The organism is Devosia naphthalenivorans, from assembly GCF_003056355.1.
GTDB lineage: Bacteria > Pseudomonadota > Alphaproteobacteria > Rhizobiales > Devosiaceae > Devosia > Devosia naphthalenivorans.
The window spans coordinates 112249-168491 of the sequence record NZ_PYVW01000002.1; the positions used below are offsets into that span (position 1 = coordinate 112249).

Genomic DNA, 56243 nt, shown 5'->3' on the forward strand with positions numbered 1-56243 from the left:
TGGTGAGCTTCCAAGGCTACGAGAATCCCTTGGTTCACGTCGGCGATTGACGCTTGAATTTGCTTCCGACCCCGGCGCGGTGGCCCTGAGCACGGCCCGGCTGGTTCACGATGAAGGTGCGCTCAAGCACTTCCTGCTCGATCGGGAGGATACCTCCATTCTGGACGTTCTGACCGAACTTGGTTCAGGCTATGACCTCAAGGATGTCGCGCTGCACGAGCCGGCCATCGAAGAAGTCATTCGCACCTTCTACCAACAAAAGCCGGTGCTGGTGTGAGAGCGCTGGCCTACACAGCCTTTGCAGCCAACGCGTTTCAGGCGCGCCTTGCGTATCGCAATCAGGTTTGGGCCGGTGCGTTCGGTGACCTCGTCTTCATGTTCGCCCGGATCGCAATCTGGATTTCGGTGTATACCGGGGCGAGCAGTCATGGCGGCGTCACGCTGCCGGAGATGATCACCTACGCGCTACTCGCCGGGCCGGTGCTCTACTGGGATTATTCCAGGCTTCTGAACGATGTGGATACCGTCGTGCGCACCGGCGACATCGCCGTGTACCTGCTCAAGCCCCTGCATTTTCCAGTTTACCTGCTGGCTAATCATTTCGGTAATTTCGCGTTTGAATTTCTCGCCATGACCGTTCCGGTGGCTTTGGTCGTCGGGCTCACGTTCGGCCTTTTGCCGCCGGCCGATCTATTTTATGCCTTGGCCTTTGTTGCGTATTGGGGCCTGTCTTTCATGATGCTTTTTGTGTTGGCGACCCTGCTCGGACTTGCCGCTTTTTGGCTCATGACGGCGCAGTCGCTGGACTGGTTCTTTAACAGCATCATGACGCTGCTCTCAGGCGGCCTGTTGCCGCTATGGTTCTTTCCAGATTGGCTGGCAGCGATTGCCGGCCATCTGCCTTTTGCCTGGGTGTCCTATTATCCTGCGGCCGTGTATTTGGGGAAACTGGATGTCATCCAGACGCTGATCTACTTTGGGATAGGATTGGCCTGGCTCTCAGTGCTCCTCGGTGCTCTCGTTTGGCTGTGGTCTGCAGCACGCCACCGCCTCGTCGTTCAGGGCGGGTGACCAATGACCCGAGAACTCACCATCATTCCCGAACTGGTCCGTATGTTCGTGAAGACCAAAGCCGAGTACCCCGGCGCCATGATCCTGGGCTGGGTGTCGCAGTTTGCCTCCTACGGGGCCATGTACACTGCCATTGCTCTGATCATCGCCCGCTTTGGAACGCTGGGTGGCTGGACCTGGTCGGAGATGGCGCTCCTCCTGAGCTTTCACCTGCTCAGCTATTCGCTCGGCGCCGCCTTCAGCTTCACGCAATTCCGCGACCTCGAAGAGCTCGTTCGGATGGGCCGTATGGATGCGATCCTGGTGAAACCCATCGGTCCCTGGGTCTACATGGTCTTCTCGGGCCTCAATATCGGTTATGCCGGACATGTTGTTTTGGCGGTAGGCCTGATGGCATGGGCACTCACGCAGGTGCAAATCGACTGGACGCCGTGGATGGTGCTTTATCTGTTGGCGACGCTTATCGGTGCAGCGATGATTGTCTGTGCCATCATGACTATGATCGGTGCCACCGCACTGGTATGGGTTCGCTCACGTCACCTCTATTCGATTTTCTTTGGCTTCTGGGAACTCGCCCGTTACCCCCTCAACATCTTCCCTGGCGTGCTGCAGATCCTGCTGCTCACCTTGGCCCCGTTGGGCTTCATGAGCTATGTCCCGGTCGCCGTGGCATTGAACAAGGAAGTGGTGCTGCTGGGTGGTTGGGCAGCTTCTGCCTCACTCATAGCCGGCCCCGTCGCCGTTCTTCTGGCGATGATGCACTGGCGGTTCTGCCTACGGAACTATCAGGGAGCCGGTGGCTAGGCACCCACAACGCTATCCGCGCGGCGGAGACATGATCAGGTTCATACCCCGCCAGTGGCACGGCCCCGACGCCAACGGGTCACATAAGGAAGACCGAACAGATATAGCCCGGTGACTGCCAGCAGGGCGAGCGGAAGCAATGGCAGATAGGACACCCAGACAATGGGAGTCGGCTGCGCCAGTGCGATGAACGTGGCGATCACTGTGAGGGTGAAGACGATAGACATCCAACGATGGAACAGGCGGATAAATGCATTCAGGTTCAACTGACCCTCCTATGATGTTGCCAATGAGAGCTCAGTCGAGCTTTGCCACAACGGCTTCCAATTTGGAGAAGAAGGCTTTCCAGCCCACTTGAGCGCCGCGATAGGCCTGTTCCTGATCGGGACGGAAACCCACCTGTTCCATACGCAGATTTGTGCCTGAATTGGTCGGTGTGAGCGTCCAGGTCACCGTGCTTTCCAGGCCCAAAGCGTTCCAAGTATAGGAGAGTTGCCGATGGGGCTCGACTTCGACGACCATGCAATCGACGGCGCCCCAATCTGCCGTCAACTGGAACTCATGGCCCGCAACTGGCTTGAAATCGCTCTTCATCAGCCATTCTTCAATAAGCTGCGGTTGGGTCAACGCGCGCCAGAGTTTTTCCGGCGGGAAGGCGATTTCGCGTTCGATGATGACCGAGCGTAGCTGCGTCGCGCTATTGGTAGTCATTGGTCCATCCTTTTGAGCAGACTTTCGAGATCGTCGAACCGGCTTTCCCAGAAGCCAGTCATTTGGCGGGTCCAGTCCATGAGCGGGGTCAGGGCAACGAGTTTGGCACTGTAGTGGGTTTGGCGGCCCTCGCGGCGGTCCTGCACCAGACCAGACTGTTTGAGAATGCCGAGATGTTTGGACACGACAGGCTGCGAGACACCGGCCTTTGCAGTCAAGTCGCCCACAGTCTTCTCGCCCTCCCGGCAAAGCCGTTCGAAGAGAGCGCGCCGGGTGGGATCGGCAAGCGAGCGAAAAAGCGCGTCCTGTGCAGTCGACATGGTAAATCCATAGCTGGTTGGCTATAGAACAACCCATAGCTATATAGCTATGGGTTCGTCAAGGGCGTCCTTACTCTGGCAGAGCGCGTTGCCGATAATACCGGTCGGCAACGCCGTTCGTCAGATCTACGGTTGCCCAAGCACTTCGCTCACGGCAGCAGTAAATGCGGCGATGATGATGTCTGCCTCTGACTGGCTGAGACACAAGGGCGGGGCGAAGCCGATGATGTCGCCCTGCGGCATGGCGCGGGCGATGACGCCACGGGCCAATAGGGCCGCGGCCAGCCTCGGACCGACCTTTTCGGAGGGATCGAAGAAGGTGCGGCTGTCCTTATCCTTGACGAATTCGACGGCGCAGAGCAGGCCCTCGCCGCGCACGTCGCCGACATTGGGATGGGCCGAGAGGGCGTCAAGCATGGCGGCGTTGAAATAGCCGCCGACAGTGCCGGCGTTCTCGACCAGGCCCAGGGAATCCACCAGCAACAGATTGGCGACCCCGGCCGCGGCACTGATCGGATGCGACGAATAGGTCCAGCCGTGCCCGATCGAGCCATTCTCGTCGGTGCCGCGGACCAGCACGTCCCACATGCGCTTGGAGAAGATCGAGCCCGAAAGCGGTGCATAGGCCGATGTCAGCCCCTTGGCGATGGTGATGATATCGGCTTCGAGGCCGTACTTGTCCGAGCCGAACATGACCCCAAGACGCCCGAATGCGGTGACCACCTCATCGACGATGAGCAGGATATCGTGCTTTTTGAGGACGGCCTGGATGGCAGGCCAGTAGCCCTGCGGCGGCGGCACCAGGCCCCCGGTGCCCAGCACCGGCTCGCCGATGAAGGCCGCAATGGTATCGGCGCCCTCGCGCTCGATCATGGCTTCGAGTTCGGCCACGCAATGGGCCACGAAATCGGCTTCGCTCATGTCCAGCCGGGGGCGGCGGAAGTAATAGGGCGCCTCGGTGTGCAGGATTGGCGAGAGCGGCAGGTCGAATTTCTTGTGGAAGGCCTCGAGGCCGGTCAGTGAACCCGTCATCAGGCCGGAGCCGTGATAGCCGCGCCAGCGCGAGATGATCTTCTTCTTTTCGGGCCGCCCCAGGATGTTGTTGTAGTACCAGACCATCTTGATGTTGGTCTCGTTGGCGTCCGAACCGCCCAGGCCGAAATAGACCTTGGACATGTTCTTGGGCGCCCGCTCCAGGATCATCTGGGCGAGTGTGATCGAGGCCTCGGTACCGTGGCCGACATAGGCGTGATAATACGCCAGTTGGCGGGCCTGTTCGGCAATGGCGTCGGCGATTTCGGTGCGGCCATAGCCGACATTGACGCAGTAAAGGCCCGCAAAGGCGTCGAGCAGGCGATTGCCGTCGCGATCCTCGATATAGACGCCCGAGCCGCCGGTGATGATACGGCTGGGACTTTCGCCCCGCGCATGCTGGCCCAGATGGGTCGAGGGATGAAAGAAGTTGTCGCGGTCCCAGCGGTCGAGTTGGTCGTTGGTCAGCATTTTCTTGTGTTCCTTCCGTGAGATACGCGAGCGATCAACGCCAGTCGCGGCAGACATATTTGACCTCGGTGAAGGCCTCCATCCCCAGTCGCGCGCCTTCGCGGCCGAGGCCGGACTGCTTCATGCCGCCGAAGGGGATAGGCGCGCCGGTCACCTTGGTGCGGTTGACGGCGACCATGCCGAATTGCAGCGCGCGGCTGGCGCGGTAGATGCGGCGTGGATCGTTGGTGTGGAGATAGGCGATGAGGCCGTATTCGGTGTCGTTGGCGCGGGCGATGACCGTGGCTTCGTCGTCGAACGGCGCAATGGCCGCCACGGGCCCGAATGTTTCCTCATGCATGACGAGGGCATCGGCGGGGACGTCGACGAGAACCGTGGGTGCAAAGAACAGCGGGCCGGCCGGATGCGCCTTGCCGCCAACGAGGCAGCGGGCGCCTTTGGCAAGCGCATCCTCGACATGCTGGCGCTGCTTGTCGACGGCGCGCTGGTTCATCAGCGGCCCGATATCGGGATCGTCGATGCCGGGGCCGACGGTGAGTGCGGCGGTTGCCCCGGCGAAGCGCCGGCAGAATTCGTCGTAGAGCGGGCGTTCGATGAAGAAGCGGTTGGCGCCCAGGCAATCCTGGCCGGAGGTGGCGAATTTGGCCTTGATAGCTTCTTCGACGGCCTGGTCGAGATCGGCATCGGCGAAGACGATGAATGGCGCGAGGCCGCCCAGTTCCATCACCAGACGTTTCATCGTGCCGGCCGACTGGCGGTAGAGCAGACGCCCGATTTCGGTCGAGCCGGTGAAGGAGAGGACGCGCACGCGCGGGTCGTTGGTCCAGGGCTCGACTACCTCGGCGGCACGGCCGGTGACGACGTTGAATACGCCGGGCGGCATTCCGGCACGATCGGCGAGGACGGCCAGCGCAGTGGCGGAAAACGGCGTTTCGCTCGAGGGATGGGCCACGCAGGTGCAGCCGGCCGCCAGGGCCGCAGCCGCCTTGCGGGTCAGCATGGCGGCGGGAAAATTCCATGGGGTGATGAGGGCGGCCACCCCGGCCGGCTCGCGCCAGACTTCGACTTCGGCATCGGCCAGATGGGAGGTGACGCTCTCTATATTGGGGCGCTTGGCCTCCTCGGCGTAGAACTCGACGAACGAGGCGGCATAGTCGATTTCGCCCCGGGATTCGAACAGCGGCTTGCCCTGTTCCCGCGTCATGATCAGCGCCAGGTCGTCGCGGGCGTTGCGAATGGCCTCGTACCAGCGGCGAAGGATCGCCGCGCGTTCCTGGGGCAAGAGCCCCGACCAGTCGGGAAACGCCCTAGCGGCCGCGTCGACCGCCGTCGTGGACGCAGCGCCGTCCAGTGCTGGAACCGCGCCGATGACCTGCCCGGTGGCGGGATCGGTCACGTCGATGGTGTCGGCACTATCGTTGCTGCGCTGTCCGTCTATGAAGGCGGAAGCGCAGAACAGGTCGGGGTCGGCCAGGCCCGCGATCGGGTCGGCGCGCCGGTGGGTTTTCGATGCTGACGCTGACATTGCCGCCTCCACATTGGCTGCGACAATATCGGGCTAGCGGGAGAGGCGTTCGCCAAACTCGGTCGCAAATTCGGAGGGAAGCCCTGTTTGCCAGCGGGCAAGTGGGCAAATCATCTGGCGCCGGTTGGGCGGACCTATTCCTGGCTGGCGGCGAGCCGGGCGACGGGCAATGGCTCGTCCTTGATCGGGAGGGTGACGACGTAGGAATAGTAGCGCTTGATGCCGATTTCCCGGGCCAGCAGATCGTTGATCAGCCGTTGGTAATCGTCCAGGTGCCGGACGATGAGCTTGCAAATGTAGTCCATGCCGCCGCCTACGGCCCAGCATTCGACGACTTCGGGGATGGCGGCGATGGCCTTTTCGAAGCGGGCGAAATCGTCGCTGCGGTGGTTTTCGATCTCGATCGGCACGAAGACGATGGTCACCGGCCCGAAGGCCTTGAGCGAGATCTGTGCCTGGTAACTCTCTATAATACCTGCATCTTCCAGGCGCCGCAGCCGCTCCCAGCAGGGCGTGGCGGAAAGGTTGACGCGCTCGGCCAAAGCCGCCTTGGGGATGCGGCCCTCGCGTTGCAGGATGCTCAGGATCTTGATGTCCCGGTCATCCAGCCTCAGTCGTTCGGTGTTTGATACGCTCACGCCAGATCGAGGCCCCAGTTAAATCTGGGACCACACTAGAGGCGTAACGGCACAATCGTCCAGCAGCATGCTTGCACATTGCTGCGGGCGTGCCTGCATAGTGCTTGCAGTTTGCCAGCAAGAACGTCGGGTCAGGCGTCGAGAACAGCTTTGAGGAAATCGCGCGTGCGTTGCTCCTTGGGGTCGGTGAAGAGTTCTTCAGGCGTGCCCTGTTCCTTGATCCGGCCCTTGTCGAAGAAACAGACCCGGTCGGACACTTCGCGGGCAAAGCGCATTTCGTGGGTGACCAGCAGCATGGTCAGGTCATGTTCGGAGGCGAGGCGGGCGATGACGTTGAGGACTTCGCCGACCAGTTCGGGGTCGAGCGCCGAGGTCGGTTCGTCGAACAGCATCACCTTGGGGCGCATGGCGAGCGCGCGGGCGATGCCGACACGCTGCTGCTGGCCGCCGGATAATTGGTGGGGATATTTATCGGCCTGGTCGGCGAGGCCCACCATTTCGAGCAGTTCCTCGGCGCGCAGATTGGCATCCTGGCGGCTGAGGCCGAGCACCTTGACCGGCGCCTCGGCGATATTGCGGCGCACCGTCATATGCGGAAAGAGGTTGAACTGCTGGAACACCATGCCCAGCTGCTGGCGCATCTTGCGCAGGTGCCCCTCGCCGGCGGGAACCAACGCGCCGTTGCACTGCTCGTGCCATAGCGGCTCGTTGCCGACATAAACCACGCCGGCATTGATGGTTTCGAGCGTCATCAGCACCCGTAGCACCGTCGACTTGCCCGATCCCGAAGGCCCGATGATGGTGACCTTCTCGCCGCGCTTGACCTCGAAATCGAGGCCGTCGAGCACCTTGAGCGACCCATAGCTCTTTCCGACCTTGTCGAACTTGATGATGTGATCGCTCATTTGAGGGGCAGTCCTTGCTTGGGAAGGCGCATGTCGAGCAAGCGCACGCCGGCCGAGGCGACCAGGGTCATGATGAGGTAGAGCCCGCCGACCATGGAGAGCGGCACCATGTAATCGAAGGTTCGGTCGCCGATGATCTTGGCGACGTTGAGCATTTCGAGCACCGTCACCACTGACAGCACCGGCACGTCCTTCATGATCGAGACCAGGTAATTGCCCATGGCCGGGATGATGCGCGGAATGGCCTGTGGCAGCAGGACGTGGGTGAAGGTGTGGGCGGCGGGGAAATTGAGGGCCCGCGCCGCCTCGCGCTGGTCACGGCCGATGGCTTCGAGCCCGGCGCGATACACCTCAGACGTATAGGCGCTGTATTGCAGTCCCAGCGCCAGCGCGCCGGTGAGGAAGGCCGGCAGCACGATGCCGTATTCGGGCAGTACGTAGTAGAGAAAGAACAGCTGGATCAGCAGCGGCGTATCGCGGATGAATTCGGTCAGGGCCCTGGCCGGCCAGGAGATGAAGCGCGAGGGCGCGGCCTTGAGAACCGCCAGGATCAGGCCCAGCACCAGCGCGACGAAGAAGCCCAGCACGGTTGCCTGCACGGTGACCCACAGACCGATCAGCAGGATCGGCAGGATGGACCAGGCAAAGGCCAGTTCGCTCGATGTGTCCCATTCGATACCGAACAGCATGGCTAGTTACTCGCGTAGCGCCAGCGGCCGACCAGCCGCTCGAGCGTCTTCATGAGGGCGGTCACGACCAGCGCCATGCCGAAATACATGAACAGGACCACGGTATAGATGGTGGTGCTGTCCTGGGTGAAGTTGCGCAATTGCTCGGCGCGGAAGGCCAGGTCGCCAAGGCTGATCAGGGAGACGAGCGCGGTATCCTTGAGGTTCTGCACCGCCAGATTGCCGAATGGCGGCATCATCTCGGGGATGGCCTGGGGCAGGGCGACGCCGAACAGGGCCTGGCGCGGCGTGAAATTGAGCGCCCGCGCCGCTTCGTACTGGCTTTTCTGCACCGACTGGATAGCGCCGCGCACGACTTCGGCCCCATAGGCGCCAATATTGAGCCCCAGTGCCAACACCCCCGCGACCACCGGCGGCAGGCGCAGATCGAGCCCGATGACCTGCCCGGCAATGGGCAGGGCAAAATACAGCCAGAACAATTGCACCAACAGCGAGGTGCCGCGGAAAATTTCGATATAGGCGACGGAAACCGCCTTGATCAGCCCGTTTGGCGACAGCTTGCCAATGCCGAAGGCAAAGGCCAGGATGGCGCCCAGAATGGTCGAGTAAACGGTCAGCTGGACCGTTACCCAGGCTCCCGCCAGCAATGGCGTCAGGTACTCAGTCCAAGCCATCCAGCCTCCCTCTTTCCGTGGCCATGATGCCGAAAAGGCCGGCGCGGGGAAAGACCAGCGATGTTACGCCGGCCTCCCCGCGTCCCCTTCGCTTATTCGGCGGCGCAGAGTTCTGCGGTCGTGTGCTTGGTCGAGCCATCGACGTCGGCCTGGCTGAAGCCATAGCCCATGACGGTGGAGGCCCATTCGTCGGTCTGCTTGAACTCGGCCAAGGCTTCGTTGACGGCATCGCGCAAAGCGGTGTTGTCCTGGGCGAAGGTGAAGCCACCCCAGCTGCGGACTTCCTCACCATCGATCACCGGATCGACGAACTCGGCGGCAACTTCCACATCGTCGCTCTGGCCATCCAGCTCGGAGGCAGTGAGGCTGGTCGCCGCATAGGCATCCGCGCGGCCGGTCGAGACCGTGGAGATGGCGTCGGCATTGCTGGCGATGGTCACCAGATTGCCTTCGCTGACACCCAGCGCCTGCATCATTTCGAGCTGGTCGGCGCCCGCCATGATGGCGACCTTGAGATCGGGATTCTCGGCGAAGTCGGTATAGGCGTGGATATCCTTGGGGTTGCCGGCCGCGACCAGCAGGCCTTCACCATAGGAGGTGTTGGGCTCCGAATAGATCACCTGCTCGCAGCGGTCGGGCAGGATCGCCATTTCGGCCGCCACCATGTCGAAGCGGTCGGCTTGCAAGCCGGGAATGAGCGAGGAGAAATTGGTGGTCACCCACTCGATATTTTCGATGCCGAGCTGCTCGACGATGTGCTTGGCCACGTCGGGACCGGCGCCGAGATATTCCCCATTGGGATCGACATAGCCATAGGGGATCTCGTTGGCGACCGCGATGCGGATCGTGCCGGACGCCTGAATTTCCTCAAGCGTCGCTGCGCTGACCGCAGTCGTCGCCATCGCCGCCGCGGTCAAGGCAACGAGGGCGATCGAGGCATTTTTGGTAAAGGTCGTGATCATGTTTCTGTCTCCCGGTTCCTGCTGTTGGCGGTTCGCGCCATATTCTGTTTTGGCCGGTCGCCTTGCCGATGCGACCGGATAGCCTTGGTCCGACCGGAAATCCCGGTCGGGGAGTGGGTGGCCTTTTGCCGGCCAGTGAGCTGAATAGTCAGCGCTTTTGATCTGTCGTCACGGTGAACTGAGCCGGCTCCAGCGTTGCGGAGCGGAGCGTTCGAGTCGAGGGATGATACGTCTATTTTGCTGGCCGGCAGGTAGCAGGATCGGCTGCGGGGCGGCGGCAGATTGGAAGGATCGACTATCTGGAGCGCAGGCATAGTGCGGCACGAAACATGGGCCTTGCCGGCGTGGTCTTGCCACATTCGCGAACGTGCCTATGACTACATCTGCGACGGTAGCGGGAGGAGCCCGGCATGACCATCGATTTTGCCGAGATCCTGCTGGCGCGCCAGCGGATTGCCGGGCGGGTGCTGCGGACGCCGCAACGCAACGCTGTGGCGCTGAGCGCCCGGCTCGGCGTGCCCGTGCAGATCAAGTGCGAACATCACCAGACCACGGGCAGCTTCAAGCTGCGCGGCGCGACCAATGCCGTATTGGCGCTCGATCCTGCCCAGCGCGATGCCGGCGTCGTCGCCGCGTCCACCGGCAATCACGGGCGAGCCCTTGCCAGCGCGGCGCGGTCCGCGGGCACCAGGGCAGTTATCTGCATGTCGCGCCTCGTACCCGCCAACAAGGTGCGGGCCATCGAGGCACTTGGGGCCGAAATCCATATCGTCGGCAACAGCCAGGACGATGCCCAGCTGGAGGTGGACCGGCTGGTGTCGGAGGCGGGCCTGACGCAGGTGCCGCCGTTCGATCATGCCGAGGTGATTGCGGGGCAGGGCACGCTCGGGCTGGAAATGCTGGAAGATGCGCCGCGCACGACCACGGTGCTGGTGCCGCTGTCGGGCGGCGGCCTGCTGGCCGGGGTGGCGCTGGCGCTCAGGACTCTCAACCCGGCAATCCGGATCATCGGGGTCACCATGGAGCGCGGTGCCGCGATGCGGGCCAGCCTTGATGCCGGCAGACCGGTGGCGGTCGAGGAGTTGCCGACGCTGGCGGATTCGCTGGGGGGCGGGATCGGGCTGGAGAACCGGCACACATTCGGCATGGTCCGCGATCTGGTCGACGAGGTGGTGCTGGTGAGCGAGGCCGATATCGCTGCCGCCATTCGCTCGGCCTATTTCGAGGAAGGCGAAGTGCTCGAAGGCGCGGCGGCCGTGGGCATTGCGGCGCTCCATACCGGCAAGGTGACGCTCACCGGCCCGGCCGTGGTGCTGCTCAGCGGCAAGAATATCGACATGGACCTGCACCGGCGTATCGTCTCCGGCGAAACCCCGGACCTCGCGGCGGAGCGAGATCATGGCTGATATCACCATCCTGACCGAAGCGGTGCTCCGGCAATTGGTGCCGCTCGATCTTGAGGCAATCGCCTGCGTCGAGGACGCTTTTCGCGCGCTGGCCACCAAGGCGGTGGTGATGCCGCCAATCCTGCGGCTCGACATTGCCGAGGCGCGTGGCGAGGTGGACGTCAAGACCGCCTATGTGCCGGGGATCGACAGTTTCGCCATCAAGATCAGCCCGGGCTTCTTCGACAATCCCAGGCTTGGCCTGCCCTCGGTCAACGGCCTCATGGTGCTGCTCAGTGCTCGCACCGGGCTGGTCGAGGCCATGCTGCTCGACAATGGCTATCTCACCGATATCCGCACCGCCGCAGCGGGCGCGGTTGCTGCGAAGTACCTGGCGCGCGCCGATGCTTCCACCGCCGCCATTATCGGCGCAGGGGCGCAGGCGCGGCTGCAGCTGGCGGCGCTTTGCCTGGTCCGGCCGATCCGCCGCGCCGTGCTGTGGTCGCGCGATCGCGGCAAGGCGGAGACACTGGCCGCCGACATTGTGGCTGAACATGGTATCGCCGTGTCGGTTGCCGCAACGGCAGAGGCAGCCGTCAGCGACGCGGATATCATCGTCACCACCACGCCATCATCGACGCCGCTGGTCCGCGCCGAATGGTTGCGAGCCGGCCAGCATTTGACCGCGATGGGCTCCGACGCCGAGCACAAGAACGAAATTGAGCCAGCGGCCGTTTTGCGCGCCGACCTCTATGTGGCCGACAGCCTCGTCCAGACAAGGCGGCTGGGCGAGTTGCATCATGCCATCGCGGCCGGACTGGTCGCGCCGGACCGGCTCTTTGCCGAGTTGGGCGCAGTCATCGCCGGGCAGGCAACCGGCCGTACGTCACCCCAGCAGATCACCATTGCCGACCTGACCGGCACCGGCGTGCAGGACACGGCCATCGCAACGCTGGCCCGCCAGCGCGCCGAAGCGGCCGGGGCCGGCCAGATATTTTCCAGTTGAACGGTTTCCCGGAGGGAACGCGAATTGTCTGAAATCACCCTGGCCTTTTCGATCGAGGAATATGCCGCGCGCCTTGCCAAGGTTCGGGCCGCCATGGCCAAGGCGGGGATCGAGGTGCTTGTCGTCACCGACCCGTCCAATATGGGCTGGCTCACCGGCTATGACGGCTGGTCGTTCTATGTGCATCAGGCGGTGATCGTGCCGCCAGAGGGCGAGCCGCTGTGGTTCGGCCGGCCGCAGGACGTCAATGGCGCGCGGCTGACCAGCTATCTCGATCCGGCTTCGATGTTTTCCTATCCCGACAATTATGTGCAAAATCCGGACGTGCACCCCTATCAGGTGCTGGCCAAGGTGCTGGTCGAGAAGGGGCTTTCCGGCAGGCGGCTGGGCGTCGAGATGGACAATTATTATTTCACGGCCAAGTGCCTGGAAACACTGCGCCAGGAACTGCCGAACGCCATTATCGGGGACGCGACGGCGCTGGTGAACTGGCAGCGGGCGGTCAAGTCCGAGCAGGAACTGGTCTATATGCGGCGGGCGGCGCGGCTGGTGGAAGTCATGCACCAGCGCATTCGCGATGTTTCCGAGCATGGTCTGCGCAAGTGCGATCTGGTGGCTGAAATATATGATGCGGGGCTGCGCGGTACCGATGGTTTCGGCGGCGACTATGCTGCCATCGTTCCGCTCACTCCGTCCGGCAAGGATGCCTCGGCGGCGCACCTGACCTGGGACGACCGGCCCATGCGGCGCGGCGAGGGCACGTTTTTCGAGATTGCCGGCTGCTACCGGCGCTATCACGCGCCGCTGTCGCGTACGCTCTATCTGGGCGAGCCGCCGGCCGGCATGCTCAAGGCGCAGGAGGCGGTGCTGGAAGGACTCGATGCCGGGCTCAACGCGGCGCGCCCGGGCAATACCTGCGGGCAGGTGGCCGAGGCCTTTTTCGCGGTGCTGCGCAAATACGGGATCGAGAAGGATTCCCGCACCGGCTACCCCGTGGGCATTTCCTATCCGCCGGACTGGGGCGAGCGCACCATGAGCCTGCGGCCGGGCGACACCTCGATCCTTGCCGAAAACATGACCTTTCACTTCATGCCGGCGATCTGGACCGACGACTGGGGTTTCGAGACCTCCGAAACTATCCGCATTCGCGCTGGGGGGCCGGCCGAGTGCCTGGCCGACGTGTCGCGCGAACTGGTCGTCAAACCCTAGGCGCCGACGTCACATGGCCCACGCACTGCTCACCGAGACGATCGATATACTGGGGGACCTGATTGCCTTCCCCAGTATCTCGCAGCAATCCAATCTCGAGCTGATCGCCTATCTCAACGGCAAGCTCGACCAGATCGGCGCACGCACCTTCCTGACGCTGGACCCCGGCGGCTCCAAGGCCAACCTGTTCGCCACCATCGGACCGCCCGATATGGATGGCGGCATCGTGCTGTCGGGGCATACCGACGTGGTGCCGGTGGAGGGACAGGACTGGAGCAGCGATCCGTTCGTCGCCACGCTGCGCGGTGGGCGCGTTTACGGCCGCGGCGCCTGCGACATGAAGGGCTTCATCGCCTGCGCCATGGCCTATACGCCGCTGTTTGCCCAGGCCGAGCTCAAGCGCCCGCTGCACCTGGCCTTTACCTATGACGAGGAAGTGGGGTGTCTGGGCGCACAAGTCATGCTGGAGCAACTGGCCAGGACCGGCCCCAGGCCGGCGATCTGCATCGTGGGCGAGCCGACCAATATGGGCATCATCGAAGGCCACAAGGGGTGCTGCGAATATACCACGGTTTTTTCGGGCACGGCCGGGCACGCGTCCCAGCCCGATCTGGGCGTCAATGCGGTGGAATATGCGGTGCGCTATATTACCCATCTGCTCGATGTCGCGGAGGACCTCAAGGCGCGGGCACCGGCGCAGTCGCGGTTCGACCCGCCTTGGTCCACCATACAGGTGGGGACGATTGCCGGCGGGGCGGCGCGCAACGTGATCGCGGAGACCTGTTCGGTCGAGTGGGAATTGCGGCCGGTCAACCATGCCGATTTCGCCTTCGCCCGGTCGCGGATCGAAAGCTATGTCGAGACGGAGCTGCTGCCGCGCATGCGGGCGGTGCATCCGGAGGCCGATATATTGACCTCGGTCATCGGCGAGGTGGTCGGCCTTGAACCGATGAGCGCGTCGCAGGCGGAGGCGCTTGTCCGTGCCTTGACCGGTAACCGCGATCCGGCCACCTGCGCTTCCTTCGGCACCGAGGCGGGGCTGTTCCAGCAGCTGGGCGTCTCCACCGTGATCTGCGGCCCCGGCTCCATCGCGCAGGCCCACAGGGCCGACGAATATGTCGCGCTCGGCCAGCTGGACGCGTGCCTCGGAATGATCGGCAAGCTCAAGGACAAGCTTGTCATCTGAACCTAGGGGATCAACAAGCGGCCGCGGTTCCTGGTTTGTGACAGGGCTTTCATGTCGTTGTGATGATTGCGACATGCCCGGTGCCTAGGAAGAAGCGTCAGTTTCTCCGGAGAATACAATGCTCAAAGCTCTCGCCCTTGGCGTCAGCCTCAGTTTCGTTTCCGCGTTTGCCGTGGCACAGGACACCGCTGAAGGTCCTGCAAAGTTCGACGCCGTGCTCAAGGCTCATGCGCAATTGCCAGCCCAGACCTTCCTGCCTGCTCCGGCCGATGCGCCTGCCGGCCTTCAGCTTTCGGGTCGTTTCACCTCCGGCACACGTGTCGAGACGCCCTATGGCTGGGCCAATCCGGCTTCGGGTGTTGCCATGCCGTTTCCCGGTCAGCCCCTCCAGGGCATGAGCGGCGTGCGTTCGCTCGGCGATGACCGTTTCCTGTTCCTGACCGACAACGGCTTTGGCAACAAGGCCAACTCGGCTGACGCCATGCTGATGTTCAACATCCTCAAGATGGACTGGGACGCCGGCAAGGTCGGTATCGAGGAGACGATTTTCCTCAAGGACCCGAACCGTGTCGTGCCATTCCCGATCGTCACCGAGCATAGCGACAGCCGTTATCTTACCGGCGCCGATTTCGATCCCGAGTCGATCCAGCCGGTAGGCGAAAACTACTGGATCGGCGACGAATTCGGTCCCTGGCTGATCGAAGTCGATGCCGAGGGCGTGGTGTTGCAGGTGGTCAAGACCAATCCAGGCGGCATCGACTACAAATCGCCGGACAACCAGTTTACCTCGCAGCCTGCTGCAGGCACCCCCGTCACCGGTATCAACACCGGACGCTCGGGTGGCTACGAGGGCATGGCGCAGTCGATGGACGGCACAACGCTTTATCCGCTGCTCGAAAAGCCGTTCTACGATGAAGAAGCCGCGGCGCTGGAAACCATCGACGGACAGCCCGTCATCCGCATGCTGGAATTCGATGTTGCCGGTGCATCCTGGAGCGACATTGTTCGCTACTATCCACTCGATGATTCTGGCCACGCTATCGGCGACTTCAACATCTTCGAAGGCACCCGTGGCCTGATTATCGAGCGGGACAACAACGAAGGTGACGATGGGCGCGAAAAGGCCGCGGCGTTCAAGCGCATCTACCTGGTTGATCTCGCCCGTGCCGACGAGAACGGCGTCCTTGAAAAGATCGCCTATATCGACCTGATGGCCATCCAGGATCCCGATGGCATCGCTCTACGCGGCAGCAAGGATGGCGTCTTCACCTTCCCCTTCGTGACCATCGAAGATGTCGATCTGGTCGATGAAACCACCATCGTCGTTGCCAACGACAACAACTATCCCGGCTCCACAGGTCGTGAAGCAGGCCGTGCCGATGACAACGAGTACATCCTCCTCGAAGTCGCGGACTTCCTCGCCGCTGAATAGCCAGCAAGCGCAATGAGGGGGTCTTCAGACCTCCTCATTAACTCCATCTGCACCTGAGACCATCGCACGAAGCCAGGCCCCAACATTGATGCTGAGGCCTGGCTATTCTGCAGTAGGAGTGCTGCCTAGAAGTGGAAGTTCACGCCAGCCTTGACGGTGTGGAAGCGGATCTTCTCTTCCAGTTCGAAGTTGGCGGCGCCAGGAGGATTGGTGAAGACGACGTTGTCGCCGAGGTCGGTGTAGGCGTATTCTGCGAACAGGCTGATGTTGTCTGCGGCCTTGACTTCCAAACCTGCGCCCACGGTGAAGCCGAGGCGGGTATCGCCGCTAAAGCCTCCGACGTCGCTACCGGAAATGTCGAATGTCGCAGAGGTGTCAGTTTCGCTTACGACAGCGCCGCCATGGACATAGGCGAGGAACGTGTCCGCTGCGTAGCCTGCCTTGGCGCGCAGGCTAGCGAGGTAATTGACTTCCGAATTGATCGTGATCCCGCCGCCGCTGGCGCCTGATGGCAACATTGTGCCGCGTACCTGCTGCGGTCCAAACTGAGTAACGACTTGATTATCTTGGCGTCGGGTTGTTGTTCGGCTAGAGCCCCAGGGCCTTAAGATAGTCGATGGAGCGCCGTGCGAAGCGTTGCCAGTCTGCCGGATTGTCGTGCTCGGTGACGATGTGGTCGGCCCTGGTCTGTCGGAATAGGGGCGCCATGGCGGCCCAGTCGATGATGCCGTCGCCGGTGGCGGTCCAGCCATCGTCCTCGGTGGTGCCGGGGGGCGAGGTGTCCTTGGTCTGGATGGCGATGATGCGACCGGCATACCGCTTCAGCTCCGCGGCCGGATCGGCACCCGCGCGGGCGATCCAGCCGCAGTCGATCTCAAGCCAGACGCCAGGCCCGCCAGCCTCAAGGATATGGTCGATGGGCCTGGTGCCATCGGGCAGGGGGACATACTCGAAATCGTGGTTGTGCCAGGCGACCTTGAGCCCGTGCGGGATCGCCTGTTCTGCGCCGCGCGCCAGTTTGCGCCCTAGGTCCTGCCAATAATCGGGCGTGTTCCTGCGCTCCTCCGTCGTCACATAGGGCGGTATCATCACGCTGGCGCCGAGGGTAAGGGCGATGTCGATGAAGCGGTTTGATTCCTCAACCAGCCCCGCCAGCGGCATGTGGAAGCCGAGGCACTTCAGCCCCGCATCATCGAGCTGACGGCGGAACAGTGCTGGATCGGCCTCATAGGCTGGCAGCCACGGCTCGATGGCGTCGTAGCCCATCGATTTGAGCTTGGGCAACTGGTCCGCGAGTGGCGGAAAATTGCGGGAGGAATAGAGCTGGTAGGCGATGGGGTAGGGCATGATGGGCCTGAGTTTGTTGGCTCGATGCAGTCACGGCACCGGTGTTACCTCGGGCTTGAGCCGAGGGCCGCTATCAGCACGGCATGGATGGCGAGAGGCCCTCGGATCAAGCCCGAGGGAACGCCGGTGGGTGGGACGGATGGTACCTAACGGACAGCCCTAACCCTGCGCTTCCTTGTCCTTGTCGAACTCCAGCAGCTCCACCATCACGCCGAGATCCTTGACCGTGTCGTAATACGCGTACCGCCCATGCGAGCCATCGAACTCGCCGCGCTGCAGCAGCTTATGGCCCTTGCTTTCGAGATAGGCGTTTCGTCTGGTCAGGTTTCGGGTGCGGAAGGCAATGTGGTGGCAGCCGGGGCCTTTTTGCTCAAGCAGGTCGCGCCAGGCGCTCTTTTCGGGACCCGGCTGCAGGAACTCGACGTCGATATTGCCAAACTTGAACATCATGATGCGGCAGCCGACATCGGCCGGCTTGCCTTTGTAGATGGCCTGGGCCTCATCGGGTTCGGCCGCCTTGCCTTCCGTGGGCATGGGCTTGCCGGTAAGATCGGAGAACCACTGAGCAGATTTCACTACGTCGTCGGTGACGAAGCAGATCTGCATTACTTCGTCCTCATCAAGCAGGCGCTTGTCCATTGTTCTGGTCCATTGCAATGTTTGGGAGCCGGCGGCCAATGCGGTCGCCGGCCCAGGGAGGAGGCGTGTCAGCCCAGGATGATGTCGTAGTTCTCATGCATCTGGGCGATGGCGTCTTCGACGGTCATGTTGGGATCGCTCCAGAAGTTGAAGACAACGTTCCAGATCGAATCCTGCCAGTCGGCGTCGGCGGTATTGTGTGGGTTCTGCACCTGCTGGGCAGGGTCCTCAAGAATGCGCAGCACCTCGGTGGAGCATGCGTCGAGGCTTTCGGCCGGAGCGTCCAGACGCACCGGGGTGGAACCCTTGGCCGCGGCGAACTTGGCCTGCGCACCCGGATCGAGCACTTCGGTGGCGAAGTCCAGCTCAGCGGTCTGCACCTCCTCGGGCGTGCCACCGAGCAGGCCCCACGCATCGACGGTCACCACCACGGCCTGTGCGCCGGGGATTTCGATGCAGCCGAAATCGGTGCCCGCGACCTTGCCGGCGCCGAGCCATTCGCCCTTCATCCAGTCACCATGAACCTGCATCAGCGCCTTGCCGGTGATCACCTCGTTGGTGGTCTCGTTCCAGGGGCGGTTCTGTGCTTGCGGGCCTGCTTCGTTGGCGAACAGGCGCAGGGTTTCCAAGGCTTTGGCGAAAGCTGGATCGTCCAGCGCAGCGGGATCGACCTCTTCGCCGTAAATGCTGTTGTAGAGGTCAGGGCCTGCCACTGCGGCGACCAGTGCATGGGTGAGATAGCCGACCTGGAACGGTTGGCTGCCGACGGCTAGCGGGGCATAGCCGGCGTCGCGGATCTTCTGGAAATCGGCAAACATGGCGTCCAGGGAATCCCAAGCCGTCGGGTCGACGCCTGCGGCCTTGGCGACCTCCATATTGTAGTAGACCATGCCGTCGATGTGCAGCGCCTGGGGCACCTTGACGATTTCGCCATCGACGGTGATGGAGGCGGCCACGGCGGACGGCAGCTTGTCGACGATGGCGTTTTCGGTGAACCATTGGGTCAGCGGAAAGCCCATTCCCATGCTGGCAATGTCACGATAAACGCCGGGATTGGATTCCATGAAGACGTTGGGTGGTTGGCCGCCGGTGATCAGGCTCATCAGGTTCACGTTGGAGCCGGTGTCGTGCGGAATGGCGATGTCGGTCCAGCTATGCCCTTTGGCTTCGATGCCGGCCTTGATGACGTTGAGGGCGGCAATTTCGGGCGGGGCGGACCAGCTGTGATAGATGACCAGATCGGTGGCCATGGCGCCGAATGAGGCAGTGCTCAGCAACAGGCCGGCGACAATGCCGGCAAGTCTCTTGTTAGACATCGTTCTCTCTCCCTTGTCGTTTGCCTACAGTCTCTGCCCGGTGTGGGCGTCGAACAGGTTGGTCTTGCCCTTAAGATAGCTGACCCCCATCGATTGACCGGGTGTCAGCCGCGCGGCGATGTCGGGATCGACGCGCAGGGCAAGCAGATCGTCTTCGAAGCTGAAATAGGCGCTGGCGTCCGGGCCGGTGCGCTCGGCATATTGAACCGGCACGGTGAAGGTTGCGGCCGCCCCCTCAGTGGCAGCGAGGGTGAAGTGTTCGGGGCGAAGTCCGGCGATAACTTCGTTTCCGTTCTGCGGCGGGGCAACGAATGGGTAGTCGGAAACGTCGAGCCGCACGCCGGAGGCGAAGATGGCCTCTGTCTTGCCGTTGGCTAGCGCCAGCTTGGCCTTGCGCAGGTTCATGGCCGGAGAGCCGATGAAGCCTGCGACAAAGAGATTTGCCGGACGCTCGTAAATCTCGTCGGGCGTGCCGAACTGCTGGATAACGCCGGCATTCATCACCGCGATCTTGGTGGCCATGGTCATGGCTTCGATCTGGTCGTGGGTGACATAGACAATGGTCGACTTGAGCTGGTCATGCAGCTTCTTGATCTCGAGGCGCATTTCGGTACGCAGCTTGGCATCGAGGTTGGAAAGCGGCTCGTCGAACAGGAATACGCCGACATTCTTGACCAGCGCCCGGCCGATGGCGACGCGCTGACGCTGCCCGCCCGAGAGTTGGCCCGGCTTGCGATGCAGGAGCGGCTCGATCTGGAGCAGCTTGGCGGCCCAGGTGATGCGTTTTTCGATTTCGTCGCGCGGCAGCTTGCTGGCTGAAAGGCCGAACTTGAGGTTTCCGTGCACGGTCTTGGTCGGGTAGAGCGCATAGGACTGGAACACCATGGCCAAGCCCCGATCCTTGGGATCGAGGTCGGTTACGTCGCGCTCGCCGATCATGATGCGGCCATCGGTGACATCGAGCAGACCCGCCAGCAGGTTCAGCAGCGTGGTCTTGCCGCAGCCGGAGGGACCCAGCAGCACCAGGAAATCGCCGTCGTCTATTCTGAGGTTGAGATCATCGAGAACCTTCATCAGGCCGTAGGTCTTGGTGATGTGCTCGAAGCTTACGCGGGGCATATCGGTCAACCCTTGATGGCGCCGGCGGTGATGCCCTGAACGAAGAGCTTGCCGACGAAGAAATAGATGACGAGGGGTGGAATGGCGGTGAGCAGGGCCGCTGCCATGTTGTCGTTGTAGCGGACGGTGCCGGTCGAGATGGTAATGAGGTTGGCCAGGTTCACCGTCATCGGCTGCCCGCCCATGCCGCCGAAGGTCACCCCGATGAGGTAATCATTCCAGACCGAGGTGATCTGCAGGATCAGCACGACGATCAGGATATTGCCTGACATGGGCAGGATGATCTCGAAGAAGATCTTCCAGAACGAGCCGCTGTCCATCACGGCGGCGCTCATGATTTCCTGCGGAATATCCTTGTAGTAATTGCGGAAAATGAGGGTCAGCACCGGCATGGCCAGTATCGCGTGGATAATGGCGACACCCCAGATGCTGCCATAGACCTTGAGGCTTGCCGTCATCGAGATCAGCGGGAACATGATGATCTGGAACGGCACGAAGGCGCAGATGAAAAGGATGAAGAGGAATGGCCCGGCCCATTTGACGTTCCACAACGCCAGCGCATAGCCGGTGACGATGGAGAGCCCGATCGAGAGGATCAGCGACGGGATGAGGATGGCCACGGAGTTCCAGAACCCGACTTTGAGGCCCTCGCAGCGGGTGCCCGAGCAAGCCGAATTCCAGGCATGGTCCCAAGCTTCCAGGGTCCACACATTGGGCAGCGCGAACATGGCGCCCTCGCGGATCTGGTCCATGGTCTTGAACGAGGTGACGATCACCACGTAGAGCGGCACGCAGAAGAACAGCGCGCAGATCGACAGGAAGACGATGACGGCGATGGAACGGCCGGTGATGACCTTCTTCTTGCGCGGGAAATAGGGCGCACTGCGGACGGCTATTTCCGCGCCCAGGGCTTTGTGGGAGGCGGTCATGTCGTTCATCGCGTGGCTCCCGAGCGGCGTTGTTGCCAGGCGGTGAGAAGCACCAGCGGCAGGAAGACGGCGGCGGTGATTACGAGCATCAGCACCGCGGCGGCCGAGGCAAAGCCGAGATTGCCCTTGGCCGAGAGCGCCTGGATGGTGAAGTAGGCTGGCACATAGGTCGATTGACCCGGGCCGCCATTGGTCATGGCGACGATGACGTCATAAGCCTTGATCACGCCCAGCGAGAGCAGGATGGCGCAGGTGACGAAGGTGAACTTCATCATCGGGATGATGATCTCGGTATAAAGCTTGAACAGGCCCACGCCATCGAGGCGGGCCGCGCTCCAGATTTCCGAATTGATCGATTTTAGGCCTGCCAGCATCAGCGCCATGTAGAAGCCGGCGCTCTGCCAGACCGAAGCGAGGATGACGCCATACATGGCTGTCTCCGGCCGGGCCAGCCAGCTCGCATTGACCCAGGTCAAGCCGATCGAGTGGATGAAGTGCTCGACGCCAAGCTCGGGATTGAACATCCAGCGCCAGGCGGCGCCGGTCACGATGAGCGAGATGGCGAGTGGATAGAGAAACACGGTGCGAAACAGGCTTTCGCCGCGCTTTTCCCGGTCGATCATGGCCGCGAGGATGAAGCCGAAGACGATGGCGAGAGCACTGCCGAGCCCGAGCACGATCAGGTTCTGCAGCGAGATCATCCAGGCGTCGTCTTTGAACAGCCGCTCATACTGCCGGCCCCATTCGGACCAGTCGATCTCATATTCCGGCAGCCGTCGGCTGCGTGTCAGCGACAGATAGATGGTCCACAAGATGGCGCCAATGAAGGCAACCAAGGTCACCAATCCTGCCGGCACGAGTGCCAGTTGGGGTGACCATCGGCTCCACCGAAAGGTCATGCTCGTCCTCCCTTGCACGTCGCGGCGGATTGTTCCGCTCTTCGTCGTGTCAGCTCTTGCGGGCAGTATTATCGTTAAACTAGGTTCATGCAGAGCGATCCGTCAATAGACTTTTCGCTTGTCGAGTGGGTGTCTTGATCGGCCAATGGCGTACACGGGTCGCTGGCATTGGAGTGGATGTGGAGGAAAGTTATGCAAAATCAATATGATATACCCGCTATGGGTTTCGGCACCTATGCACGCAAAGGCGAGGCTGGAATCGCAGCCATGCTGATTGCGCTGGAGACGGGCTATCGCCATCTCGATACCGCACAGGACTACGGCACCGAGAAGGAGGTTGGCGAGGCGATCGGGCGCTCGGGTCTCAACCGCTCGGAAGTATTCGTTACGACCAAGATCGCCACCGGCAATCTGGGTGCCGGAGCCCTCATTCCGTCATTGCGGGAGAGCCTCGACAATCTGCAGCTGGATCAGCTTGACCTGACGCTCATTCACTGGCCATCGCCCAACAATGCCGTGCCGCTGCCGGTCTATATCGAGCAATTGGCCGAAGCGCATGCCCTCGGTCTCACCCGGCTGATCGGCGTTTCCAACTTCACCATTGCCATGCTGGAACAGACGCAAGCCATTCTGGGCGACCTCAAGATCGCCAATAACCAATTTGAGCTTAATCCGCTGCTGCAAAACAAGAAGCTTGCAAGTTATTGTATCAACAAGGGAATTTCCGTCACCTGCTACCTGCCAATTGCCCGCGGCATCCTCGGCGATGTGCCGGTCATCGCCGAAATCGCAGCGCGTAATGCCGCAACGCCGGAGCAAGTTGCCCTGGCCTTCGAATTCGCCAAGGGCTACATCGCCATCCCCACATCGAGCCGGGCGGACCGCATCCGGTCCAACTATCTGGCGACCAAACTTGTCCTGTCCAACGCCGATATTGCGGCCATCGAAGCGGTGGATCGCGGGCAGCGCGTCATCGATCCGGCACGGGGACCTGACTGGGACTGAGATGATTTGCGGCTGTTGACAACGTCGCGGCTTGGGATAATACCTTCCGTATTAACGTTCCTATTGGTCGCCCCTTGCTGATATCTCGGGGCGGTCCGCTGGTCTGTCGCCAGCGGAGACGTAGAGGCATGGCCGCAATGTCGGCGGGAGGAATCATGAAGGGCATAACCAGTCTCGGGCACGTCGCGATCAATGTGATCGACCTTGAAAAATCGCTGGACTACTACGTCAACAAGCTCGGCTTTCCCGAAATGCTGCGGCTGAAGCGCGACGATGGCGAGACCTGGCTGGTCTATCTGCGCATAACCGACGAGCAATATCTGGAAATTTTCCCCGGCGCCGAGAACGATCGCGCACCCGCCAGCTGGCACACCAATGGCATGACCCATATGTGCTGGACCATCGACGATCTCGACGCCACCTGCGATCGCATCAAGGCGGCGGGAATTACGCTACTCTCCGAACCCAAGGCCGGGCTCGATGGCAACCGTCAGGCCTGGCTCGAGGATCCCGACGGCAACCGCATCGAGCTGATGGAAATGCATCCGGACTGCTTGCAATATCAGGCAATCCGACGTCTGCACGCAGAAGGCGTCTAGTTTACAGCCGGCGCTGGTGTGTATTGTCGCCCATGATTTTGATCTTCATTTGTTGGCCGCGTAAACCGCATATCGGGCAGGCCGCGCCGCTCGTAGTGCGTCTTGGGTAGGTTGAGATCATGGGCAAATCCACCGTTCGCTTGAAGGACATCGCCGATAGGACCGGTTTTTCCGTCAATACGGTGTCGCTGGCCTTGCGGCAAAGTCCACGCATTCCCGAAGAGACTTCGATCCGCATTCGCGAGGCGGCCGAGGCACTCAATTACTTGCCCAATCACGTCGCCAAGTCGCTGGTCAGCCGCGAAACCAAAACTATTGGCCTGGTGCTGACCGACATCACCAACCCGGCTTTGACGCAAGTGGCCCGGGCGGTCGAGATGACGCTATCGGAGCGGGGTTATTCCACGCTCTTCGCCACATCCAACAATAATCTCGACGAGGAAAAGCGCGTCATCGAAATGTTCCGCTCCCGGCAGGTGGACGGGATGCTGATTTATCCGCGCAGCCACCGCGAGCTCGAGCATATTCGCCGGCTGCGGCGGGCGAACTATCCGGTGGTGCTACTGGTGGGGGATCCCGATGCAGGGATCGACGCGGTCTGCATCGACGAGCGGCGCGGCGCCTATCGGGCCGTGCGCCATCTCATCGACATCGGCCATAGCCGGATCGGCATCATTGATACCTCAAATGCCAAGGGGAACCTGGAAAAGCGCGACGGCTATGACCAGGCGCACAAGGAGGCTGGCCTGAAGGTCGACGATGACCTGCTTGCAGACCCCATGGGCAATACGGTCATTCGCGGCTATTGGGCCATGGATCGCCTGATGAGCGTGCCCGTCCGCCCGACGGCAGTGTTTGCGGCCAACGACTCCCTGGCCATTGGCGCCTTGCGCTGGACCCAGAAGAATAACCTGCGCGTTCCCAAGGACGTCGCCATTATCGGCTTTGACAACATCGAGTTTGCCGAACATGCAGCCACGCCGATCTCATCGGTCAAATACGAAGTCGATATGGTGACGGAACTGGCGGTAGAGCGTCTGCTGCAATTGATCGCCGCGCCCGATGGTCTGCCTGAACCGCGGGTCACCATGATTGATCCCGAATTGATTGTGCGCGACAGCACCGCGGGCAGGGCGGACTAGCCGGGCATCGGGCAGCTTTGGTTTTTCTGAGGAGGACGGATCATGGCTTTGAGAATCGGCGGCTACGGCATCGACTATAGTGGCGATCCCGAAGCCTATGCCCAGGCCCATGTCGCCTTCGGCTACAATGCCGCCTACATGCCCAATATCAGCATCGACAACCGCGACGAGATCGCCGCAATCGTCAAAGCCATGGCCGCCGCCGACGTGGTCATCGCCGAGGGCGGCGCCTGGAAAAATCTGATCGCCTATGACGACGACCAGCGCAAAGCCAACCTCGATTACGCGGTCCACCAACTGGCCCTCGCCGATGAGCTGGGCGCCCGGGCCTGTGTTGCCTTTCATGGCACTGTCGGCCACGCCGGCGACAAGTGGCAGCTCAGCGACAATTACGATTACGGCCCCCACCCCGACAATCAGAGCGAGGCCGGCTTTCAGCGCGCGGTTGAGACGGCCCGCTATGTCATCGATGCGGTAAAGCCCAAGCGAGCGAAGTTCTCGCTGGAGATGGTGCCATGGCTGGTGACCGACACGGCCGAAAACTACCTCAAGCTCCTCAAAGCCATCGACCGTCCGCAATTCGGCGCCCATATCGACGCGGTCAACATTGTGATCAGCCCGCGCCTCTACTTCAATACCGGGCGCATGATCCGCGACGCCTTCGAGCTTTTAGGGCCCTGGGTTGTCTCCTGCCATGCCAAGGACATCGTGATGAAGGGCGGGCCGGGCACGATCTCATTCCACTTCGACGAAGTGCCTCCCGGCGACGGCAATCTGGACTACGGCGCCTACATTGCCGAGATCGACAAACTGAGGCGGGACGTGCCGTTGATGCTTGAGCATTTCGATGTACCCGAGTACAGGCGCGGTCTGGCTTACATCAAGCAGATTGCTGGCGTGGCGGTTTAACGGCGGTTGGGGGCCGGGAACGCTGCGCCGACAGGCGGTTTTGATCGGCCGAGCGCGCGTTCTCTCCGGTCTCGATACGTTCCCCCTGGGCGTCGAGATGGGTGGTGCAGGATTCAGCAGCTCATCTTCGAATGCCCGTTGACGCGCTGCTCCTGGCGGCGTATTTCCCGTCTCAGGACATCTCGCCCTAACGCGAGACGCATAGACCTGGGAGGGTCGCTGAAGATGGCTGATATGCCCCAAACCGCACCGGCGGTAAAACCGGCTAATCCAAATTTTTCGTCGGGCCCATGTGCCAAGCGTCCCGGGTGGACGGTTGAAGCGCTCGGCGATGCGCTGGTCGGCCGTTCGCACCGCTCCAAGCCCGGCAAGGCGCGCATCCAGCGTGCCATCGATCTTACCCGTGAACTGCTGCAGGTTCCCGCTGATTACCGCATCGGCATCGTCCCTGCGTCCGACACCGGCGCCGTGGAAATGGCGCTCTGGTCCATGCTTGGTGCGCGCGGGGTTGACATGCTGGCCTGGGAATCGTTCGGCGAGGGCTGGGTCACCGACGTGTCCAAACAACTCAAGCTGGATGATGTCCGCATCATCAACGCGCCCTATGGCGACCTGCCGGATCTGGGGCAGGTCGATTTCAACCGTGACGTGGTGTTCACCTGGAACGGCACGACTTCGGGCGTGCGTGTCGCCAATGGCGACTGGATCGCTGCCGATCGGCAGGGCCTGACCATTTGCGATGCCACTTCGGCCGCTTTCGCGCAGAACCTCGATTTTGCCAAGCTCGATGTCGTCACCTTCTCGTGGCAGAAGGCGCTGGGTGGGGAGGCTGCCCATGGCGTGCTGATCCTGTCGCCGCGCGCCGTCGAGCGGCTCGAGACCTTCAAGCCCGACCGGCCGCTCCCCAAGATCTTCCGCCTGACGAAGGGTGGCAAGTTGCTGGAGGAAGTGTTCCAGGCTGCCACCATCAACACGCCGTCGATGATCTGCATCGAAGATGCCATCGACGCCATGGAATGGGGCAAGGCGCTGGGTGGGCTCTCCGCCATGCAGGCGCGTGCCGACGCCAATTTCAAGGTGTTGGCGGACTGGGTCGCCAAGACTGACTGGATCGATTTCCTGGCCAAGAACCCGGCCAACCGGTCCAACACGTCGGTCTGCTTCTCGATCGTCGATCCGGCGGTGACGGCTCTCGACGCGGACAAGCAGGCGGCGTTCGCCAAGGCGATCGTGGCACGCCTCGACAAGGCCGGTGTTGCCTATGACATCGGCGCCTATAAGGATGCACCTTCGGGCTTGCGCATCTGGGCCGGTTCCACGATCGAGGCAGCCGATCTTGCGGCGCTCGTGCCGTGGCTCGATTGGGCCTTCGCGCAGGAAAAGTCGGCGCTCGGCCAGGCTGCTGCCTGACGATCCTGAACGGCGCTGACTGCGCCGTTCATCTCACCCAAAATTCCATTCACATACCGTTTCATCGGTATGGCGAAAGCAAGGAGGGCGTCATGCCCAAGGTTCTCGTTTCCGACAAGCTCAGCCCCACGGCCGTCCAGATTTTCAAGGATAACGGCGTCGAGGTCGACTACCTGCCCGATTTGGGCAAGGACAAGGAAAGGCTGCTCGAAGTCATCGGTCAATATGATGGTCTGGCAATCCGCTCGGCCACCAAGGTGACCGAAAAGATCATCGCGGCCGCCACCAACCTCAAGGTCATTGGCCGCGCCGGCATTGGCGTCGACAATGTCGATATCCCCGCTGCCACCAAGAAGGGGATCATCGTGATGAACACCCCTTTCGGCAATTCCATCACCACCGCCGAGCATGCCATCGCCATGATGATGGCGCTGGCCCGCCAGTTGCCTGAGGCCGACGCTTCGACCCGTGCCAGCAAGTGGGAAAAGAACCGCTTCATGGGCGTTGAAGTCACCAACAAGACTTTGGGCCTGATCGGCGCGGGCAATATCGGCTCGATCGTTGCTGACCGCGCGCTCGGCCTGCGCATGAAGGTGATCGCGTTCGATCCATTCTTGTCGCCGGAACGCGCGCAGACGCTGGGTGTCGAGAAGGTCGAGCTGGACGAGCTGCTGGCACGTGCTGACTTCATCACGCTGCATACGCCGCTGATCGATGCGACGCGCAATATCATCAGTGCCGAAGCGCTCGCCAAGACCAAGAAGGGCGTGCGCATCGTCAACTGTGCACGCGGTGGCCTGATTGACGAAGCGGCCCTTTATGATGCGCTGAAGTCCGGCCAGGTGGCGGGCGCGGCTCTCGACGTGTTCCTGGCCGAGCCGGCCGAGAACAACCCGCTGTTCGAACTGCCCAACGTGATCTGCACGCCGCATCTGGGTGCGGCCACCACTGAAGCGCAGGAGAACGTGGCGCTGCAGGTGGCGGAACAGATTTCGGCTTATCTCATGTCGGGCGAGATCACCAATGCGCTGAACTTCCCTTCCATTTCGGCCGAAGAGGCGCCAATCCTGACCCCATGGGTGAAGCTGGCGGAAACGCTGGGTTCGTTTGCGGGGCAGCTGACCGAGACGGCCATCACGGGCATCAAGATCGAGTTCGAAGGCAATGTGGCCGAACTCAACACCAAGCCGATGATTGCGGCCGCGATCAATGGCGTGCTGAAGCCTTCGCTGGGTGACGTCAACATGGTGTCGGCCCCGCAGATCGCCAAGGATCGCGGCATTACCGTCGAGACAACGAACCGGGATCGTCAGGGTGCATATGAGGGCTATATCCGGCTGACCGTCACCACCGAGCGGCAGACTCGCGGGGTGGCTGGTACGCTGTTCGCCAATGGCAAGCCGCGCATCATCCAGGTCAAGGATATCAACATGGAAGCCGAGTTGTCGCCGTCCATGCTGTATGTGACCAATGAGGACAAGCCGGGCCATATCGGGCGCCTGGGCACTGTGCTGGGCAAGCTGGGCATCAATATCGCCAACTTCAACCTGGGCCGCGAGGAAGTCGGTGGCGGTGCCATCGCGCTCGTTTCCATCGATGGAACGCTGACGGAAGCTCAGCTTTCGGAAGTGGCGGCGCTGGAAGGCGTCAAGCAGGCCAAGGCCCTGCGGTTCTAAGCGCGACAACAAGCAGACTGAACAAGGGCCGGCGTTATGCGCCGGCCCTTTTGTTTTCAGGTGCGCCGGGCGGCCCATTCGGCAAGAACGATGCCGCCAATAATGATCGCCGCAGCCAGGTAGTGGTATGGCTCGAGCCGCTCGCCCAACAGAATCACCGAACCAAGTGCGCCGAAGACCGGAATGAGATTGTGGCTGGGTGCGGCACGGTTGGGGCCAACCAGTTCGACGCCGCGAGCATAGGCGACCTGGCTGAACATGGATGGGAAGATCGCGACATAGACGAGCACGGCCCAGACTGCGGGTGACATCGACGGCAGTGTCGAAAAGCTCGCCAAACCGGGGCCGAAGAGCTGCAGCATGATCAGCCCGGTGATGGCCGCGCCGGTAAAAGCCACTGCCATGAAGCTCATCATGTGCATTTGCGGGCGGAAGCGCAGGGCCAGGGTATAGGCAGTGTAGGTCAGGCAGGCCAGCAGTACGAAGCCATCGCCCATATTGATATCGAGGGTCAGCAGGCGCGCCGGATCGCCATGGGTGGCGGTCAGCATCACGCCTGAGATGGCGATTGCTACGCCAAGGATTTGCAGCCAACTTGCCCGCACGCGGAAGATGATGAAATTGGCCAGCAGAATCATCATCGGCAGGGCGCCGGTCTCGATCGAGGAGTTGACGGCCGTCGTGGTGGTAAGCCCCACATAAAGCAGGACGTTGTAAAGCGCGTAGCCCAGGGCGCCGTAACCCATGACCAAGGGCCAGGTGCGCCGGATCACGCCCCAGTCCGCGGCAACGAAGCGCCAGGCGAACGGGTAGATAAACAAGGTCGCGCCAACGCAACGGGCTGCCAGCAACAAGAATGGGTCGATCTCCCCTACCACCATCTTCGCGGCGACCACATTACCACCCCAGAACAGAGGGGCGAGAATCAGCAAAAGATAGGGCTGTTCGAGAACGCGGGCCGATTTGCCGCGATTTTCATAGGTCTGCGGCTTTGTCATCGTCGCCATGGTGATGTAAGGACAATCGGACTTAGCAGTTATTCGGCCGCCAGCAAAATTCTTGCGGCAGCCTGAGAAACAGAGGTCCGATATTGGGAAGGGTGCGGCCGTGGCGGTCGGGCCCTTTGTGTCTCGTGCCTATCCTGGAGAAGGTATTTCATGGCTAATGTGGTGGTCGTCGGCTCGCAGTGGGGCGACGAAGGCAAGGGCAAGATCGTTGACTGGCTTTCCGAGCGCGCCGATGTGGTGGTGCGCTATCATGGCGGCCACAATGCCGGCCACACGCTGGTCATTGACGGGGTCAGCTACAAGCTCGCCTTGCTGCCATCGGGCCTGGTACAGGGAAAGCTCAGCGTCATCGGCAATGGCGTCGTCGTCGACCCGCACCACTTTGTTCAGGAAATGGCCAAGCTGCGCGGGCAGGGTGTCGAGATCACGCCGGAAATACTGCGTATTGCCGACAATGCGCCGCTGATCCTGTCGCTGCACCGCGAACTTGATGCCATACGCGAAGACTCCAATTCGGGTCTCAAGATCGGCACCACCAAGCGCGGCATCGGTCCGGCTTACGAAGACAAGGTGGGCCGTCGCGCCATCCGCCTGGTCGATCTGGCCGAGCCAGATACGTTGATGGTGAAGATCGAGCGCCTGCTCGGGCACCACAATGCGCTGCGCCGGGGCATGGGTCTTGCCGAGATCGAGGCACAGACCATTTATGACGAGCTGACCTCCGTCGCCGCCGAAATCCTGCCCTTCATGGACCAGGTCTGGCAGGTGCTCGACGACAAGCGCAAGGCCGGGGCCCGCATCCTGTTCGAGGGCGCGCAGGGTGCGTTGCTCGACAATGACCACGGCACTTATCCGTTTGTTACCTCGTCCAACACAGTCGCCGGCCAGGCCGCTGCCGGTTCGGGCCTGGGGCCCACGGCGATCGGCTATGTGCTGGGAATCACCAAGGCCTATACGACCCGAGTGGGCGAAGGCCCGTTCCCGTGCGAACTCGACGACGAGATCGGCAAGCACCTGGCGACTGTCGGCCGGGAAGTGGGTGTCAACACCGGCCGGCCACGGCGTTGCGGCTGGTTCGATGCGGTGCTGGTGCGCCAGACGGTAAAGACGTCCGGCATTTCGGGAATCGCCCTGACCAAGCTGGACGTTCTGGATGGCCTCAAGGAGATCAAGGTCTGCGTCGGCTATGAACTGGACGGATCACGGATAGATTATTTGCCTGCCTCAATGGGGGCACAGGCGCGGGTTAAGCCGATCTACGAGACGCTGGAAGGCTGGTCCGAGACCACCGCAGGCGCCCGCAGCTGGGCGGAGTTGCCGGCCCAGGCTGTCAAATATGTTCGCTATATCGAAGAGCAGATCGGGGCTCCGGTGGCGATGTTGTCGACGAGTCCGGAGCGAGCCGACACCATCCTTGTCGTTGACCCATTCCAAGACTGAGTTTTTTTGTTACAACACGTCGCTGACATCGTGAGTATCAAGTAACCAATGGCGGACTACAAAGAGCTGTTACGCCGGGCCATCTCGGCGCTGCCGGAGAATAATGGTGCCGCACGACGTGCGGTTTATGAAAAGGCGCGTTCGGCTCTTGTGGGCCAATTGCGCGCTATTCAACCCCCTCTGGCGGCCCGTGATATCACCCAACACCGGCTGCAGCTTGAAGACTGTATCCGCCAGGTCGAGCAGGAAGCCAGCGAGGCGATCATCTCCCTGGGGCGCGACGCTGGTTTGGGGGCGCGCTTTGCGCCCAAGCCTCCTGCTCGCCCGGTTGAGACTGCCGCGCCGGCTCCGGTCAGCGCGCCAGAACCGGTAGAGGCACCCCAGCCGGTTGAGGCCGCTGAGGACGAGCCGCCTGCACCTATAGCCGAGCCGCCAGCGCAAGTGAACGAGCCCGAGCCTCCGCTTGCCGCTCCGCCCTCGGCCAAAGTGGTCTCGATCGAGGACATTATCGCCCAGGCTGCTGCGGCGTCGGGGAGCGATGTGGTCGCCGCCGAAGAGCCGGTCGAGGCGACCGAAACTCCGCCGGTTGCCAAGCTGGAGCCGAAGACGCCGCCGATCAGCGTCGTCAAATCGGGCCCGACTTCTCCCGTACCGAACAAGAGCCGCCCATCCGAAGCTCCGCTCAAGAGCCCTGGTTTCGAACCACGGCGTGATCCGATGCCATTGGTGGGGAGCACGGCGCCACGGCTGGAGCCAAGCCTTGGCCGTGGGCAGGCCGTGGCGCGGCAACAGGATGTCGTTCCGCTGATCTTGCCGGCTACACAGCCGGTCGAAACGGCTCTGTCCAGCGTTCGAGAAGTCGAACTTGAAGCGAGCCAGCCCGATCCGACCGAAGCCGAAAGCGTCATCGAGCGCGCTATCGAGACGTTGGACCGTGAGGCACGCGGCGAGATTACCGAGATTACGGAAGCTCCCGTCGAGCCGGCCGCGGAGACGGCCCGGGAGGCTGCCGATCGCATGTTTGCGGCGCCCAAGGCGCCTCCGGCGGCGGAGCCGGAAGAGGCGGGCTTTGTTGCCGCACCGGCCGCAGCGCGCTCAAGCGGCGGTGTCACGATTTTCCTCATCGTTTTCGCCGTACTGCTGTTTGGTGCTGGCGGCGCAGGCTTTTGGGCCTGGCGTGAAGGCTATATCGATCTCGACCAGATGTTCGGCCAGGGTGCCCCGGTGACCGAAACAGCCGATGTCTCGCCGAGCACAACCCCGACGCTGGACCCGGTTCAGCCCACGGATACGCCCGTGACCGAGGGGCCAGGGAACACCGCCACGGCCACCAACCCTGAACCAACGTCGACGCTGGACGGCCTGCAGGTTGAAGACCGGCTGGAGCCGACGCCAGAACCGGTCGTGCCCGAACCATCCCAGAGCGTGCTGCCCGGCATCGGCGCCACCGAAGAGCCCAAGGGCGAAGAACGCCTGCCGGTCGAGGATCCTGCGATGGCTGCCGACGTCACCGATCCGACGGCTTCGGTAGATCCTGCGGTTCTCGCCGGTAGCCAGTCGCTGCTGCTTGAGGCAAGTGCGGACGGACGGACCGGCGCAGTGCCATTCTCGGGCACGATCGAGTGGACCAAGGGCGAGGACGAACTGGGCCTGCCGACGATCGTGGGCAATGCCAGCATTCCGGCGCGCAATCTGGGCGTCGAGATCACCATCCGCAAGAATTCCGATCCGAGCCTGCCGGCGAGCCATCTGATGGAGGTGGACTTCGACGTCAACGACACCTTTATCGGCGGCACCATCGCCAATCTGCCGGGCGTGTTGCTCAAGAACGAGGAATTGGTGCCGGGTACGCCGCTGGTTGGTGCCTCGGCGCGGGTCGTGGGCAATTCGTTCCTGTTTGCACTCAGTGCCTCGCCGAACGACCTCGAGACCAATACCGACCTGCTCGAATCCCGCAAGTGGATGGATCTGGCGGTGGTCTATGGCACCGGGCGGAACGCCATCATCACCCTGGAAAAGGACGAAGAGGCGCAGGGCATGTTCGACGAAGTCTTCACGGCCTGGGCTCAATAGAGCTCAAGCCGTCCTGCTTCGATGCGGTAGCGGCGCTGCGCCAACTGTTCCACATCGTCGGCGTGATGGCTGACAAGGATGGTGTGCCAGCGGTGGCGAATGGTGAGTGTCTTCACCAGGTCGCGGATGGTTTGGCGGGTTTCATCGTCAAGCGCCGAAAAAGGTTCGTCCAGCAGCAGAACGGGCCGGTTGCGCAGCAAGGTGCGTGCAAGGGCAACGCGCTGCTTTTGCCCGCCTGAGAGGGTGGCGGCGATTTGGTGCTCGACGCCGCTCAAGCCAACCTCCGCCAGTGCCTGACCGACTTTCTGGCGGGTGGTGTCCTTCGAGGTTCGCGGTGGCAGGCCAAGGGCTATGTTGCGACCGGCGCTCAGATGCTCGAACAGGCTTTCCGATTGCAGCAACAGCGAGATCGGTCGCTCCTCGGGCTGGAGGGGCACGAGTTGGATATCGTCGAGCGTGATCCGGCCTGAGCGGGGCTCCAGAAAACCGGCGATAAGGTCGAGCAAGGTGGATTTCCCCGATCCGCTTGGGCCCGAGATGGCGGTGACTTCACCCGCCTCGGCGATGAAGCTGAAACTATACTCCGTTGGCTGGCCGGGGTGGACAAAGAGCAGATCTTCAACGCGCAGCATCAGCGATCTTTCCGAAGAGTTTGGGCAGGCCGGCGAAGGCCAGGATAGTGCCGATCAGCAGGATGGCGGCGATGGCGCCCGCATCGTTGTTGCGGTAGGAGCCCAGCGCGCGGAACATCATCAGCGGCAGGGTCTGGAAATCCTGGGTGCCGAACAGGGCGATGACGCCCAGATCGCCAAGCGAGAAGCAGAAGGCGAGCGCCAGCATGACGCCGAGGTCGCGACCGATCAGGGGCAGTTCCACGAGCCGGAATTGCCGCCAGCCGGAAAGACCCAACGAGCGCATCAGCTTGCCCCGGCCGCGGGCGATAGTTTCGAGCGGGGGCCCCAGCGTGGCAATGGCGAAGGGCAGGGCGAGCAGGCTGTTGGCCAGGATCACCACGAAAGGTGCGGCTTGGGCGGGGGCGATGCCGAGGGAGCGGACCAGCAAGAAGAAGCCGAGCGAGAGGACCACAGCGGGGACGGCGAGATAGGCGAAGGCCGGCATCCCAAGCAGGGTGCGTAGTGGCCCGTTGGCAGTCGCGCCGCGCCCCATGGCGAGAGCAAGGGCCAGTGCAAGGGTGAGCAGGGCCGAGGCGCTGCCGACGGCGAGGCTGGTTCCTGCGGCCCACCAGAAGGTCGGTTGGGCCAGGACCCTTCCGATGCTGCCGACGCCCCCGACCAGTACGGAAAGGAGCGGGAGCACGAAGCCGAGAGTGGCGATGGCGAGCACCAGGCCTTGCAGGATGCGGGCGGTGGATGAGTCGCGCCAACGCGGCGGCGTCGACGCACCGAAACTGGTGGGGACCGGGGCTAGGGCGGAGGCGATGAGGATAACGATGGAGCAGACGGCGATCTGCGTGGCCGCCAGCCGCACGGCGCCACTGAGGTCGAAATCCTGCCGGACGGCGGCGTAGATGGCGACTTCCAGCGTCTGGTTGGCGGGGCCGCCGCCGAGCAGCAGCACGATGGGGAAGCTGGTGAAGGCGAGGAGAAAGATGATCGCGCCGATGCCGGGCAGGCTGCCGCGCAGGGCGGGCCAATCGATCAGGGTGAAGCGCTGCCATGCCGAGAGGGCAAGTGATTGGCCGGTCTTGAGCCGGTTGGCGGGAACGGCGTCGAGACGCGCCAGCAGGATGCGGGCCGCGAAGGCGCCGTCGAGCACCACATGGGCGAAGAGAATGCCGGAGAGGCCGTAGGCGGGGCTGCCGATCGAGACGCCGAACAGCGCTTCGCTCGCCTGATTGATCCAGCCATTGCGGCCCCAGATGGCGAGGAGGCCGAAGGCGACCACCATGCCGGGGGTGACGATGGCGGAGGCGAAGAGCCCCACGACGAGGTCACGGCCGGGGAAGCGGAGGCGGTTGAGGGACCAGGCCAGGGCGGTGCCAACGGCGAGGGAGAGCACGGTGGTCAGGCCTGCCTGGATGGTGGTCATCCGGAGCAAATGGGGGATGTCGATGCGCGAGGTGCTGCTGCTGTCGGTTGCTGCGGCAAGGATGGCCCAGAGCACCAGGGCGATCAGCGTGGCGATGGCGGCGGCGAGCGTGATCGCGGTTGCGATGCGGAACGGGCGGTGGGGTAGGGTCAGCATGGCAGGCCGCGATACCGTGCCGACCACCAGGCCGCACCTCCCCCTTGACGGGGGTACTGTTCACTGTGGGCGCATGACTGGCGGTGGAGATGCGATGCATCCTTTCCACCGGGCGGCACCTCCCCCTCGACGGGGGAGGCTGGGACGGGGGAGGCTGGGACGGGGTGGCGGTTGGCCCCAATATTAGGGCTAAACGCCCCCCACCCTTGATCCCTCCCCGCAAGGGGGAGGGTGTCGACTGAAACGGCGGCGCAACGAGCCCGATATGAACCCTCCTCGCAAGGGGGAGGGTGCTGTGCCGTGGGTGCGGACATATCGCGGTCTACTGCACAGCCGCCAGCATTTCGTCGATCCAGCGCTGGCTGTTGGCGGCAATGTCTTCGTCGCTGATGGTGAGAGTTTTTTCGGGCTGCGGCAGGCTGGCGAAGGCGGGGTCGAGGTCGGCGCCGAGGTCGGTGACCGGGAACATCCAGTTGGTGGTCGGGATGATCTTCTGGCCATCAACGGATGCCAGATAGTCGAGGAACTGGCGGGCCAGTTCGGGCTGGTCGGAGGATTTGAGCATGCCAGCAACTTCGGTTTGGGCCAGATGGCCCTCGTCGAACAGGGCGGCGTGGATGGTTTGATCGTCTTCCGAGACGATGTGGTAGGCGGGCGAGGTGGTGTAGCTCAGCGCCATGTCGGCTTCGCCCTCAAGGAACAGATTGTAGCTCTCGCTCCATTCGCGGGTCACGGTGAGGATGTGGGGCTTGAGGCCGGCCCAGATCTCGGGGGCGCGGTCGCCATAGGCCGCGGCAATCCAGAGCACGAGTCCGAGGCCAGGGGTGGCCGAGCGCGGGTCCTGCACCACGATCTTGAAGTCGTTGGGCAGGGCAATCAGTTCTTCGAAGGATTTGGGGGGCGTGGTGAGCGTGTCGGTGTCATAGACGAAGGCGAAGTGAGCGTAGTCGAAGGGCACGAAGGTCGTGTCGGTCCATTCGGTCGGCAGGGCCAGGTGGCTGAGGTCGAGTTCGTGTTCGGCGAACAGGCCGGTGGCGCGGGCTTCGCCGGCGATGGCGGTGTCGAGGCCGACGATCAGGTCGGCTTCGGTGGTTTCGCCTTCCAGCTGGACGCGGCGCAGGGTGCCGATGGAGCTGTCGGCGGCGATGAAATCGACGGTGCAATCGCCGCAAATGGCTTCGAATCCTGCCTTGAGGCTGGGGCCGGGGCCCCATTCGGCGGCGAAGCCATCATAGGTGTAAATGGTGAGCTTTGGCGCGTCCTGGGCGATGGCGGGGCCAGCGATGAGTCCGGATAGGACCGCAAGCGCAATGGATGTGAATTTGACCATGGGTCAATCCCTTCAATGGTTGCGGCCATGAGTGAAGGGATGTGTGTCAATGGCTGGCGCCGAGACGCTCTTGCCATCTCGAACTTCCTCCGCCAGCATGACCTGGTTCAGGTTCAATGGGTAATTCTCAGCTCCGGTTTCACGGAACACCCCAGCGAGACGCCACACACTTAATGAGAGCTGTATCGTAGTGCAAGACACTTCCGTGACGACAGCGGACGCGCCTATCCTCGCTTTTGAAGGCCCCATTGCCATTGTTGGGGGTGGTGCCGTGGACCCCGGCCTGCTGGTGGCGCTCCACCGCCGTGGCGTGGTGCTGATCGGAGCCGATGGCGGGGCCGATGCCATTGGCGCGGCGGGCTTGGTGCCGGCGGCGATCATCGGCGACCTCGATTCGCTGCAGGATCGATCCGGCTGGGAGCGCCGGACGCGGGTGATCCATATTCCCGAGCAGATCACCACCGATTTCCAGAAGGCGCTGTATTCAACGAAGGCGCCGGTGACGCTGGCGCTGGGCATGACGGGCAGGCGGCTCGACCACACGCTGGCGGCGCTGAGCGCGGTGCTGCAATATGCGCCCCAACGGCGGCTGCTGCTGGTGGATGAGGTGGATGTGGCATTGGCGGTGGTGGGATCGATCAGCTTCGAAGCTGGCAGGCGTGAGCGGGTTTCGATCCATCCGCTGGTGCCGATCCGGTTCGAGCGCTCCAGCGGTTTGTTTTATCCCATGGATGGGTTGCGGCTCGAGCCGGGCGGGCTGATCGGCACGTCCAATGAGGGCAATGGCGAGCGGGTGGAGATCGTGCCGGCGGATGATACGCCGTGGCTGCTGATTCTAGCCAAGGAGCGGTTGTGGGATCTGGTGCAGGCGAGCCGAAGCGCCGCCCGGGCGTGATGCCCTGCGGGTGATGGGTCGGTGTTTGTCGCGGCAGGCTGCGACATGGGGCGAGGTTCGTCCCGGTGCCGGTCGTCCGGCAAAATTGGTATGAGGTGGAACCCACCTCGCCCCATGTTTCCGGGGGCTCTATGGAGTAAGGACCGTCTGCGGCTAGTCGCCCGTGCCGAAAGTCACACCGGGGGCTTTAATCGGTGCCAGATCATCCTTGTGCCACAGGAGATGGAGCGACCCCCACCTCACCCGGCATTCCCGCACCGACCGTTCGTCGCGACCGCGCAGCATGTGCGGGAATGGGGGGATGATGACATGACGCCGTGGGTGGGGGGAGAAGGGGGATAAGTTAGGTCCTTTTCCCTTGTGGCTTCCACACCCACTGGCGTTTCCCCCGGACTTGATCCGGGGTCTCTCGTCGCTTGTGCCGTGGGGAGAGTGGCCCTCGGGTCGAGCCCGAGGGAAACATCTGTGGGTGGGTGGGAGGGATTGTGCCATACACGATTGGGGAGTGAGGCGGTGTGCTTCTCGTAACAAAAAAGGCGGGCACTGGGCCCGCCTTTGTCATTCGATCATTTAACGCCTAGTTTGCGTTCGCCGCTTCCTTGACGGCGTCCTGCACTTTTTCGAAGGCGCGGACTTCGATCTGGCGGATGCGTTCGCGGCTGACTTCGTATTGCTGGGCCAGCTCTTCGAGGGTCGAGGGGTTTTCCTGGAGGCGGCGGGCATGGAAGATGGCGCGTTCGCGCTCGTTGAGCACGTCCATCGCGTTGTTCAGCAAGCCCATGCGTTCGGAATATTCCTCGCTTTCGCCCAGCTTGGTTTCAGCGCTCGGCGTGTCGTCGACGAGCCAGTCCTGCCATTCCGATGAGCCTTCATCAGCCCGCATGGGCGAGTTGAGCGAGGCATCGCCGGAGAGGCGGGCGTTCATCGAGACCACGTCGTCTTCGGTTACCTTGAGCGTGGTCGCGATCTGCTTGATCTGGTCGGGATGGAGTGCACCATCGTCCAGGGCCGCGATCTGTCCCTTCACCTTGCGCAGGTTAAAGAACAGGCGCTTCTGGGCGGCGGTGGTGCCGATCTTGACCAGGCTCCAGCTGCGCAGGACATATTCCTGGATGGCGGCGCGGATCCACCACATCGCATAGGTCGCCAGGCGGAAGCCCTTGTCGGGCTCAAAGCGCTTGACTGCATGCATCAGGCCGACATTGCCCTCGGAAATCACTTCCGAGATGGGCAAGCCATAGCCGCGATAGCCCATGGCGATCTTGGCCACGAGACGCAGATGCGAGGTAATCAGTTTCTGGGCAGCGCCGGGATCGGCATGTTCCTTGTAGCGCTTGGCCAGCATGAATTCTTCATCCGGTTCCAGCATCGGGAACTTGCGGATTTCCTGAAGATAACGGCTCAGCCCGCCTTCGGCTGAGAGGGTTGGAAGATTGGTCTGGGCCATTTATTGCACCCCTTTCATGTTCCCCCGAGACGAGGACACCAGATTTGCGAAAGCCCACGCAAACCGAATAGCGCCCTCGAGGGCAGATAGCCTGGCCGATGTTCACTCGACCCATCGGCAAACTACGATGAATATATAATCGGCAATTTGGCGATTGTAAGAGGACCAAACCGCCAAAACGGTTACAAATCGGCAAGGATCAGCCGAATATCGGGATTTTGCCCTTGGTATCAATACGTCCCAGTGCAAGGTCTGGTTCATTCACCATGCAGTGAGGGCTAGCGCGCAAAGGCCTTGTTATAGTTCTCCAGAGCCTCCTGCAATGCCTCCAGATCGGGCGGCAGGGGGGCTTCGAAGAACATTTCCTCCTTTGTGACGGGGTGCTCGAAGCCCAGCTCGGCCGCATGCAGCGCCTGGCGGCCAAGTGCTACAAGCGGCTCGACGACGTCGGCGGGCAGCTTGTTGATCTTGGTCGCGTAACCTGAAGCATAGACCGCATCGGCGACCAAAGGATGGCCGATATGGGCCATGTGGACGCGGATCTGGTGGGTGCGGCCGGTTTCGAGGTGGCATTGCACCCGGGTGATGTCCCAGCCCTCGTCGCCGAAGCGCTGTTCCACGAAATAGTGGGTGATCGCTTCGCGTCCATCCTTGCGCACGGCCTGCTTGAGCCGGTTGTTCTGGTCGCGTCCGAGCGGGGCATTGACCGTGCCCTTGCCAGTTTCAGTCGAGCCCCAGACAAAGGCGAGATAGGCGCGATGCAGCGGGCCGGTACGGCCGTGATCGGCGAACTGCTCGGAGAGGTGCTTATGCGCCTTTTCGGTCTTGGCGGCGACCATGACGCCGGAGGTGTCACGATCTAGACGATGCACTATGCCGGGGCGCTTGACGCCGCCAATGCCGACGAGGCTATCGCCGCAATGGAACAGCAAGGCATTGACCAGAGTGCCGCTGGGCGAGCCGGGGGCAGGGTGCACCACCATGCCGACGGGCTTGTTGATGACGATAAGCTGGTCGTCCTCATAGAGGATGTCGAGCGGAATATCCTCGGGCAGCGGTTCGGCATCTTCTGGGGGTGGGGCAAGAAGAGTGATTGTCTCGCCCGCGGTAAGCCGGTATTTGGGCTCGCTGACGGTTTGGCCGTCGATGGTGACGGCGCCGGTCAGGATCAGATCCTTGATCCGGTTGCGGCTCAACACATTGTGAGCCCTGGCCAGCACGGCATCAAGCCGCCCGCCGGCCATGTCGGCGTCAACGACGACTTCGACTTCGTCGACCTCGAACTCCAGTGCGGTATTATCGGCCATGAGCAATCCTAACGAGAACGGGCCTAGCGGCCCCAAAGCGGATGAGCCGCTATCCCCCGAGGCGCTGGCCATGTTCAGCAAGGCGCGCCGTTCGTTCGGGATATCGATCGGCATCCTGTTGCTGGGCTTTATGGCGATTGGCTTCGCCCTTGTCTATCGTGTGATGCGCGATGCACCCCCGCCCGCTATCGCGGAAGCGGTCAGTTTGCCGGCCGATGCCCAGGTGGTCTCGGCGCTGGTCAGCGAAGGGCAGATCAACGTGACCTATACTGTGGGTGGCGTAACGACGCTGGCGCTGTTCGATCTGGCGACGGGTGAGATGAACCGCAGCGTGGTAATCGGCAACTAGCGTCCCCGGATTTCCTGCAGCGCGGCCATGCGGTTCGACACGGCGCTTGAGCGTTCGCTCGTGGTGTCCGGGGGAGGATCGGTCAGGCTGTCGCCGTCATCGGCGAAGCGCTGGACGCGGTCGAACAGGCTTTCGCTCTCGCCGCTGCCGGTATTGTCGGTTTCCACGGCATAGACGAGGCGGCTGACATTGGCCGCGATGTTGTTGAGCTTTTCGCGCAAGGCGGCTTCATCAGCGGTGTCATTGTCCCAATCGGTCAGGATGGTGTTTTCCACATCGGCCACCTTGCTGCGCAAGGCGCCCAATTCTTCCTCCTGGGTCAGCTCGTCCGCCAAAAGCGGCTCGTTGTGGCCGGGGGTGATTTCCACCACCTGTCCGGTTTCGGCCAGAAGGGCGCTGAGCCGGTTTTCCGCGCTGGCAATGCGGGCTTGGGCGGTCAGGACATCTTCCAGCTCGGGTGGGGTGCTGTCCTCGTCGGCTGGAGGGGGCTCGCGTAGCGCGGCCAGTTCCTGGGTGCGCACCTCCAGATCGCGTTCCCGCATGCGCAGCTTTTGCGCCAGATCGGTGTTCTCGCGCTCGAGTTCTCCGAGACGCGACTGCAGCTCGACAGCGCGGGTTTCCAGATCCTGCACGATGGCCTCGTGCTTGGTGCGTTCGGCGTTAAGCACGCCGAGATCGCTGCGCGCCTGGTTGAACTCGCCCAATTGCTCGGCAAGCTTGCCGCGCAGCGCCTCGATGGTCATTTCGAGGCGCCGCGTGGTCAGCGCGAATTCGGCGCGCAACTGATCCTTGTCGGCGCGAAATTCCGCCATGGTGATCGGCGTTGCAGCCTCGATGCGGCGCTTGGTGAGGCGTACTGCGCGCTTCCAGACGGCGGGCAGGATGATCAATGCGATCAGCCCTGCAACCAGCACGCCCAGCGCGAAGTACATCATGTTCTCGATCAGCATGGGCTGAGCTCCAAACGCGCGCCCGACACATGGGGCGGAATTTTTCCTTGGCACAGGGGCCAGGGCCGATGTGACTTGTCGTTTTATCCCACATGCAGGTCAACAATGCATCAATGGCTGTTTTGTGACTGCAAAGGAATCTTTGCAAAGGAATGTTTGCAGACTTATGCTGAGGCTCATCTGAAGAAGGGGTTGCCATGCGCAAGGTCAGCAATGTCGTGCCCGATGCAACCGCGCTCAAGGCACTGGCGCATCCGGTGCGGCTGCGCATGTTGGGAATGTTGCGGATCGACGGACCTGCGACTGCAACACAATTGGCGGGGCGGCTGGGTCTTAACAGCGGCGCCACCAGCTACCATCTGCGCCAATTGGCCCAGCACGGCTTTATCGAGGATGCACCGGGTCCATCGCGACGGGAACGCTGGTGGCGAGCCCGCCACGAGACGACGTCGGTGCTAAGTGCCAGTGCAAGCGGGGAAGACCTTGAGCTGGGCGTGGCGTTTACCCAGGCGGCGCTGTCCGGACAGGTTAGCCAGATGCAGCAGGCCGTGGAGGAATATGCGCGACTTCCCGAAGCGTGGCGCAAGGCCAGCACGGCAAGTGACCTGACCATTCCGCTGACGGCCAGCGAGGCCGACGCCCTGACGGCCAAGATCATGGATCTGTTGTGGGAGGCGATGCGCAATGCGCCCCCGCTTGGGGAAAAGCTGGAAGGGGGCAGGGAGCCTTTTTCGCTCATTCTGCACGCGTTTCCCTATCCGGGACGGCTGGGCAAGTGACCGGGCGGCCGTTTCTGACGCTTGCGGTGGCTGAGGCGCTGTCGCTGTCGGGAACGAGACTTTCGACCATCGCCATTCCCTGGCTGGTGCTGAGCACCACTGGAGACGCCATGCAGACCGGCCTTGTCGCCATGGCCGAGATGCTGCCCTACGTCGTGGCCAAGGCGGTGGGCGGGCCATTGATCGACCGGCTGGGTGCGCGATCCATGGCGATTGCCTGCGATCTGGGTTGCGTGCTGGTGGTGGGCCTGGTGCCGCTACTGCATGGGCTGGGCCTGCTCAGCGTGCCGGTGCTGCTGCCGATCGTGTTCCTGCTCGGCGTGTTGCGTGGCCCATCCGACGCGGCAAAACAGTCGCTGGTGCCGCAAGTGGCGGTGGCTGCCGGCTTGCCGCTCGAACGGGTGACGGGGGTGGTCGGCGCTATCGAACGGCTGGCATCCACTGCGGGCGCAGCGGGAGCGGGGGCGTTGATCGGCTGGATCGGGGCGGTCGAGGCGCTCTGGGTGAATGCAGCAACCTTCGGGTTTGCTGCGCTGGTGCTGCTGGTTGGCCTTGCTAGGGGAGCGAAAGCCGAGGGCCATCCGCAGCGCCGCTCTTACCGGCAGGATTTTGCCGAAGGTTGGCGTTTTCTGAGATCCGATGCGGTGCTGATGGGGATCGTCATCATGGTGGCGGCAACCAATCTGCTAGACCAGGCCTATGCCACTGTGCTGCTGCCGGTCTGGACGCAGCAATCGGGACACGGCCCGGCGCTGCTGGGCATGATGTTCGCGGCTTTCGCGGGTGCGTCCATGCTTGGCGCCATCATAGCCGCGATGATCGGGGAGAAGCTGCCGCGACTGCTGGTCTACACAGTCGCTTTTCTCCTGACCGGTTTCCCTCGCTTTGTGGTGTTTGCTGTCGAGGCGCCGCTATGGGGGATTTTTGCGGTGTTGGTGACGGCGGGGTTTGCTTCGGGGTTCCTCAACCCGATCCTCTCCGCCGTGATGTTCGAGCGTATTCCCGCAGCGCTGGTGGGGCGGGTGACTTCGATTTATGGCGCGCTGTGCTGGGCGCTGATTCCGTTAGGCGGGCTCGTCGGCGGGGCGCTGATCGGTCTGGTGGGACTTGCGCCGGCGTTTGTGCTGATGGGACTGGCCTATCTGGCGGCGACACTCCTGCCGCTGATGCGCAGGAGCTTTCGCGGTTTCGCCCGACCGGTACTGCCCTAGCTCAGAAGGGGTTCCAGGTGGGCTGGTTGGTGAAATTGAGGTAGCCGATATTGACGCCCAACCGGGCACCGACGCCTGAGCGGATCGGCACCATGACAACAGGGCCACGCTTGATCACCGTCATGCCGAAGCCGCCCAGCACATACGCTGATCCATTTACCCCGGCGTAGCGGCCCAGGACGTCGCCGATCTGGTTTAGGTTATAGACCAGCATCATGACCTTGGAGCCATCCCCCCCGATATCGAAGCCGAGGGAGGGGCCTTGCCAATAGACGGCGTATTGGCCGGCATTGCGGGTGTAAACAGTGCCTTCGCCGTAACGCGCACCGGCAAACAGGGCGCCGCCCGCGTCTTCGCCCAGAATATAGCCGTTGGGCAGGCCGAATTCGCTGACGGCACGCTCGACCAGCGACGCAAGGCCTTGGGACGCGCTGCCGAAGAACTCGCGGCCGCTTTCGACCAGTTCTTCGCCGGAATAGGTATCACTGAGCGAGCCTTGGGCAAAGGCTGCCGGCACGGGAGCGACAATGGAGGCCAGCAGGGCAAGGAGGAGGGCAAGGCGCTTGATCATCTGGGATCTCCTGGGATCGCGGCGAGGCAGGCAGTTACGGTCTCGTTAAGGCTTGGGCCCTAGTTTTACGTCACGACACCGCACGTCCGGCCTGCCGATCATTGGACCAATGATGACGCAAACCTCTAAACAAATCTTAACCATGCTGGCCTTTGTTTTGCCCTTGTTCGGCATGGTTTCTGCCGCAATCGCGCCCTTGCAAGCGCAATCGGTGGTGACGCTGATCGTTACCGATCCGCTGACGGGCATCGCCATGTCGGGCTATGATCCGGTGAGTTATTTCACCGAGGACAGGCCTGTCGCCGGCCGACCCGATTTCGAATTCACCTGGCAGAACGTGCCCTGGCATTTTGCGACGGCGGCTAATCGTGACGTGTTCAGCCGGGCGCCTGAAATCTATGCGCCGCAATATGGTGGGCATGACGGGATGGGCATTTCACGCGGCTTCGTGGCAGACAGCGATCCGCGGATTTATACGGTCTTCAAGCAGCGGCTCTATCTGTTCTATTCGGCAGCCAATCGGGAAGCGTTCTTGCTGGCGCCCGATGCTGCCGCGCGGACGGGGGAAGAGAAATGGGCCAGTCTTTCCCGCCAGCTTTCGGTCAACTGACGGCGGCCCGGTTTTTGGGGTCCACTTTTAACCTTCTCACTTTAATGTCGGCACCTAGTGATTCTTGGCGCCTTGACGCCTTACGGAGATTGTCCCCCATGGCAGATATCATCGAGCTCCAGGCCACCGATCTTGCGGCCATGCTGTGCAGCCGAGTGTGCCACGATCTGATCAACCCCATCGGCGCAATCGGCAACGGGCTCGAAGTTCTGGCCGATCCCAACCAGGGGGAAATGGCCGAAGGCGCGCGGGACCTGATCGCCAGCGCCGCGCGGCAGAGCCGGGCCAAGCTTGAATTTGCGCGGCTGGCCTATGGCGCATCCTCGACGGCTGGCACCGATATCGACACGCGTGAATGCGAGCGCGTGGCGCGCATCCTGTTCGAGATCGAGAAGGCCGATCTGGAATGGAACGTGCCGCTGATCCTGTTGCCCAAGCACAAGGCCAAGCTGTTCATGAACATGCTGCTGATCGCGGCCATGTCGGTGCCGCGTGGCGGGCAGGTCACGGCCTCGATCACTGGCGAAGCAGGCAGCGAAAAATTCGAGTTCACATCCAGGAGCGACCCCGAAAAGCGGCAGAAGACGCTGATCCCGTCCGGCGCTGCCGGGCTGCTGTCGGGCATGCCCGAAGAAGGTTCGGTCGATGCACGCGGCATCCAGCCATTCTATACCGGGCTTCTGGCGCGCATGACCGATATGGAAATCGCCATCGGCATCGAGGATGCGGTGTTCTTTTTCAGGGCCACGCCGAAGGCTGTCGTTGAAGCGGCCGCCGAAGTCTCGGCATAATGCTAACCAATCGGTAGCATGTGTGGCACATAATCGGTATGTGCGTCAGCCTCTGCGGAACCGGTTCGATGAAATCCTGTCTGATCGTCGATGACTCCAGCGTCGTGCGCAAGGTCGCGCGGCGTATTCTCGAGGACATGGATTATATCGTCGAGGAAGCCGAGGACGGGCAGGAAGCCTTCGATAAATGCCGGCAGGAAATGCCCGACGCGATCCTGCTCGACTGGAGCATGCCAATCCTCAACGGGCTGGAATTCCTGAAGCTATTGCGGGGCTATGTCGGCGGGGAAAAACCGCGGGTGGTTTATTGCACGGTCGAGAATGACATCGGTGCGATTGCCATGGCGCTGAAAGCCGGCGCCAGCGACTATATGATGAAGCCGTTTGACCGGGCGGTGCTTGAGGCGAAGTTCGAGCTGGCGGCTTGAGGGGGTCGTTCAGGTGGAAGCTGAGCGATCTGCATAGCTGATAGATCGCACCCCTCACCCTAGCCCTCTCCCCTGAGGGCCGAGAGGACCAGATCGCGGGCTGGGCAGGATCAGGGCCGTCCTCATCCTATAGTTTTTTCCTCCGCCCGGCCCATCAGATAGGCGCGCTCGCGTTCGTTGCGGGTGAGGTCGGCGGCGCGGCGGAATTCCAGCATGGCTTCGGTGTGGCGGCCGAGTTTGCTCAGCATGTCGCCGCGAATGCCGTAGAGCAGATGATAGTTTTTCAGCGCCGGGTCGTCCTTGATGGTGTCAATGATGGCCAGACCTGCTGCTGGACCATTGGCCATGGAGACGGCGACGGCCCGGTTGAGCTCGATGACGGGCGAGGGGGTAAGCGCCGCCAGTTGGCCATAGAGCTGGGCGATGCGCGGCCAGTCGGTTTCCGCAGCGGTGCGAGCGCGGGCGTGGCAGGCGGCGATGGCGGCTTGGAGGGCATAGGGGCGGTTTTCACCGCCCAGGGCAATGGCCTGGTCGAGTGCGCGAAGACCGCTGCTGATCTGGTTCTGGTTCCAGAGCGAACGATCCTGGTCGCCGAGGAGGACCGGATGGCCCTTGGCATCGGTGCGGGCACCGGAACGGGATGCCTGAATTTCCATCAGGGCCAGCAGAGCATGGGCTTCGGAATCCTGTGGCACCAGCCCGACCAGGACCCGTCCGAGGCGAATGGCTTCGTCGCACAGCTGGGGACGAATCCAGTCCTGCCCGGAAGTGGCGGAATAGCCTTCGTTGAAGATGAGGTAGAGCACGCCCAGAACCGAGGACAGCCGCTCCGCGCGCTCGGGACCGCTGGGAACTTCGAAGGGAATACCGGCTTCGGCGATGGTCTTTTTAGCGCGCACGATGCGCTGGCCGATGGTGGGTTCGGCGGCCAGGAACGCGCGGGCGATTTCTTCGGTGGTGAGCCCGCCAAGCAGGCGCAGGGTAAGCGCGACGCGCGATTCCGCCGGCAGGATTGGATGGCAGGAGGTGAAGATCAGCCGCAGCAGATCATCGCCCACCTCGTCATCCATGGCCTCGTGCAGCGCTTCGATGTGGTTGGGCACATCGGTTTCTATGGTGTGGCCGACTTCAACCAGCTTAGTCGCGGCCATCTTGCGGTGGCGGAACAGGTCGATCGCGCGGCGCTTGGCCGTCTGCATCAGCCAGGCGCCGGGGTTTTGCGGGATGCCCGCCTTAGGCCAATTGCTGAGGGCAATCACCAGGGCGTCCTGCGCCAGTTCTTCGGCGAGAGAGATGTCGCGCAGCATGCGGGTCAGCCCCGCGATAAGGCGGGGCTGTTCATCTTTCCAGACGGCGCTGATGGCGCGATTGGTATCTGACTCGGTTTTCATCGCGGCGGATCAAACCAGCATTGACCTCATGCTGCAAGACGCCGCGCCACAGATGGTGTGGAGCCTTACATGCCCATGAAGCCAGCCGGGGTCTCGCCCTTGAGGAAGGGTTCGATGAAGGCACGGAGCAGGTCGGGTTGATTGATGACGGCGGTGTGGGAGGTTGCGGGCAGGATGGCGAGGCGCGAAGCGGGCAGGGGCTCGCCCATGTCGCCCATGACGCCACCGCCCAGGAGCCGGAACAGCGCAACATTGTGCTCAAGGGTGGAAACATCGGCGTCGCCGGCGATGATCAGCACGGGGGTCTTGAGCGTCTTAACGTCCGCTTCCCAGGCCATGGGCTCCTTTTCCAGCGCGATCAGCTTTTCAGCAAGAGCGCGAAAGCCATCGGGGTTGGGCGCGAGCTTCTTCCATTCTGCTTCCATCGGCGAGCCGGCAAACATGTCGGGGTTCATCTGTGGGATGAAATCGCGGAAGGCGGGCTGCCAGCCGGATTCGTCATAGGCAACCGAGGCGGCGACGAGCTGGTCGACCTTTTCGGGGTGGCGGATGGCCAGTTGCAGGCCGGCGGCGGCGCCCATGGAATAGCCGAACACATCCGCCTGTTCGAGGCCGACCTCATCCATGAAGGCGGCGACGTCGTCGGCGAGGTTGGGGTAGGTGATGGGGCGATCGATGTCGTTGGTGCGGCCATGGCCCTGCATTTCGAGCGCATAGACCTTGTGGGTATCGGCCAGCATGGGGATGATCTCGCCCATGGTGGGGATGTTCATATAGGCCCCGTGCAACACGACCAGCGGGTCACCCTCGCCGGAAATTTCGTAGTACATCTGCATGCCGTTGACCTCGACCGTGCTGCCGGAGGGTTCGGACTGGGCAAAGGCTGCGGTGGCCATGAGCAGGGTTGCGGTGGCAATCGTGGCGCGGATCATCTTGGGTTCCTTTCGTGACGCTGGCGAGCAAGTTGCTTCTGTGCACACGACGAGGGGGGATGATGGATTTCGACAGGGTTAGTGGCGGGACTGGCAATATGCCCAGACGCCGATCACTGGGCACGCTCGAAAGCCAGGCCAGAGAGGACGCAGCCTTCGGCGTTGCTGATGGTGAAGCCGTTGTCGTTGGCTTCCACCGGGCAGGTCATGGGGAAGGTAGCGTTGCCGATGGCGCCCTGGGCGTTGGAGAGCGATAGCTGGTTGTCGGTCAGGGTGTAATCGCCATTGACCGTGCGATTGGCGCGATCGGTGAGGGTGAACTTGCCATCGGGGTTTAGATCGAGGGTCATGCCGCGTGCCTGGCCTTCGCTGCCTACGGCGTAACGCCCGGTTGTCGCTGCCTCGTCGGAGGTGGCAACGGCCCGCGCGATCCGCTCTTCGAGCGTACGAAGTTCCTCGCCACGCTGGGCCAGGGTTTGGGCGAGTTGCTCCACCTGCGGCTGCAACTCGTCGCGCTGGTCCTGATAGCCCTGGACTTCGGCGGTCAACTCATCGCGGCGGGTCTGCAATTCCGCCACCTGCTGCTGCAGGGCCTGCAGATCGGTGCCGGCGGTTTCGCTTTGAATGGCAAGGTCGGCGAGCTGGGTCTGCGCAGTGGTGAGCTGTTCGCGTGCGGTCTGCAACTGGCTCTGGAGTTCGGCCAGATTGCTGGTGGCGGAGGCGGCTTCGCTGGTGAGTTGGGCTGAATTGGCGGTTGCCGTAGCTTCCTGCTGACGGGCGGCCTCGAGGCGGGTGCCGATATCGGTGAGCTGCTGGTTGGCGGTATCGATCTGGGCCTGCAATTCCTGCTGCTGTCCGGTCAGCTCGGCGGTGAGCTGGGTCGCGGCGTCGGCCTGCTCCTGTAGCGTGGTTGCCTCGGCGCGGCGTGCTTCAAGATCGGCATTCACCGCTTCAAGGTCAGCCTGTCGCGCGCTGAGTTCGGTGCGCACTGTTTCCAGCGAGGCTGTGCGCGCGGCGACGTCCTGTTGAGCCGTGGCAATTTGCGTGTTGAGTTCGTCGAGGCTGCCCTGGGCGGCTTCGTGGTCGGAAAGGCGCTGGGCCAGATCATCGCGCTCGCCCGTCAGCGCCACGATGGTTTCGCCCTGCTGGCCTGAATAGGTAGATGAATTGATCCACATGGCGATGAAGGCCAGCCAGCCTGCCACCGCGATCACGAGAATGATCAGCACAAGCGGATCGCGCAGGCGTTTGGAAACATCAGACATGTCGGCTAGCCCCCGAGTTCAACTCACAAACGCTAACGCTTGTGCATCAGCCAAGTTCCTGCCGCCTTGATGCGACCAGTAAAGAACAAAGAAAACCCCGCGGGACTTGCGTCACGCGGGGCGGATTGGAACGACGAAGGGTCCTGAAGGGGATCAGGCGACGTTTTCGGCGTAGACTTCGCTTTCGTCGGGCTCGCGCAGCACATAGCCGCGACCCCAGACGGTTTCGATGTAGTTCTTGCCGCCGGTCGCGACCGAAAGCTTCTTGCGCAGTTTGCAGATGAACACGTCGATGATCTTGAGCTCGGGTTCGTCCATGCCGCCATAAAGGTGGTTGAGGAACATTTCCTTGGTGAGCGTCGTCCCCTTACGCAGGGAGAGCAGCTCAAGCATCTGGTATTCCTTGCCGGTGAGGTGCACGCGCTGGGTCTGCACTTCAACGGTCTTGGTGTCGAGATTGACGGTGAGCTCGCCCGTGGTGATGACCGACTGGGCGTGGCCCTTGGAGCGGCGCACAATGGCGTGGATGCGGGCAACCAGCTCGTCCTTGTGGAACGGCTTGGTCATGTAGTCGTCGGCGCCGAAGCCGAGACCGCGCACCTTGTCCTCGATGCCGGCGAGGCCGGAAAGGATCAGGATGGGGGTCTGAACCTTGGCGACGCGGAGGGTGCGGAGCACCTCGTAACCGCTCATGTCGGGCAGGTTTAGATCCAGCAAAATAATATCGTAGTCGTATAGTTTGCCGAGATCGACGCCTTCTTCACCGAGATCGGTGGTGTAGACGTTGAAGCTCTCGGACTTGAGCATCAGCTCGATGCTCTGCGCCGTAGCGCTATCGTCCTCAATAAGGAGTACCCGCATTATATTCCCCTTGTCATTCGTTCCTGCTGGAACCGTGGACCTGGCCGCCCACGCCAACCCTACTGGATATGACTGAACCCTAAGCCCAAATAGTTAACAAAGTTTAATTCAGTTGGGCAATACGCAAACGGCGTTAGGGTGAATTAAGTCTAAGTTGTTGAAATTTAACGGTTAATCTTATCAATTTTTCTTAAGAAAATGGTTTAACTCGGCCCGCTAAGCGACTCTGTGGACTCAGGCATTGCGGGGTCTGTCGGGGGTTTGGAGGAGGGCCCGCGCAAAGCAGCGGACGGAATGCTCCAATGCTTGGAATAGCGCTTTTGCGTTAATGATCAGTTACGATCTGATTCGCACCTGCAAGGGGCCACGGCCACATGGAAACCATATTTTGGCCACGGCGATGAACGGAAGCTGGACGCATTATGAAGGCGCTTATTTCGGCCATCGATGCCATTGACGACGTGGAGGTCTATGGACGGGTAAAGTCCGTGCAGGGCCTGCTGATCGAGATCGTCGGGCCGGTACGCGAATTGCGGGTCGGCGGACGGGTGAGCATCGAAACCGTCAATGACGAGCAGCTTGCCGCCGAGATCATCGGCTTCAAGGACGGCCACGCGCTATGCCTGCCATTCGGGCAATTGGGCGGGGTGCGGCTGGGCTGCAAGGCGGTGTTCCAGCGCAGCGACGGGGCGGCGTTTCCCTCCGAAGGCTGGCTCGGACGCGTCATCAATGCGAATGGGGAGCCGATCGATGGCAAGGGGCCGCTGCCGCGCGGCGCGACGGCCTATCCCTTGCGGCAAAATCCGCTGCTGGCGCACGACCGGGTACGGGTGGGCGATCCGCTGGATCTGGGGGTGCGATGCCTCAATACCTTTACGACGGTGTGCGAAGGGCAGCGGCTGGGGATCTTTGCCGGCTCGGGCGTCGGCAAGTCCGTGCTGATGAGCATGCTGGCGCGCAACACAAATGTGGACGTTGCGGTGATCGGGTTGATCGGCGAACGCGGGCGCGAGGTGCACGAGTTCATCCAGGAATATCTGGGCGAGGCGGGGCTGGCCAATGCCGTCGTGGTGGTGGCGACCTCGGACGAAGCAGCACTGATGCGGCGGCAGGCGGCTTATATGTCGCTGGCGCTGAGCGAATATTTCCGCGACCAGGGCAAGCGGGTGCTGTGCATGATGGATAGCCTCACGCGCTTTGCCATGGCGCAGCGCGAAATCGGGCTGGCCATCGGCGAGCCGCCGACCGCCAAGGGTTATCCGCCGACAGTGTTCACGGAATTGCCACGTTTGTTGGAAAGGGCCGGACCTGGAACGCCTTCGACCGGTTCTGTTACCGGACTGTTTACCGTTTTGGTGGAAGGTGATGATCACAATGAGCCCATTGCGGATGCCGTGCGCGGAATTCTCGACGGGCACATCGTAATGGAGCGCGGCATTGCCGAACGGGGTCGTTACCCGGCCGTGAACGTGCTCCGGTCCATCTCGCGCACCATGCCAGGGTGCGTGCCGGTTGATTTCCGGCCTGTCCTGCAAAAGGCGCGAGAGCTCATGTCCATCTATTCGGACATGGAGGAACTGATCCGGCTTGGGGCTTACCGGAAAGGGTCAGATCCGAAAGTGGACCGCGCGATTGCTATAAACCCGGCACTTGAGGCTTTTTTGAGCCAAAGCCGGGAAGAAACGACGACGATTGCGGAGGGCTATAAAATGCTCGAGGCGATCGTCAGCGAAGCAGGCGCGGCAGACTGATGGGACCTTTGTTCGGGTCCCGGAACTGACTTGGTGTGTAAGGAGTACAGGTCTTGAAATCGCGCAGCGAGAGCCTCATTCGGCTCAAGAAGTTCCAAGTGGACGAGAAGCGCCGTCAGGTTGCGCAGATCGAGATGATGGTCCGAGATTTCGAGCGCATGGCGGGCGAACTCGACCAGCAGATCGAAATCGAGCAGACCAAGACCGGCATTTCGGACGTCGCCCATTTTGCCTATTCCACCTTTGCCAAGGCCGCGATGACGCGGCGCGACAATCTGCTGGCTTCGGCCAATGACATGCGCGGCAAGCTCGAAACGGCGCAGGATGGCCTGGCCGAGGCGCTGGAAGATTTGAAGAAGGTGGAACTGCTGGATCAGCGCGAGCATCAGCGCGAGAAGGATGAGCAGCTCAAGGTCGAGCAGTCCGAGTATGACGAGATCGGGCGCCTAAGGTTTTCGCGGCAGTAGGATATCGCGGGTTTTGGTTGAGTTTTCACCCTCGGGGGTTGTCCCGGGGGTGTTTTGTTTTTGAGGTCTGCTGTCGGGTTGATGGGTATCGGGGCTGGCTGAGCGTGGAGTGATGCGGCGGGTTTTGCACCCCTCACCCTAGCCCTCTCCCCTGAGGGACGAGGGGATACCTCCGGTGTGAGCCACAAATCGTGTCTAAGCCCAACCACAACGTCATTCTCGCGAAAGCGGGAACCTCTGTTTTTCTTGCATCCATCGCCAACAGAGGTTCCCGCTTTCGCGGGAATGACCCGGTGGAAAAAGCGCACAAAGTGAACACTCCCTCAGGAGGGGCCAGAGTGAGGGGTGCGTAGTTGCGTAATCGCCGATTGGCTATCAACGACCTACGGGTTGATCACCATGCGTTGGGTGTCGCGTTGGGCGGGGTAGGTCTCCGGGTCGTATTCGGGTTGGGCTTCGAGCTGTTCGCGCGAGGTGTTGAGGAACAGGTAGCGGTTGCCGAAGGTATCGGCTGAGAAGGTGAGGTTGTCGAAGCCCACGGCGACAGGCTTGGCGCCGAGGCCCAGGAAACCGCCGACGTCGACGATGACGGCATCGAAGCTGCCGTCCGGATTGGGGATGACGTCGCCGATGGTGCCGATGAGTTCATCGTTGATGCCATAGACGCCGATGCCGCGCAGCTCGTCGGCGGTGAGGCCCGTTTCATCGAACTCGGAGAAGCCGGAGCGATCGAGCGGCGTCGTGATGGTCTGGCGTTCGGGCTGGTCGGTGGTGAGGGCCGGATCGACCTGGGTGGCATTAGGGTCGCCTTCAACCATTTGTTCCTGTTCTTCGGCCGGGCTCATGGCGGGCTCGCCGGTGGTTTCCTCGCTATCGCTCCAGATAAAGGCAGGGGCAGCTTCGAGCGTTTCCGCGGTTGCGCCCAGGACCCAGCGGCGGGTGCCGTCTTCGCGCTCGGCCCATTCGAGCTGGGTGAAATCGACGGCCACGTCCTTGCTGCCGACGCCGAGGAACCCGCCAACGCCAATGACGACGGCGGAAAGCCCTTCGCCCGAGGTGACCACGAGGTCATTAACGGTGCCGATCTCCTCGGCATCGTCGGCGGTGGAGGTGTAGACCGTTTCGCCCAATAGCTGAGTGACCAGGATATCCGCTCCGCCCGTGGAATAGCCTTCGGACAGTACGGTTGGCGGAGTGAGGCCAATCTTTTCGAGTTCACTTGGCGCCTGGGCTGCAGGAGCCGGGGTCGCATCCTGAGCAAGGGCTGGCGCCGCCAGCAGCAGCACAAGGCTCGAAACGAGGGTGACGCGATGCAACATGGCTTTCTCCAACAAGGACGCAAGGCAAAGGGCCGACCCGAAGGCCGGCCCTCTAAAATCATAATCCGTGAAGGATTAGTTGGTTGCGGGAGCCGCAGGAGCCATGGCGCCACCATCGGCAGGAGCCATTGCACCGCCATCAGCCGGTGCCATTGCGCCGCCATCGGCTGGGACATCGCCGGCGTCAGCTGGCTCGTCTTCTTCCCAGACGAATTCTGGAGCAGCGTTCAGGGCATCAGCCGAAGTGGGAACGACCCAGCGTTCGGTGTTGTCGGCTGCGACCACGAATTCCAGCGTTTCGAAAGGAACGGCAACGGACTTTTCGCCAATGCCGAGGAACCCGCCGACACCGATCACCACAGCAGTGATCTGGCCCTGCTCGTTGAAGATGATATCGGTGATGTTACCGATTTCCTCAGCGTCGTCGCCTGAGGACGAATAGACGGGCTGATCGATCAGTTCGGAGCCGAGATTGTCGCTGTCGACCGCGGTGTAGCCAGCCGACATATCCCAGGCCTCGGTTTCTGCAGCATCAGTTGGTGCAGCCGTGGGTTCGGCTTCCACTGGAGCAGGCGCGTCAGCGGTTGGCGCTGGTGCGGCATCGGCCGGAGCGGCCGCGTCGGCGGGAGCAGCTGCATCAGCAGGAGCGGCTGCATCAGCAGGTGCCATTGCGTCGGCTGGTGCCGTTTCCGTCGTGGCAGGTGCGTCCGTGCTCTGAACAGGAGTCGCGTCCTGAGCGATGGCGCCCGCGGACATCAGAGCTGCAAGTGCCGTAGTGGCCAAGAGTGTGCGGATCATTATAGGCTCCATGAGTTCATTGTTGTTATGAACGGGCCGTGCGGTACAAAACTTTCCCGGTCGCGTACCGTGCGGCCCATGATGCTTTGACAACGCCATGACCCGCGATGTGTTCCGCCAATGTTGTGATCGAAGGGCGTTTTTCGCCCAAAAGAAAAAGCCGGTCCTCAAGCAGAGGCCGGCCTTCTCCCCGCCTCCCTGGCGGTTTTTTATTGTGCGGAGCGAGCTTAACCGAGCGTCACAACTCCCCTTGTCCCAGACAATACAGCAGGATGAATGGCGGGCAATGAGGAAGCCTTTAACAGGCTTAACTGCTTGCTAACTGGTTAATACGGCCGTGTCGCGATCATAGGTGCGCATGGCGCGATGGGGCATGCCGCCATCCATGAACTCGGGACCGAAGGCGGCAAAGCCGAGCTTTTCGTACATGGCGAGCTTGTCGGACTGCGCCGTCAGGTAGAAGCGATCGCGCCCGCCGGCACGCGCATGATCCATGGCAGCCAGCATCAGCCGTTTAGCAATGCCGCGGCCGCGGAAGGCCTGGCGCACGGCGACGCGGCCGATCTTGTGGTGTTCGGGCTTGTCAATGAGGCGCAGCGTGCCGACCACTTCACCCTCGGCAATGGCAACGAAGTGAGTGGCGGTCATATCGTCGGCGTCGTGTTCGTCCTCTTCGGGCACTTTTTGTTCCCAGACAAAGACTTCCCGCCGCAGCGCGAAGGCGGCGTTGCACAGGGTCGAAAAGGGCGGGGTGATGAGGATGGTGACGGACATGGGGATCAGATTAGCTGAGGAGGTGATGGTATAGTGTCGCGGCAGGCCGGCGGTAACGCGGGCCCAAGCCGAGGCGCCGGCGCGCCGCTGATGGGCATCGAAGGCGGCCTGGTCGACGAACAGTTCGCAGACCAGAAACCGGGTCGGGTCCTCGGTACTGGGTACGACCTCGAAACTGATGCAGCCGGGCTCGGCGCGCGTCAAGGCGATATGATCCGGCAGAGCCTGGGTGACGGCAGCCAGCCGGTCGGGAGGCACTTCCAGATAACCGGTCAACTGCAC

At 62.2% G+C, this 56243-nt stretch carries 56 protein-coding genes, 2 pseudogenes and 1 riboswitch (2 of these 59 only partly in view); of the genes and pseudogenes, 25 read left to right on the forward strand and 33 right to left on the reverse strand.

Annotation, left to right across the window (positions count from 1 at the left end):
• The 3 genes and pseudogenes from C8264_RS22825 to C8264_RS03685 form a co-directional block, all read left to right on the forward strand.
• Positions 1-277: pseudogene (locus C8264_RS22825) on the forward strand (ABC transporter ATP-binding protein); it begins 715 nt to the left of the window's first position.
• Complete coding sequence (locus C8264_RS03680) at positions 274-1071, forward strand: ABC transporter permease (RefSeq protein ID WP_108459615.1); 798 nt, start codon at positions 274-276, stop codon at positions 1069-1071. The pseudogene C8264_RS22825 and the gene C8264_RS03680 overlap by 4 nt, the downstream one beginning before the upstream one ends.
• Positions 1072-1074: 3 nt before the next feature.
• Positions 1075-1875, forward strand: coding sequence for an ABC transporter permease (locus C8264_RS03685; protein WP_108459616.1), 801 nt, complete (start codon positions 1075-1077; stop codon positions 1873-1875).
• Positions 1876-1916: 41 nt separating this feature from the next.
• Here C8264_RS03685 and C8264_RS03690 read toward each other — a convergent pair whose 3' ends face one another.
• The 10 genes from C8264_RS03690 to ehuB form a co-directional block, all read right to left on the reverse strand.
• Positions 1917-2141 (reverse strand): hypothetical protein, encoded by a 225-nt coding sequence (locus C8264_RS03690; protein WP_205245610.1) that lies wholly within the window; start codon positions 2139-2141, stop codon positions 1917-1919.
• Between the two features lie 31 nt (positions 2142-2172).
• A complete protein-coding gene (locus C8264_RS03695; protein ID WP_108459617.1) occupies positions 2173-2586 on the reverse strand; it encodes an SRPBCC family protein in 414 nt (137 codons plus the stop codon).
• A complete protein-coding gene (locus tag C8264_RS03700) occupies positions 2583-2906 on the reverse strand; it encodes an ArsR/SmtB family transcription factor (protein ID WP_108459618.1) in 324 nt (107 codons plus the stop codon). Before C8264_RS03700 ends, C8264_RS03695 begins: the two co-directional genes overlap by 4 nt.
• A gap of 126 nt (positions 2907-3032) precedes the next feature.
• Complete coding sequence (locus C8264_RS03705; protein WP_108459619.1) at positions 3033-4409, reverse strand: aspartate aminotransferase family protein; 1377 nt, start codon at positions 4407-4409, stop codon at positions 3033-3035.
• Positions 4410-4443: 34 nt separating this feature from the next.
• The gene (locus C8264_RS03710; protein ID WP_108459620.1) at positions 4444-5934 is read right to left on the reverse strand and encodes an NAD-dependent succinate-semialdehyde dehydrogenase; all 1491 of its coding nucleotides are present in this window, start codon (positions 5932-5934) and stop codon (positions 4444-4446) included.
• A gap of 134 nt (positions 5935-6068) precedes the next feature.
• Positions 6069-6572, reverse strand: a complete 504-nt coding sequence (locus C8264_RS03715; RefSeq protein ID WP_245892926.1) for an Lrp/AsnC family transcriptional regulator — start codon at positions 6570-6572, stop codon at positions 6069-6071.
• Positions 6573-6703: 131 nt separating this feature from the next.
• Complete coding sequence (ehuA, locus tag C8264_RS03720) at positions 6704-7477, reverse strand: ectoine/hydroxyectoine ABC transporter ATP-binding protein EhuA (protein ID WP_108459621.1); 774 nt, start codon at positions 7475-7477, stop codon at positions 6704-6706.
• On the reverse strand, positions 7474-8166 hold the full coding sequence (ehuD, locus tag C8264_RS03725) for an ectoine/hydroxyectoine ABC transporter permease subunit EhuD (protein WP_108459622.1): 693 nt from the start codon (positions 8164-8166) through the stop codon (positions 7474-7476). Before ehuD ends, ehuA begins: the two co-directional genes overlap by 4 nt.
• Before the next feature lie 2 nt (positions 8167-8168).
• On the reverse strand, positions 8169-8840 hold the full coding sequence (ehuC, locus tag C8264_RS03730; protein WP_108459623.1) for an ectoine/hydroxyectoine ABC transporter permease subunit EhuC: 672 nt from the start codon (positions 8838-8840) through the stop codon (positions 8169-8171).
• A gap of 92 nt (positions 8841-8932) precedes the next feature.
• Positions 8933-9802 carry an ectoine/hydroxyectoine ABC transporter substrate-binding protein EhuB gene (ehuB, locus tag C8264_RS03735; protein ID WP_108459624.1) on the reverse strand — a complete coding sequence of 290 codons (870 nt, stop codon included), beginning with the start codon at positions 9800-9802 and terminating at the stop codon, positions 8933-8935.
• Between the two features lie 410 nt (positions 9803-10212).
• On the opposite strand from ehuB, the gene eutB reads away from it, so the two are divergent.
• The 5 genes from eutB to C8264_RS03760 all read left to right on the forward strand — a co-directional run bounded on the left by eutB (position 10213) and on the right by C8264_RS03760 (position 16020).
• Positions 10213-11208: a hydroxyectoine utilization dehydratase EutB gene (eutB, locus tag C8264_RS03740; RefSeq protein WP_108459625.1), complete on the forward strand. Its 996-nt coding sequence runs from the start codon at positions 10213-10215 to the stop codon at positions 11206-11208.
• Positions 11201-12193 (forward strand): ectoine utilization protein EutC, encoded by a 993-nt coding sequence (gene eutC / locus C8264_RS03745; protein WP_108459626.1) that lies wholly within the window; start codon positions 11201-11203, stop codon positions 12191-12193. Before eutB ends, eutC begins: the two co-directional genes overlap by 8 nt.
• A gap of 24 nt (positions 12194-12217) precedes the next feature.
• On the forward strand, positions 12218-13402 hold the full coding sequence (gene doeA, locus C8264_RS03750; protein WP_108459627.1) for an ectoine hydrolase DoeA: 1185 nt from the start codon (positions 12218-12220) through the stop codon (positions 13400-13402).
• Positions 13403-13415: 13 nt separating this feature from the next.
• The gene (gene argE, locus C8264_RS03755; protein ID WP_108459628.1) at positions 13416-14588 is read left to right on the forward strand and encodes an acetylornithine deacetylase; all 1173 of its coding nucleotides are present in this window, start codon (positions 13416-13418) and stop codon (positions 14586-14588) included.
• Between the two features lie 118 nt (positions 14589-14706).
• The gene (locus C8264_RS03760; protein WP_108459629.1) at positions 14707-16020 is read left to right on the forward strand and encodes an esterase-like activity of phytase family protein; all 1314 of its coding nucleotides are present in this window, start codon (positions 14707-14709) and stop codon (positions 16018-16020) included.
• Between the two features lie 125 nt (positions 16021-16145).
• On the opposite strand, the gene C8264_RS03765 is transcribed toward C8264_RS03760, so the two are convergent.
• The 7 genes from C8264_RS03765 to C8264_RS03795 form a co-directional block, all read right to left on the reverse strand.
• Positions 16146-16538, reverse strand: a complete 393-nt coding sequence (locus tag C8264_RS03765) for an outer membrane protein (protein WP_108459630.1) — start codon at positions 16536-16538, stop codon at positions 16146-16148.
• 70 nt (positions 16539-16608) lie between these two features.
• Positions 16609-17367: a sugar phosphate isomerase/epimerase family protein gene (locus C8264_RS03770; RefSeq protein WP_108459631.1), complete on the reverse strand. Its 759-nt coding sequence runs from the start codon at positions 17365-17367 to the stop codon at positions 16609-16611.
• Between the two features lie 159 nt (positions 17368-17526).
• The gene (locus C8264_RS03775) at positions 17527-18006 is read right to left on the reverse strand and encodes a VOC family protein (protein ID WP_108459632.1); all 480 of its coding nucleotides are present in this window, start codon (positions 18004-18006) and stop codon (positions 17527-17529) included.
• Positions 18007-18074: 68 nt separating this feature from the next.
• Positions 18075-19322: an ABC transporter substrate-binding protein gene (locus C8264_RS03780; RefSeq protein ID WP_108459633.1), complete on the reverse strand. Its 1248-nt coding sequence runs from the start codon at positions 19320-19322 to the stop codon at positions 18075-18077.
• Between the two features lie 24 nt (positions 19323-19346).
• On the reverse strand, positions 19347-20441 hold the full coding sequence (locus C8264_RS03785; RefSeq protein ID WP_108459977.1) for an ABC transporter ATP-binding protein: 1095 nt from the start codon (positions 20439-20441) through the stop codon (positions 19347-19349).
• A 5-nt stretch (positions 20442-20446) separates the two neighbouring features.
• Positions 20447-21379, reverse strand: a complete 933-nt coding sequence (locus tag C8264_RS03790; protein ID WP_108459634.1) for a carbohydrate ABC transporter permease — start codon at positions 21377-21379, stop codon at positions 20447-20449.
• Positions 21376-22269 (reverse strand): carbohydrate ABC transporter permease, encoded by an 894-nt coding sequence (locus tag C8264_RS03795; RefSeq protein ID WP_108459635.1) that lies wholly within the window; start codon positions 22267-22269, stop codon positions 21376-21378. Before C8264_RS03795 ends, C8264_RS03790 begins: the two co-directional genes overlap by 4 nt.
• 192 nt (positions 22270-22461) lie before the next feature.
• On the opposite strand from C8264_RS03795, the gene C8264_RS03800 reads away from it, so the two are divergent.
• The 6 genes from C8264_RS03800 (at position 22462) to serA (ending at position 29010) form a co-directional block, all read left to right on the forward strand.
• On the forward strand, positions 22462-23274 hold the full coding sequence (locus tag C8264_RS03800; RefSeq protein WP_108459636.1) for an aldo/keto reductase: 813 nt from the start codon (positions 22462-22464) through the stop codon (positions 23272-23274).
• Between the two features lie 155 nt (positions 23275-23429).
• Positions 23430-23873: a VOC family protein gene (locus C8264_RS03805; RefSeq protein ID WP_108459637.1), complete on the forward strand. Its 444-nt coding sequence runs from the start codon at positions 23430-23432 to the stop codon at positions 23871-23873.
• Positions 23874-23992: 119 nt separating this feature from the next.
• Positions 23993-25015, forward strand: coding sequence for a LacI family DNA-binding transcriptional regulator (locus C8264_RS03810; RefSeq protein WP_108459638.1), 1023 nt, complete (start codon positions 23993-23995; stop codon positions 25013-25015).
• A gap of 42 nt (positions 25016-25057) precedes the next feature.
• Positions 25058-25924 (forward strand): sugar phosphate isomerase/epimerase family protein, encoded by an 867-nt coding sequence (locus tag C8264_RS03815; protein ID WP_108459639.1) that lies wholly within the window; start codon positions 25058-25060, stop codon positions 25922-25924.
• A gap of 234 nt (positions 25925-26158) precedes the next feature.
• Entirely contained in the window at positions 26159-27334 is a 1176-nt protein-coding gene (locus tag C8264_RS03820) for a phosphoserine transaminase (RefSeq protein WP_108459978.1), read from the forward strand.
• Between the two features lie 92 nt (positions 27335-27426).
• Positions 27427-29010: a phosphoglycerate dehydrogenase gene (gene serA, locus C8264_RS03825; RefSeq protein ID WP_108459640.1), complete on the forward strand. Its 1584-nt coding sequence runs from the start codon at positions 27427-27429 to the stop codon at positions 29008-29010.
• A gap of 56 nt (positions 29011-29066) precedes the next feature.
• Here serA and C8264_RS03830 read toward each other — a convergent pair whose 3' ends face one another.
• Positions 29067-30008 (reverse strand): DMT family transporter, encoded by a 942-nt coding sequence (locus C8264_RS03830; protein WP_162783438.1) that lies wholly within the window; start codon positions 30006-30008, stop codon positions 29067-29069.
• A 159-nt stretch (positions 30009-30167) separates the two neighbouring features.
• On the opposite strand from C8264_RS03830, the gene C8264_RS03835 reads away from it, so the two are divergent.
• Together C8264_RS03835 and C8264_RS03840 are read left to right on the forward strand one after the other, a co-directional pair.
• Positions 30168-31457: an adenylosuccinate synthase gene (locus C8264_RS03835; RefSeq protein ID WP_108459642.1), complete on the forward strand. Its 1290-nt coding sequence runs from the start codon at positions 30168-30170 to the stop codon at positions 31455-31457.
• Positions 31458-31505: 48 nt separating this feature from the next.
• Positions 31506-33530 (forward strand): hypothetical protein, encoded by a 2025-nt coding sequence (locus tag C8264_RS03840; RefSeq protein WP_108459643.1) that lies wholly within the window; start codon positions 31506-31508, stop codon positions 33528-33530.
• Here C8264_RS03840 and C8264_RS03845 read toward each other — a convergent pair.
• From C8264_RS03845 to thiB, 3 genes are all read right to left on the reverse strand, one after another.
• Positions 33524-34162: an ATP-binding cassette domain-containing protein gene (locus C8264_RS03845; RefSeq protein ID WP_108459644.1), complete on the reverse strand. Its 639-nt coding sequence runs from the start codon at positions 34160-34162 to the stop codon at positions 33524-33526. The two genes, C8264_RS03840 and C8264_RS03845, sit on opposite strands and share 7 nt — an antisense overlap.
• Complete coding sequence (locus C8264_RS03850; protein ID WP_108459645.1) at positions 34149-35762, reverse strand: ABC transporter permease family protein; 1614 nt, start codon at positions 35760-35762, stop codon at positions 34149-34151. Before C8264_RS03850 ends, C8264_RS03845 begins: the two co-directional genes overlap by 14 nt.
• A gap of 295 nt (positions 35763-36057) precedes the next feature.
• Complete coding sequence (thiB, locus tag C8264_RS03855; RefSeq protein ID WP_108459646.1) at positions 36058-37065, reverse strand: thiamine ABC transporter substrate binding subunit; 1008 nt, start codon at positions 37063-37065, stop codon at positions 36058-36060.
• A gap of 67 nt (positions 37066-37132) precedes the next feature.
• Positions 37133-37229, reverse strand: a riboswitch (TPP riboswitch).
• Positions 37230-37270: 41 nt separating this feature from the next.
• Between thiB and C8264_RS03860 the strand changes: the two genes are divergently transcribed.
• Positions 37271-37960, forward strand: a complete 690-nt coding sequence (locus tag C8264_RS03860; protein ID WP_162783440.1) for a thiamine diphosphokinase — start codon at positions 37271-37273, stop codon at positions 37958-37960.
• Between the two features lie 577 nt (positions 37961-38537).
• Here C8264_RS03860 and rpoH read toward each other — a convergent pair.
• Together rpoH and C8264_RS03870 are read right to left on the reverse strand one after the other, a co-directional pair.
• Entirely contained in the window at positions 38538-39407 is an 870-nt protein-coding gene (rpoH, locus tag C8264_RS03865) for an RNA polymerase sigma factor RpoH (RefSeq protein ID WP_108459647.1), read from the reverse strand.
• Between the two features lie 278 nt (positions 39408-39685).
• Positions 39686-40714 (reverse strand): RluA family pseudouridine synthase, encoded by a 1029-nt coding sequence (locus C8264_RS03870; protein ID WP_108459648.1) that lies wholly within the window; start codon positions 40712-40714, stop codon positions 39686-39688.
• Between C8264_RS03870 and C8264_RS03875 the strand changes: the two genes are divergently transcribed.
• On the forward strand, positions 40713-41063 hold the full coding sequence (locus tag C8264_RS03875) for a hypothetical protein (protein ID WP_162783441.1): 351 nt from the start codon (positions 40713-40715) through the stop codon (positions 41061-41063). The genes C8264_RS03870 and C8264_RS03875 overlap by 2 nt on opposite strands.
• Here the strand turns inward: C8264_RS03875 and C8264_RS03880 are convergent.
• A complete protein-coding gene (locus C8264_RS03880) occupies positions 41060-42013 on the reverse strand; it encodes a hypothetical protein (RefSeq protein WP_108459650.1) in 954 nt (317 codons plus the stop codon). The two genes, C8264_RS03875 and C8264_RS03880, sit on opposite strands and share 4 nt — an antisense overlap.
• A 197-nt stretch (positions 42014-42210) precedes the next feature.
• Between C8264_RS03880 and C8264_RS03885 the strand changes: the two genes are divergently transcribed.
• A complete protein-coding gene (locus C8264_RS03885) occupies positions 42211-42792 on the forward strand; it encodes an ArsR/SmtB family transcription factor (protein WP_108459651.1) in 582 nt (193 codons plus the stop codon).
• The gene (locus C8264_RS03890) at positions 42789-44003 is read left to right on the forward strand and encodes an MFS transporter (protein WP_108459652.1); all 1215 of its coding nucleotides are present in this window, start codon (positions 42789-42791) and stop codon (positions 44001-44003) included. Before C8264_RS03885 ends, C8264_RS03890 begins: the two co-directional genes overlap by 4 nt.
• A 1-nt stretch (position 44004) precedes the next feature.
• Here C8264_RS03890 and C8264_RS03895 read toward each other — a convergent pair whose 3' ends face one another.
• On the reverse strand, positions 44005-44574 hold the full coding sequence (locus C8264_RS03895; RefSeq protein WP_108459653.1) for a DUF1134 domain-containing protein: 570 nt from the start codon (positions 44572-44574) through the stop codon (positions 44005-44007).
• A gap of 142 nt (positions 44575-44716) precedes the next feature.
• On the opposite strand from C8264_RS03895, the gene C8264_RS03900 reads away from it, so the two are divergent.
• The 3 genes from C8264_RS03900 to C8264_RS03910 all read left to right on the forward strand — a co-directional run bounded on the left by C8264_RS03900 (position 44717) and on the right by C8264_RS03910 (position 46403).
• Positions 44717-45184, forward strand: coding sequence for a YHS domain-containing (seleno)protein (locus C8264_RS03900; RefSeq protein ID WP_108459654.1), 468 nt, complete (start codon positions 44717-44719; stop codon positions 45182-45184).
• Positions 45185-45282: 98 nt separating this feature from the next.
• Positions 45283-45975, forward strand: a complete 693-nt coding sequence (gene chpT, locus C8264_RS03905) for a histidine phosphotransferase ChpT (RefSeq protein ID WP_108459655.1) — start codon at positions 45283-45285, stop codon at positions 45973-45975.
• A 68-nt stretch (positions 45976-46043) separates the two neighbouring features.
• Positions 46044-46403 carry a response regulator gene (locus tag C8264_RS03910; RefSeq protein ID WP_108459656.1) on the forward strand — a complete coding sequence of 120 codons (360 nt, stop codon included), beginning with the start codon at positions 46044-46046 and terminating at the stop codon, positions 46401-46403.
• Between the two features lie 122 nt (positions 46404-46525).
• Here C8264_RS03910 and C8264_RS03915 read toward each other — a convergent pair whose 3' ends face one another.
• The 4 genes from C8264_RS03915 to ctrA all read right to left on the reverse strand — a co-directional run bounded on the left by C8264_RS03915 (position 46526) and on the right by ctrA (position 50852).
• Positions 46526-47794: an RNA polymerase sigma factor gene (locus tag C8264_RS03915; RefSeq protein WP_108459657.1), complete on the reverse strand. Its 1269-nt coding sequence runs from the start codon at positions 47792-47794 to the stop codon at positions 46526-46528.
• A gap of 65 nt (positions 47795-47859) precedes the next feature.
• Complete coding sequence (locus C8264_RS03920) at positions 47860-48726, reverse strand: alpha/beta fold hydrolase (protein WP_108459658.1); 867 nt, start codon at positions 48724-48726, stop codon at positions 47860-47862.
• A 113-nt stretch (positions 48727-48839) separates the two neighbouring features.
• On the reverse strand, positions 48840-49991 hold the full coding sequence (locus tag C8264_RS03925; protein WP_108459659.1) for a coiled-coil domain-containing protein: 1152 nt from the start codon (positions 49989-49991) through the stop codon (positions 48840-48842).
• Between the two features lie 153 nt (positions 49992-50144).
• Positions 50145-50852, reverse strand: a complete 708-nt coding sequence (gene ctrA / locus C8264_RS03930; RefSeq protein WP_108459660.1) for a response regulator transcription factor CtrA — start codon at positions 50850-50852, stop codon at positions 50145-50147.
• Positions 50853-51274: 422 nt separating this feature from the next.
• On the opposite strand from ctrA, the gene fliI reads away from it, so the two are divergent.
• Positions 51275-52603 carry a flagellar protein export ATPase FliI gene (gene fliI, locus C8264_RS03935; RefSeq protein ID WP_108459661.1) on the forward strand — a complete coding sequence of 443 codons (1329 nt, stop codon included), beginning with the start codon at positions 51275-51277 and terminating at the stop codon, positions 52601-52603.
• Between the two features lie 53 nt (positions 52604-52656).
• A complete protein-coding gene (gene fliJ / locus C8264_RS03940; RefSeq protein WP_108459662.1) occupies positions 52657-53070 on the forward strand; it encodes a flagellar export protein FliJ in 414 nt (137 codons plus the stop codon).
• Positions 53071-53453: 383 nt separating this feature from the next.
• Here fliJ and C8264_RS03945 read toward each other — a convergent pair whose 3' ends face one another.
• From C8264_RS03945 to C8264_RS03960, 4 genes and pseudogenes are all read right to left on the reverse strand, one after another.
• On the reverse strand, positions 53454-54389 hold the full coding sequence (locus C8264_RS03945; protein WP_108459663.1) for a PRC-barrel domain-containing protein: 936 nt from the start codon (positions 54387-54389) through the stop codon (positions 53454-53456).
• Between the two features lie 75 nt (positions 54390-54464).
• Entirely contained in the window at positions 54465-55187 is a 723-nt protein-coding gene (locus C8264_RS03950) for a PRC-barrel domain-containing protein (RefSeq protein ID WP_108459664.1), read from the reverse strand.
• A gap of 318 nt (positions 55188-55505) precedes the next feature.
• On the reverse strand, positions 55506-55961 hold the full coding sequence (locus tag C8264_RS03955) for a GNAT family N-acetyltransferase (RefSeq protein WP_108459980.1): 456 nt from the start codon (positions 55959-55961) through the stop codon (positions 55506-55508).
• A 72-nt stretch (positions 55962-56033) separates the two neighbouring features.
• Positions 56034-56243, reverse strand: a pseudogene (locus C8264_RS03960) (putative quinol monooxygenase); its annotated part runs 24 nt beyond the window's last position; the annotation flags it as partial.

Bases quoted from the DNA above. Each gene is read 5' to 3' on its own strand.
- C8264_RS03815 (WP_108459639.1), top strand. From the start codon at position 25,058: ATGGCTTTGAGAATCGGCGGCTACGGCATCGACTATAGTGGCGATCCC.
- C8264_RS03775 (WP_108459632.1), bottom strand. From the start codon at position 18,006: ATGGACAAGCGCCTGCTTGATGAGGACGAAGTAATGCAGATCTGCTTC.
- C8264_RS03870 (WP_108459648.1), bottom strand. From the start codon at position 40,714: ATGGCCGATAATACCGCACTGGAGTTCGAGGTCGACGAAGTCGAAGTC.
- C8264_RS03950 (WP_108459664.1), bottom strand. From the start codon at position 55,187: ATGATCCGCACACTCTTGGCCACTACGGCACTTGCAGCTCTGATGTCC.
- C8264_RS03770 (WP_108459631.1), bottom strand. From the start codon at position 17,367: ATGCCCTACCCCATCGCCTACCAGCTCTATTCCTCCCGCAATTTTCCG.
- rpoH (WP_108459647.1), bottom strand. From the start codon at position 39,407: ATGGCCCAGACCAATCTTCCAACCCTCTCAGCCGAAGGCGGGCTGAGC.
- argE (WP_108459628.1), top strand. From the start codon at position 13,416: ATGGCCCACGCACTGCTCACCGAGACGATCGATATACTGGGGGACCTG.
- C8264_RS03875 (WP_162783441.1), top strand. From the start codon at position 40,713: ATGAGCAATCCTAACGAGAACGGGCCTAGCGGCCCCAAAGCGGATGAG.
- serA (WP_108459640.1), top strand. From the start codon at position 27,427: ATGCCCAAGGTTCTCGTTTCCGACAAGCTCAGCCCCACGGCCGTCCAG.
- C8264_RS03700 (WP_108459618.1), bottom strand. From the start codon at position 2,906: ATGTCGACTGCACAGGACGCGCTTTTTCGCTCGCTTGCCGATCCCACC.
- C8264_RS03780 (WP_108459633.1), bottom strand. From the start codon at position 19,322: ATGTCTAACAAGAGACTTGCCGGCATTGTCGCCGGCCTGTTGCTGAGC.
- eutC (WP_108459626.1), top strand. From the start codon at position 11,201: ATGGCTGATATCACCATCCTGACCGAAGCGGTGCTCCGGCAATTGGTG.
- C8264_RS03835 (WP_108459642.1), top strand. From the start codon at position 30,168: ATGGCTAATGTGGTGGTCGTCGGCTCGCAGTGGGGCGACGAAGGCAAG.
- C8264_RS03925 (WP_108459659.1), bottom strand. From the start codon at position 49,991: ATGTCTGATGTTTCCAAACGCCTGCGCGATCCGCTTGTGCTGATCATT.
- C8264_RS03915 (WP_108459657.1), bottom strand. From the start codon at position 47,794: ATGAAAACCGAGTCAGATACCAATCGCGCCATCAGCGCCGTCTGGAAA.
- C8264_RS03900 (WP_108459654.1), top strand. From the start codon at position 44,717: ATGCTGGCCTTTGTTTTGCCCTTGTTCGGCATGGTTTCTGCCGCAATC.
- C8264_RS03805 (WP_108459637.1), top strand. From the start codon at position 23,430: ATGAAGGGCATAACCAGTCTCGGGCACGTCGCGATCAATGTGATCGAC.
- ehuD (WP_108459622.1), bottom strand. From the start codon at position 8,166: ATGCTGTTCGGTATCGAATGGGACACATCGAGCGAACTGGCCTTTGCC.
- C8264_RS03710 (WP_108459620.1), bottom strand. From the start codon at position 5,934: ATGTCAGCGTCAGCATCGAAAACCCACCGGCGCGCCGACCCGATCGCG.
- C8264_RS03880 (WP_108459650.1), bottom strand. From the start codon at position 42,013: ATGCTGATCGAGAACATGATGTACTTCGCGCTGGGCGTGCTGGTTGCA.
- eutB (WP_108459625.1), top strand. From the start codon at position 10,213: ATGACCATCGATTTTGCCGAGATCCTGCTGGCGCGCCAGCGGATTGCC.
- C8264_RS03895 (WP_108459653.1), bottom strand. From the start codon at position 44,574: ATGATCAAGCGCCTTGCCCTCCTCCTTGCCCTGCTGGCCTCCATTGTC.
- C8264_RS03955 (WP_108459980.1), bottom strand. From the start codon at position 55,961: ATGTCCGTCACCATCCTCATCACCCCGCCCTTTTCGACCCTGTGCAAC.
- C8264_RS03830 (WP_162783438.1), bottom strand. From the start codon at position 30,008: ATGACAAAGCCGCAGACCTATGAAAATCGCGGCAAATCGGCCCGCGTT.
- C8264_RS03705 (WP_108459619.1), bottom strand. From the start codon at position 4,409: ATGCTGACCAACGACCAACTCGACCGCTGGGACCGCGACAACTTCTTT.
- fliI (WP_108459661.1), top strand. From the start codon at position 51,275: ATGAAGGCGCTTATTTCGGCCATCGATGCCATTGACGACGTGGAGGTC.
- C8264_RS03810 (WP_108459638.1), top strand. From the start codon at position 23,993: ATGGGCAAATCCACCGTTCGCTTGAAGGACATCGCCGATAGGACCGGT.
- C8264_RS03785 (WP_108459977.1), bottom strand. From the start codon at position 20,441: ATGCCCCGCGTAAGCTTCGAGCACATCACCAAGACCTACGGCCTGATG.
- C8264_RS03765 (WP_108459630.1), bottom strand. From the start codon at position 16,538: ATGTTGCCATCAGGCGCCAGCGGCGGCGGGATCACGATCAATTCGGAA.
- C8264_RS03685 (WP_108459616.1), top strand. From the start codon at position 1,075: ATGACCCGAGAACTCACCATCATTCCCGAACTGGTCCGTATGTTCGTG.
- ctrA (WP_108459660.1), bottom strand. From the start codon at position 50,852: ATGCGGGTACTCCTTATTGAGGACGATAGCGCTACGGCGCAGAGCATC.
- thiB (WP_108459646.1), bottom strand. From the start codon at position 37,065: ATGGTCAAATTCACATCCATTGCGCTTGCGGTCCTATCCGGACTCATC.
- C8264_RS03790 (WP_108459634.1), bottom strand. From the start codon at position 21,379: ATGAACGACATGACCGCCTCCCACAAAGCCCTGGGCGCGGAAATAGCC.
- C8264_RS03820 (WP_108459978.1), top strand. From the start codon at position 26,159: ATGCCCCAAACCGCACCGGCGGTAAAACCGGCTAATCCAAATTTTTCG.
- ehuB (WP_108459624.1), bottom strand. From the start codon at position 9,802: ATGATCACGACCTTTACCAAAAATGCCTCGATCGCCCTCGTTGCCTTG.
- C8264_RS03910 (WP_108459656.1), top strand. From the start codon at position 46,044: ATGAAATCCTGTCTGATCGTCGATGACTCCAGCGTCGTGCGCAAGGTC.
- C8264_RS03845 (WP_108459644.1), bottom strand. From the start codon at position 34,162: ATGCTGCGCGTTGAAGATCTGCTCTTTGTCCACCCCGGCCAGCCAACG.
- chpT (WP_108459655.1), top strand. From the start codon at position 45,283: ATGGCAGATATCATCGAGCTCCAGGCCACCGATCTTGCGGCCATGCTG.
- C8264_RS03945 (WP_108459663.1), bottom strand. From the start codon at position 54,389: ATGTTGCATCGCGTCACCCTCGTTTCGAGCCTTGTGCTGCTGCTGGCG.
- C8264_RS03795 (WP_108459635.1), bottom strand. From the start codon at position 22,269: ATGACCTTTCGGTGGAGCCGATGGTCACCCCAACTGGCACTCGTGCCG.
- C8264_RS03920 (WP_108459658.1), bottom strand. From the start codon at position 48,726: ATGATCCGCGCCACGATTGCCACCGCAACCCTGCTCATGGCCACCGCA.
- ehuC (WP_108459623.1), bottom strand. From the start codon at position 8,840: ATGGCTTGGACTGAGTACCTGACGCCATTGCTGGCGGGAGCCTGGGTA.
- C8264_RS03800 (WP_108459636.1), top strand. From the start codon at position 22,462: ATGCAAAATCAATATGATATACCCGCTATGGGTTTCGGCACCTATGCA.
- C8264_RS03760 (WP_108459629.1), top strand. From the start codon at position 14,707: ATGCTCAAAGCTCTCGCCCTTGGCGTCAGCCTCAGTTTCGTTTCCGCG.
- C8264_RS03885 (WP_108459651.1), top strand. From the start codon at position 42,211: ATGCGCAAGGTCAGCAATGTCGTGCCCGATGCAACCGCGCTCAAGGCA.
- C8264_RS03695 (WP_108459617.1), bottom strand. From the start codon at position 2,586: ATGACTACCAATAGCGCGACGCAGCTACGCTCGGTCATCATCGAACGC.
- C8264_RS03840 (WP_108459643.1), top strand. From the start codon at position 31,506: ATGGCGGACTACAAAGAGCTGTTACGCCGGGCCATCTCGGCGCTGCCG.
- ehuA (WP_108459621.1), bottom strand. From the start codon at position 7,477: ATGAGCGATCACATCATCAAGTTCGACAAGGTCGGAAAGAGCTATGGG.